This is a genomic window from Bacillus mobilis (assembly GCF_001884045.1).
In the GTDB taxonomy this organism is placed as follows: Bacteria; Bacillota; Bacilli; order Bacillales; family Bacillaceae_G; genus Bacillus_A; species Bacillus_A mobilis.
The window spans coordinates 1-57,671 of the sequence record NZ_MACF01000120.1; the positions used below are offsets into that span (position 1 = coordinate 1).

Genomic DNA, 57,671 nt, shown 5'->3' on the forward strand with positions numbered 1-57,671 from the left:
TTTTGAAATTCCCTGCTTATGTATCTTCAACATCATAACCGAATTACATAAATTTAAACGTTATAAAAGCTGTAGAAAAAAAGAAAAGAACGCCTTTTTACTGAAGCGTTCTTTCGATATTTATTCTTTTAAAAGATAGGTTACTTTATTTAAAATCTTTTCGATGTGTTTCGCGTTTTTACTGTACATTTCGCTAGCTGATTTCGACTTTGTTTCTAGGGAAAATAGTTCTAAATCAGCGTGACATTTTTTTAAAGATGCTAATAATAAAGGCTTGTTTTGAGGAGAAGGCATTTGTAGTTTGTCATTATAAATGTCGATAGTCAGTTGCCCATATGAATCCACTTGACCGAGAAAGACATTTTCAATAACTACACCGAGCTTTTCTAGTTCAGAATGTAACCAAGCACGGTTATGTCCACTAGAGGATAAAGGTTCATCTAAGACGTTTCCATCCATAATAACAGTTTGTGGTTCTTTTTCGTTTGGTACTTTTAAGCCGATGTCTTTTGCTGTAAGTGGTTGGCGATCTTTTTTCAATAACACATTTAATTCTCCGCTCGGTTCTAGTACAGCGAATTCAACATCTGCTACGCTGAAAGCATCTTTTCCACGGAGAAGTTCCAGTAATTCGTCACTTGTATATTTTTCTTTCTTTAAGTTATCTTCGAGTATCTTTCCATCTTTTATTAATACGGTAGATTTTCCTTCAAAAAAATCTCGAGCTGTTTTGTTTTTTAAAGAGAGGATTCCTGTTAAAAAAGGTACCACAGCGAAAATGAGTATCGCAAAGACGCCGTGGAAAAATTTTGAATCGAGCCCTGTAGATACTTGGGCAGCGATGTCACCGATTGTCATTCCGGCTATGTATTCAAAAAAGGAGAGCTGAGAGATTTGTCTTTTCCCTAACCATTTCGTAATAGCGAATAAAATAATTAATATGAATACAGAGCGAAGAATGACAAGTGTCCATTCCGGTAGGTGAGACATAGTCATTTCCTCCAGTCTACTTAAAACCCTTTATATTGAGGTTCTTCACGTTCTAATACTGAAACTCTATTCTGTAAATCAGCGATGATGCTGTCCATTTCTAACATACATTCATGAAATACACGTTTTGATTCCGCGGCCTGTGAATTTAGTGAAAGAGAACTTAAGCTTGCTTGAGCGCCCCTTACACTAGCGAGGCAGGTTTTGACGCTAGCGATAACAGTCATATGAACACCTTATCCTTTCGGTTTGAATAGCAATGCTCCAATGAATCCGAAAATAATAGCTGCAGATACGCCGGCGCTCGTTACTTTAAACATACCGGTGATGACGCCGACGATGCCATGTTTTGCAGCTTCTTCCATTGCGCCGTGAACGAGGGCATTACCGAAACTTGTAATAGGTACAGTTGCCCCGGCTCCAGCAAAATCAATTAATGGTTCATACAGGTTGAATCCATCTAATATAGCTCCAGCAACAACAAGTGTTGCCATTGTATGAGCGGGTGTTAATTTGCCGACATCAAACATAAGTTGTCCGATTACACATATGAGTCCACCAATGACGAAAGCCCAGAAAAAAATCATTGCGTTGCACCTCCGAATTCAATCGAAACGGCGTGAGCGATACACGGAATCGTTTCTTCTTGTTGGAATGTAAGTGGAGATAGTAAAGCGCCTGTCGCAACGACAAGTATTTTATTAAACTCTCCTCTTTTCATTCGGTTTAATAAGTGACCGTATACGACCGTTGCGGAACACCCTGGTCCACTAGCGCCAGCGATGACAGGTTGCCCTTCTCTATAAATGAGCAGCCCGCAATCTTGAAACTGTTCGCTCGTTACTTTCGTTCCGTGTTTATGTAATAAGTCATAAGCAATTTCGCGTCCTACATGTCCGAGGTCACCCGTTACGATTAAATCGTAGTAAGAGGCATCAATTTGTCGTTCGCGTAAATGGGCTTCAATTGTATCAACGGCAGCTGGAGCCATTGCACCTCCCATATTAAATGGATCTGTTAATCCCATATCAACCACTCGTCCGATTGTGGCAGATGTTACCCTAGGACCGTGTCCAGTATCGCTTAAAATAGCAGCTCCTGCTCCGGTTACTGTCCACTGCGCGGTAGGTGGTTTTTGCCCACCATATTCGGTAGGATAGCGGAACTGTTTTTCTACAGCTGTATTATGACTGGATGCACCAGTTAATAAATATTTTGCGCCTTTTGCATTTACGATACTTGCTCCAAGTGCTAAACCTTCCATAGAAGTAGAACAAGCGCCGAATAGTCCGAGATAAGGAGTGCCCAGTGTACGGCAAGCAAAGCTTGTAGGGGTAATTTGATTAATTAAATCGCCTGCGAGTACAAATTGAATATCGTCTTTACGAAGTTTTGCCTTTTCAGTAGCGCGGCTACAAGCTTCTTCGAACAAAATTTTATGTGCTTTTTCATAGGAATCTTGTCCGAGCCATAAATCTTCATGGAGGGTATCGAAGTCTTCTGGAATTTTGCCTTTAGCTTCAAACGGCCCGCCAACGACTCCCGTCGAAATAATAACTGGTTTGTTTTCAAATACCCACGTTCGGTGTCCTTGTAACATTTATAGCCCTCCCCATTGAACGAGAATCGTTTTAATAAGTGCGATGACGAAAGCGGAAAATACACCAAATAAAATAACAGAACCAGCTAATTTAAACATGTTACCACCAACGCCGAGTACAAAACCTTCTGTGCGGTGTTCGATACATGCGGCAATAACGGAGTTACCAAATCCAGTGACAGGTACAGCTGTGCCTGCTCCGGCAAATTGACCAAACCGATCGTATATACCAAATCCAGTTAATAACATGGAGATGAAAATAAGAGTTGCGACTGTTGGATTCCCTGCTGAGCGTTCAGTGAAATCGAAATACGTAATATAAAAAGTAGAAATGAGTTGCCCAATTAGGCAAATGAAACCACCAACGAAAAAGGCTTTTATACAGTTTTTTAAGACAGGACGCTTCGGTTCGCGTTCTTGCTCGAATTTTTTATATTCCTGTTGCACAGGGGTTAAGTTTTTATCTTTACTAGACATTGCAAACCTTCCTTTTCTTTTAAAAAGCGTTAAGTGTTAGACTCCATTTTTTTACCAATGAATTTTAATTGTTTATTAATTTCATCTTTAGATACTTTCTTTTCCTTAATTTTTCTTTCAAGCTTTTCAAGTAACATAAAGATTTTTTTATCTGTACTTACACGAACATCGAAAGTGGGGTGCTCATCACTTAGCTGCTTTTGGAGCTTCTTACGGAGAGGTTTTAATCCAAATCTTTCGTGATGCTCAGGTGTAACTGCTATGTAGAGATCTAAATTTGAATTTACTGCTGTACTTTTTATAATTTCATCCATAGTGAGAGCTCTTTTCTTGGCTCCTTGTGATATAGATTGATTAAAGGATTCCATACTCGTTTTTGTTAACTTTGGACCTTTCTCTTTCTCCGTTCGTTTTGCTTCTTCTTTCACTTTTTTATCTAAAGGACTATTATCACATCCGGTAAAAGAGCTAAATAGAAGGGCAAATAATACGGTTATGAGTCCGAGTTTTTGCATATTTATCATTCCATTTCTATTGCAATATGTAATGTGATAGAAAAAGGATGACTGCATATCATCCTTTTTCTATTTCACAGCATGACGAATCCGTTATTGCTGTGAGTATTGTGGTTCTTCTTGTTGGACTTCTTCAACGCGTGGGTTTAAAGAATCGATAATCGTTTGTGTTTGCTCTGCAGCTGTTTGGAAAAGTTGCTTTGCTTGTTGGTTATCCGTATCAAGAGCGAATCCCTCTAAGCTAGCTTGTGCACTTTTTAATCCAGAAACAGTTTGCTTTAGTTTTGTAATTACAGTCATTGAATGAAGCCCCCTTTGGAATATCAATTCAAAGGTTATAATTTGTGAGTTGGGGTGAATTTATGATTGGAAAATTTAGGGGTCAAGCATGTGAAGGTTACAATTTTGTAATGAATATGTAAGGAAAAGCGATAGTGGAAAAAATTTTTTTCTTCTAGAATAAAGAAAGTAAAGCAAGTCAAAAAGATATTTTAAGGAGAAAAAATGAAGAAATTATTATTAGGTTTAATTGGACTTTTTATAGTAGTTATTGGTGTGGCAAGTGTTTCTCATAATGAGATAACAGATAGATACAACCCGCTTGTGAAAGAGGATTGGTTATATGTAAAAGCGAAAGAATCTGGCCGACTATCCAAAATCGGAGAGGTAGCTGGGGATTATAAACTTACTGGTTATTACGCTTCGGGCGAAGGAAAAGACGTTAAGTTTTATGCACCTCGTGGGCTTCGAGAAGGAGCGTATGTAAAGGTTAAAACGAAAGGCGAATACATTGAAACATACCAAGAAGTACAGCCGAATGAAATTCCAAAAGAGATTAAAGAGAAACTAGATAAATAAAATGGATAAGAAGTGCCTCCTAAATGTAGAAATTAGGGGGCGTTTTTATGTAGAAAATAGCTTATATATAATGTGCAATCAAAGAGTTTTTATTGATTTAAATGGATTTTATTGCTATTATTATGAAAAGAAAATGAAGTGTTTTTAATCATGCGCCCATAGCTCAGTCGGATAGAGCGGTGGTTTCCGGTACCACGTCTGCCGGGGGTTCGAATCCCTCTGGGCGCGTCAAAAAGTCCTAACTTACGTTTTGTAGGTTAGGGCTTTTTTTATTTCCCTCTTGTTATATCTAGTAATAAGATTTACTATTAGTACTTGATAATAATTAGGAGACTTATTATTTTCTTTCAATATTATTCAAATTTCGGTTGTAAGTTGTAAATCTCATTAATACATATAAATTAATAATATTTTGGAATGGGTGTCTGCGTGAGGATTCTCCTTTTACCAAACTTATTGTACAATAGAAACAAGGGGGAGATTAGTTTGAAGGCAAGTCTTTTACAAGAACAAAGCTTACGTTTGGCAATGACACAAGAGTTAAGGCAAGCGATTACAATGCTCCAGTATAATGTACAAGAATTATCGGAGTTTTTGTATGAGCAATCGTTAGAGAATCCCCTTATTGAGTTAGGTGGTTTTGAGAGGGAGAAGAAAAAGAGCTCTAACAACAGTAAAAGTACCAGCAAACAAGTCGAGAATCAGATGGAAATCTACAGTGTGGATTCTACAACGATTCAGCAACATTTATTAAATCAAATACAGTATTATAAAATAGATGAAGAAGAGCGAAAAGTAGCTTCTTTCATTATTATGAACATGGATGGAAATGGGTATTTACAAGAAACGAACGAAGAGTTAGCGGATCTCCTTTCCGCACCAATTCATGTAGTCGACCGCTCTGTAGAGCTTGTCCAATCGCTCGAGCCAGCAGGGGTAGGGGCGCGTAATATTCAGGAATGTCTAACTTTACAATTGAAGCGCTTACAAAGGCGGAATGGATTAGCGGAAGAGGTTATAGAGGATCACTTCGCTTATTTCGTGAAGAAGGATTGGCGAAAGCTTGTTCAAGTGTTGAAGTGTAGTAATGAAGAATTGCAATCGGCGGTGAACTGTATTACGTCCCTGCAGCCGAAACCAGGTCTTGCGTTTTCTTCTGATAAACCACTTTATATTGTGCCTGATATGGCGGTGAAAAAAGATGGTGATCGTCTCGTTTTACAAATGAATGAGAGAAATATGCCGAGAATTGAAATTCATTCTGAGTATAGTGCACTTCTGAATGATAGTGAAAGTGAAGTAGCATCTTACGTATCAGAAAAGTATCAGCATGTGCAGTGGATTATGCGCAGTTTAAAACAGAGAAAACAAACGCTTCTGCAAGTGATGACCATTATTATGGAAAAACAACATGATTTCTTCTGGGAAGGTCCAGAACATTTAAAGCCACTTGCTTTAAAAGAGGTAGCGGAAGAGTTAAGTGTGCATGAGTCTACAATTAGTCGTGCAACGCGAAATAAATATGTGCAAACACCACACGGTTTATTTGAGATGAAATCGTTCTTTAGTAATGCCGTTTCTACTACTGAAGATGAAGCAGTTTCTACAAAGCGTGTGAAACGGTTTATTCAAACGCTTGTTGAAGCGGAAAATAAGAAAAAGCCACTTTCAGATCAAAAGATTTCAAAATTATTAGAAGAAGAGCATGAAATCGTTATTTCTCGAAGAACAGTGGCAAAGTATAGAGAACAAATGCAAATTCCAGCGTCGTCATTACGAAAAACGATCGGATAGGTGAAGAAGATGGAAGTTGTACTGTATACAAAAAAAGATTGTGGCCTGTGCGTGCAGGCGAAACAAGTTTTACAGGAAGTACAATGTGAATATTCTTTTCAAATTGAGGAAATAGATATATATGAAGATAATGACCTTTTAGAAAAATATCACCTAATGATTCCGGTTGTAGAAATAGGCGGGAAACAGGTGGAATATGGTAACATTCACAAAGGTGTCATAATAAACTATATAAAGAATGCAGTTAAGAGTTGAATAAGTTTCTATCTCCTGTTACAATAATACACGTAGCAGGGATTATTTTTTTAACCTATGTGGGACACAAAATGTCACTACGGGACGTAAAGTGACCACGAGGAAAAATGAACCAATGTAGTGAGGAGAAAAGATATGCGCTCATGGATTCAGAACACAAAAAAATTATTACCTGATCTGCTACCTGTTATGCAAACGAGAATGCAAATTCTTCAATACATTAGGCTCATGCAGCCGATTGGAAGAAGAAATTTGTCAGCAAGTCTCGGTATGACAGAACGAGTATTGCGAAGTGAAGTTCAAGTTTTGAAAGAACAAAACTTAGTTCACGTCGCTTCTTCTGGAATGACTTTGACAGAAGAAGGAACAGCTTTAGTTCTTGCTTTGGAAGACTTTATGAAAGAAATTTCCGGGTTAAAGGTTTTAGAAAAGCAACTTAAGGAAACATTAGACTTGGATGAAGTTTTCGTTGTCCCTGGTGATAGTGATGAATCGCCTTGGGTCAAACTGGAGATGGGCCGTGCTTGTGTGACTTGTATAAAAGACCGTCTGACAGCGAATAATATCGTTGCTGTGGCTGGAGGAACTACGCTAGCTGCTGCTGCGGACATGATGCAGCTTGATTGCAAAGATTTACATATGCTATTTGTCCCAGCACGTGGTGGAATTGGAGAAGGCGTCGAATTAGAAGCCAACACCATTTGTGCCAAAATGGCGCAAAATACGATGAGTAATTATCGCTTATTGTATGTTCCAGACCATGTTAGTAGCGAAGCATATGCGTCTATTGTGACAGAGCCTTCCGTGAAAGAAGTTCTTGAGTTGATTCGATCTTCCAATATCGTCATTCATGGAATAGGTGATGCGTTAACAATGGCACGTCGCAGAAATACTTCAGAAGCAGATTGGTTAAAGATTCAAGCAAGCGAAGCAGTTGGCGAAGCTTTCGGTTACTACTTTAATGAACAAGGAAATGTTGTTCATAAAGTAAGAACAGTTGGTATGCAACTTGAGGATTTACAACATGTATCTCACGTTGTTGCAGTCGCTGGAGGTTCTTCAAAGGCAAAGGCAATACAAGCTGTAATTAAACAAGGGCACACTTCAATTCTAATTACAGATGAAGGTGCAGCAAAACAGTTAACAAAGGGTATTACCCTTTAATATAATCCCCCAAGGAGGAAATTCAAATGACTAAAATTGGTATTAATGGATTTGGACGTATCGGACGTAACGTATTCCGCGCAGCTCTTAACAACTCTGAGGTAGAAGTAGTAGCAATCAACGACTTAACAGATGCTAAAACATTAGCTCACCTTTTAAAATATGACACAGTTCACGGAACTTTAAATGCAGAAGTATCTGCTAACGAAAACAGCATCGTTGTTAACGGTAAAGAAATTAAAGTTATCGCTGAGCGTGACCCAGCTCAATTACCATGGAGCGACTACGGAGTAGAAGTAGTAGTAGAATCTACTGGCCGTTTCACTAAAAAATCAGACGCTGAAAAACACTTAGGTGGATCAGTTAAGAAAGTTATCATCTCAGCTCCAGCTTCTGACGAAGATATCACTGTAGTTATGGGTGTTAACCACGAACAATACGATGCAGCTAACCACAACGTAGTATCTAACGCTTCTTGTACTACAAACTGTCTAGCTCCATTCGCTAAAGTATTAAACGAAAAATTCGGCGTAAAACGCGGAATGATGACAACAATTCACTCTTACACTAACGACCAACAAATCTTAGACTTACCACACAAAGATTTACGTCGTGCTCGTGCAGCAGCTGAAAACATGATCCCAACATCTACTGGTGCAGCTAAAGCTGTAGCATTAGTATTACCAGAACTTAAAGGTAAATTAAACGGTGGCGCTGTACGTGTTCCAACTGCTAACGTTTCTCTTGTTGACTTAGTTGTTGAACTTGACAAAGAAGTAACAGTTGAAGATGTAAACGCAGCATTCAAAGCAGCAGCTGAAGGCGAATTAAAAGGTATCCTTGGATACAGCGAAGAGCCATTAGTATCTATCGACTATAACGGATGTACTGCTTCTTCTACAATCGATGCATTATCTACAATGGTAATGGAAGGTAACATGGTTAAAGTACTTTCTTGGTACGATAACGAAACTGGTTACTCTAACCGTGTAGTAGACCTAGCAGCATACATGACTTCTAAAGGTCTTTAATTCTTAATTATATAAGTAATCAATGACAAAACGAGGGAGAGGGTTTGTTCCCTCTCTCTCTTCTTTCGTTTTAAAAGCAAATGTGTTAAGCTTTTGAGTGGGTTTTGTCAATCCTAACTAGTAGTCGGAGGGAAATCCAATGAACAAAAAATCAATTCGTGACGTAGATTTAAAAGGTAAGCGTGTATTTTGCCGCGTTGATTTCAACGTACCTATGAAAGAAGGCAAAATTACAGATGAAACTCGTATCCGTGCAGCTCTTCCTACAATTCAATATTTAGTAGAGCAAGGTGCGAAAGTTATTTTAGCAAGTCATTTAGGCCGTCCAAAAGGTCAAGCAGTAGAAGAATTACGTCTTACTCCAGTAGCAGCACGTTTAGGCGAGCTTCTTGGTAAAGATGTTAAAAAAGCAGACGAAGCATTCGGACCAGTTGCACAAGAAATGGTTGCAGCAATGAACGAAGGCGACGTATTAGTTCTTGAAAACGTACGTTTCTATGCGGGCGAAGAAAAGAACGATGCAGAACTTGCGAAAGAATTTGCAGCACTTGCTGATATCTTCGTAAATGATGCATTCGGTGCAGCTCACCGTGCTCACGCTTCTACAGCAGGAATCGCAGACTACCTACCAGCAGTATCTGGTCTATTAATGGAAAAAGAGTTAGATGTATTAGGTAAAGCACTTTCTAACCCAGAACGTCCATTCACAGCTATCATCGGTGGTGCGAAAGTAAAAGATAAAATCGGTGTAATTCGTCATCTATTAGACAAAGTAGATAACTTAATCATCGGTGGCGGACTTGCTTACACATTCGTTAAAGCTTTAGGTCATGAAATTGGTCTATCTCTATGTGAAGACGACAAGATCGAACTAGCTAAAGAATTTATGCAACTTGCAAAAGAAAAAGGCGTAAACTTCTACATGCCAGTTGATGTTGTAATCACAGAGGAATTCTCTGAAACTGCAACAACTCAAATCGTTGGTATCGACTCTATCCCTTCTAACTGGGAAGGCGTGGACATCGGTCCTAAAACACGTGAAATTTATGCAGATGTAATTAAAAATTCTAAGCTTGTTGTATGGAATGGACCAATGGGTGTATTCGAAATGACTCCATTCGCAGAAGGTACAAAAGCAGTAGGACAAGCATTAGCAGATGCAGAAGATACATACTCTGTTATCGGCGGTGGTGACTCTGCAGCAGCTGTTGAAAAATTCGGTATGGCTGATAAAATGAGCCACATTTCTACTGGCGGCGGTGCGTCATTAGAATTCATGGAAGGTAAAGAGCTTCCAGGTGTAGTTTGTCTTAACGACAAATAAGTAGCAGCCAAAGAAAAAGGACGGTGCAAAGCATGCGTAAACCAATTATCGCAGGTAACTGGAAAATGAATAAAACTCTATCTGAAGCAGTTAGCTTCGTAGAGGAAGTTAAAGGTCAAATCCCAGCAGCTACAGCTGTTGATGCAGTAGTTTGCTCTCCAGCTCTATTCTTAGAGCGTCTTGTAGCAGCGACTGAAGGAACTGACTTACAAGTAGGTGCACAAAACATGCACTTCGAAAAAAATGGTGCATTCACTGGCGAAATTAGCCCAGTAGCACTTAGCGACTTAAAAGTAGGCTACGTAGTACTTGGCCACTCTGAGCGTCGTGAAATGTTTGCTGAAACAGATGAGTCAGTAAACAAAAAGACTCTTGCAGCATTTGAACATGGTTTAACACCAATCGTATGTTGTGGTGAGACTTTAGAAGAGCGCGAAAGCGGAAAAACATTTGATCTAGTAGCAGGTCAAGTGACAAAAGCACTTGCAGGTTTAACAGAAGAGCAAGTTAAAGCAACTGTTATCGCTTATGAGCCAATCTGGGCTATCGGTACAGGTAAATCTTCTTCTTCTGCAGATGCAAACGAAGTATGTGCGCACATCCGTAAAGTTGTTGCAGAAGCTGTTTCTCCAGAAGCTGCAGAAGCTGTTCGTATTCAATACGGCGGTAGCGTAAAACCAGAAAACATTAAAGAGTATATGGCACAATCTGACATCGACGGCGCTTTAGTTGGCGGTGCTAGCTTAGAGCCTGCTTCGTTCTTAGGTCTTCTGGGGGCGGTAAAATGAGAAAGCCAACAGCTTTAATCATTCTTGATGGTTTCGGACTACGTGAAGAAACTCACGGGAATGCTGTAGCACAAGCTAAGAAACCTAATTTTGATGGTTACTGGAACAAATTCCCTCACACAACGCTTACAGCTTGTGGTGAGGAAGTGGGTCTTCCAGAAGGTCAAATGGGTAACTCTGAGGTTGGTCACTTAAATATCGGTGCTGGCCGCATTGTATATCAAAGCTTAACACGCGTAAACGTTGCAATTCGTGAAGGTGAGTTCGATCAGAACGAAACGTTCCAAAATGCAATTAAAAGCGTAAAAGAAAAAGGTACTGCTCTTCATTTATTCGGTTTACTTTCTGACGGTGGTGTGCACAGTCACATGAACCATATGTTTGCTCTTCTTCGCTTAGCAGCAAAAGAAGGCGTGGAGAAAGTTTATATCCATGCATTCTTAGATGGCCGCGATGTTGGACCACAAACAGCAAAAGGTTATATCGATGCAACAAATGAAGTGATTAAAGAAACAGGAGTAGGACAATTCGCGACTATCTCTGGTCGTTATTACTCTATGGACCGTGACAAGCGTTGGGATCGCGTAGAAAAATGTTACAGTGCTATGGTGAATGGTGAAGGCCCTACTTATAAATCAGCAGAAGAGTGTGTAGAAGACTCTTATGCAAATGGTATCTACGATGAATTCGTATTGCCGTCTGTAATTGTTAACGAAGATAACACGCCAGTTGCAACAATCAATGATGATGATGCAGTTATCTTCTATAACTTCCGTCCAGACCGTGCAATTCAAATTGCTCGTGTATTTACAAACGAAGACTTCCGTGAGTTCGATCGTGGTGAAAAAGTACCTCACATTCCTGAATTCGTTTGTATGACACATTTCAGTGAAACTGTAGATGGTTACGTGGCATTCAAGCCAATGAACCTTGATAACACATTAGGTGAAGTTGTTGCGCAAGCGGGATTAAAGCAACTTCGCATCGCGGAAACTGAAAAGTATCCGCACGTTACATTCTTCTTTAGTGGTGGTCGTGAGGCTGAATTCCCAGGAGAAGAGCGTATCTTAATTAACTCACCGAAGGTTGCAACGTATGACTTGAAACCTGAAATGAGCATTTACGAAGTAACAGACGCTTTAGTAAATGAAATCGAAAATGATAAACACGATGTTATCATTCTTAACTTTGCGAACTGTGATATGGTTGGCCATTCTGGGATGATGGAACCAACAATTAAAGCAGTAGAAGCAACTGACGAATGTTTAGGAAAAGTTGTAGAAGCGATTCTTGCAAAAGATGGTGTAGCACTTATTACTGCTGACCATGGTAATGCTGATCAGGAGTTAACTGCTGATGGTGGACCAATGACAGCTCATACAACTAACCCGGTTCCTTTCATCGTTACAAAAAATGACGTAGAGCTTCGTGAAGGTGGTATTTTAGGAGATATCGCCCCAACAATGCTTACACTTTTAAATGTGGAACAACCGAAAGAAATGACAGGTAAAACAATTATTAAATAATTTGCTTATATAAAAAGGAGAGAATTTATTATGTCAACAATTATTGATGTTTATGCTCGCGAAGTCCTTGACTCTCGTGGTAACCCAACTGTAGAAGTAGAAGTTTACACAGAAAGCGGCGCTTTCGGACGCGCTATCGTACCAAGTGGTGCATCTACTGGTGAGCACGAAGCAGTAGAATTACGTGACGGTGACAAATCTCGTTACCTTGGTAAAGGTGTTCTAAATGCAGTAAACAACGTTAACGAAGCAATCGCTCCAGAAATCGTTGGTTTCGACGTAACTGACCAAGCTGGTATCGACCGTGCTATGATCGAATTAGATGGCACTCCAAACAAAGGTAAACTAGGCGCTAACGCTATCCTTGGTGTATCTATGGCAGTAGCTCACGCAGCAGCTGACTTCGTAGGTCTTCCATTATACCGTTACCTTGGTGGATTCAATGCAAAACAATTACCAACTCCAATGATGAACATCATCAACGGTGGTTCTCACGCTGATAACAACGTAGACTTCCAAGAGTTCATGATCTTACCAGTTGGTGCTCCAACATTCAAAGAATCAATCCGTATGGGTGCTGAAGTATTCCATGCACTTAAAGCTGTATTACATGACAAAGGTCTTAACACTGCAGTAGGTGACGAAGGTGGATTCGCTCCAAACCTTGGTTCTAACCGTGAAGCATTAGAAGTAATCATCGAAGCTATCGAAAAAGCTGGTTACAAAGCTGGCGAGAACGTATTCTTAGGAATGGACGTTGCTTCTTCTGAGTTCTACAACAAAGAAACTGGTAAATATGACCTTGCAGGCGAAGGCCGTACTGGCTTAACTTCTGCAGAAATGGTTGATTTCTACGAAGAGCTTTGCAAAGACTTCCCAATCATCTCTATCGAAGATGGTTTAGACGAAAACGACTGGGATGGTCACAAATTATTAACTGAGCGTATCGGTGATAAAGTACAATTAGTTGGTGACGACTTATTCGTAACTAACACACAAAAACTTGCTGAAGGTATCGAAAAAGGTATCTCTAACTCAATCTTAATTAAAGTTAACCAAATCGGTACTTTAACTGAGACTTTCGAAGCTATCGAAATGGCTAAACGTGCTGGTTACACAGCAGTTGTATCTCACCGTTCTGGTGAAACTGAAGATGCTACAATCGCTGACATCGCAGTTGCAACTAACGCTGGCCAAATCAAAACTGGTTCTATGAGCCGTACTGACCGTATTGCTAAGTACAACCAATTATTACGCATCGAAGACGAACTAGGCGAAATCGCTGTTTACGATGGTATCAAATCTTTCTACAACATCAAACGATAATTGTAGAAAATAACGACAGACCGTGAGAAATCACGGTCTGTTTTTTTATGCTTAAAATTGCTCACCCGTCATAAGTGACATGAAATGTTTAAAGAAACGGTTATAATCAAAGTCAATTGCGATTTGATGACTCGGCCAATCAGTAAATGGTTTAGATCCTCCTAAAGAGCGAAATTCTCCAATGCTTGCTCCTTGTGCATAGGATTCCGTCATGACAACGATAGGTGACTTGTGATACGTAAACATAGAGTTATCAAGTAAAGCGAGGACTGGCATTGTGTCATGAAAGGGACTTCCCTTTAAATGCGGTAAGGCATCTTTATAATAGCCATAGTAATAATGATCGAATAACGGTTTAACAAGTGGGGCTTTTCCTTTTGCTTCAATGTATTCAGCCATTTCTGGTGTAATAACAGAATATTGGGTGACGTTTAATGGGTATATATACATGTTAGCTGTGGATTGAAGGACTATATTAGCAGCAGTAGGATCACCATAAAAGTTTGCTTCGGAAATAGGTGTAACATTACCAGGGTGTAAAAAGGCACCGCCCATTACGTAGTAAGATTTAATTTGCTTCATTAGCTGTTTACATAGGATGAATAAAATTGCGAGGGAGGTAAGTCTTCCTAAACTTACAATGATTAATTCATCTTTATATTGCTCAATAAGAGGGATAACTTCAAAAAAATTCTCCATCTCCCCGTTAGTCACATTCTCCTTTGGAATAATTGGCCCGAGCCCTTGTTTCCCGTGTACATTCGTAAAGAAAGAAGGAGGGGCACCAGTAAGCGGTTGTTCTGAACCACCAAATACTTTAATATTTCTATTCTTTGTTTCGTTCGTAAGAAAATGAGCATTTTGTACGGCCATTTCTTTTGGAACATTGCCGTAATCAGCAACAATGCCGATTATTTCTATTTCATCGATAAAGAATGCTAAGAGGAGGGCCATCGCATCATCAATCCCAGGATCACAAAAAATAAGAACTTTTTTTGGCATATGTTCACCACCTATCTTATTTATCCCACTTTAATGGGCAGTAAGACCCCCACCTCAAAATTCAGCGAAAGCAAAGAATTTAGGTGGGGGTCGGGCTGCCCATTAAAGTCCGATTGGTGAGGGCTAATAAGAAGAACCCCCCACTGATTAAAGTTTCACTTTATATATATGTAAGCTTAAGGATAAAAAGATTATTTTATTGAAATAACAACCTTGTAAATTCAGAAAATAAAAACTTTTTATATTAGGTCAAGGTTTTTGACTTAATTTTTACATAGAAATCCAGTCATATCAAGGTTGTAAGCGTATAACATAGGCTGTTTTTGCTGCCGAATTGATAAATTGCAGCTTTTTACAATTTATACTATGATAAAGATATTAAGAGAAGATCGTATAAACATGAGGGATGATGAACATGAAATTTACAAAGATTCTTGTCCAAATTGCTGCTCTTTACGTTTTTTATATGGTTGGAACTTGGGTACAAGAAATGTTAAATATTCCGATTCCAGGAAGTTTGATTGGAATGTTCCTCTTACTTGTTTTACTTAGCCTAAAAGTTCTTCCAGTGAAATGGTTCGATTTAGGAGCAGAAACACTCGTTGCTATTATGCCGTTTTTATTAATTCCGCCAACGCTTGGCCTAATGAATTACGGTGCTTTTTTTATGAGTAAAGGAATTTCTCTTTTCATTACAATTGTAGCGAGTACATTTTTAATTATTATTGTCGCAGGACATACAGGACAATATCTTGCGAATAGAAAGGAAAGAGAGTCGCGATGAGCCAAATATTAATCGGAATTGGTTGGGTTCTTTTTACGGTGCTATTATACCAATTATCTAAAAAAATCTATAAATTATTTCCAACACCATTCACCATTCCAATGCTTGTAGCAACAGGATTAATGGCTTTCTTATTTATTATGCTTGATATACCATATCAACATTATATGGAAAGTGGTGGCGGCTGGATTGCAAAACTGCTCGGACCCGGTGTTGTAGCATTTGCAATTCCTCTTTATAAACAACGTCACGTTCTTCAAAAGTATGTTGTACCGATTGCTGGTGGCGTATTAGTAGGTACAACAGTTGCCATTGCGAGTGATTTTGCTATTGCATCACTTATGGGAACGGATAAAAGCTTAATTTTATCTTCTTTACCAAAATCGGTGACAATGCCAGTTGCAATGAGTGTTTCAGAGCAAGTTGGTGGTGTACCGTCATTAACAGCAGCTTTCGTTGTTATCGCAGGTATTACTGGAACGATTACCGGCCCGCTTTTATTAAAATGGAGCCGTGTTACAAACTCAGTTGGTAAAGGTATCGGATTTGGATGTGCTTCTCATATTATGGGCGTCATGAGAGCGATGAAAAATAATGAACATGAAGGTGTTATTGGATCGGTAACAATGACATTAACAGCAATTTTGACATGTTTGCTCGGGCCATTATTTGCAATGATGTTTATGTAATAGAAGAAAAGCGAGAGCTACTCTATAGCTCTCGCTTTTCTATAGAATTTATGCTACAGTTAAAATAACTGAATCTTTGTAGGAGGTACGCCAAGTGCATACGTTATTATCCGTTTTACTTATTATTGTATCGATTTTAATGATTGTTATGGTACTTATGCAGTCTAGTAATAGCTCAGGCCTTTCAGGTGCAATTTCAGGCGGTGCAGAGCAATTATTTGGTAAGCAAAAAGCACGTGGAATTGAAGCAGTATTAAACCGTATTACAATTGTTTTAGCTGTTCTATTCTTCGTATTAACAATTGCTGTTACGTACTTAAATTTATAGAATTGAAAGAAGAAGCGTTAGTAAGTTGTACTAATGGTTCTTCTTTTTTTGTTTTACTACCATTTGAAAGATGTTTCTAATTAGATTATAGAAATATAAATATGGTACACTAAGATATAGAAAGAATACGACTAGATTACAGAAGAGAAAGAGGAGAAGTACATGATGAAATTAGCATCTCCGAAACCATTTACATTTGAGGGTGGAGACCGCGCTGTTTTATTACTACATGGTTTCACAGGCAACTCAGCTGATGTACGTATGTTAGGGCGTTTCTTAGAAAAGAAAGGCTACACTTGTCATGCCCCAATTTTTAAAGGGCACGGTGTACCACCAGAAGAGCTTGTTCATACAGGTCCTGAAGATTGGTGGCAAGACGTAATGGAGGCATATCAGCTTTTAAAAGATAAAGGCTTTGAGAAAATTGCTGTTGCTGGACTATCACTTGGCGGCGTATTTTCTTTAAAATTAGGTTATACAGTACCGGTTTTAGGTGTAGTACCAATGTGTGCACCAATGTATATTAAGAGTGAAGAAACGATGTACCAAGGTATATTGGCATATGCCCGCGAATATAAAAAACGTGAGCAAAAATCACCAGAGCAAATCGAACAAGAAATGTTGGAATTCCAACAGACGCCGATGAATACATTAAAAGCATTACAACAATTAATTGCTGACGTACGTAACAATGTGGATATGATTTATGCACCGACATTTGTTGTACAAGCACGTCATGATGAAATGATTAATACAGATAGTGCTAATATTATTTATAACGGTGTAGAATCTACGTTAAAAGACATTAAATGGTATGAAGACTCTACGCATGTCATTACACTTGATAAGCAACGTGACGAGCTACATGAGGATGTATATAACTTCTTGGAGCAACTAGATTGGTAAGATCTAGTTGCCTCTTTTTTTCATAAGGGAATTTTTTATGGAAGCTGTAAAAAATCATTGGGAGATGATTGAAGTTTCGCTTTATACATCCCCCATCTTTCGGATACACTAAATAATATAAGGGTTTAAAGGAGGTATTTTTGCTTGGAAGAAATCATACAAGAACATATTGATAAGTTGTTATTATTTATGAGAGAAGAAGCGTATAAACCGCTAACGATACAAGAGTTAGAAGAGGCATTTGGAATTGAAGGTTCTGAGGGCTTTAAAGATTTTGTAAAGGCACTTGTAACGATGGAAGAGAAGGGACTTGTTATTCGCACACGTAGCAACCGTTACGGTCTTCCTGAAAAGATGAGTTTAGTACGTGGTAAGTTAATTGGACATGCACGTGGATTTGCATTCGTTGTACCAGACGAAAAGAAAACGGGAGATGATGATCTTTTCATCCCGCCTACAGAGTTAAACGGTGCACTTCATGGCGATACAGTATTAGCACGTGTTAGCGCACAATCAAGTGGATCACGCCAAGAAGGTTCAATTGTACGTATTTTAGAGCGCGGCACGAAAGAACTAGTTGGTACATATACAGAATCGAAAAACTTTGGATTTGTTATACCTGACAATAAGCGCTGGACGAGTGATATCTTTATCTTGAAAAGTGCATCAATGGGTGCTGTAGAAGGCCATAAAGTAGTTGTGAAAATTACGAGCTATCCAGAGAATCGTTTAAGTGCAGAAGGTGAAGTTATTCAAATTCTAGGTCATAAAAATGATCCAGGAGTAGATATTTTATCTGTCATTCATAAACATCATTTACCTTTAGCATTCCCTGAGGAAGTGATGGAGCATGCAAACAGTGTACCAGAAACGATTTCAGAAGAAGATTTAAAAGATCGTCGTGACCTGCGTGACCAAATGATCGTAACGATTGACGGTGCAGACGCGAAAGATTTAGATGACGCTGTTACAGTAACGAAGCTTGAGAACGGTAATTACAAGCTTGGCGTTCATATTGCGGATGTAAGTCATTACGTTCAAGAAGGTTCTCCAATTGATGTAGAAGCAGCGGAGAGAGCGACGAGTGTCTATCTTGTTGACCGTGTAATTCCGATGATTCCACATCGTCTATCTAACGGTATTTGTTCATTAAATCCGAAAGTAGACCGTCTGACGTTATCTTGTGAAATGGAAATCAACAAATTAGGTGATGTTGTAAAGCACGAGATTTTCCAAAGTGTGATTAAAACGACAGAGCGTATGACGTATGCTGACGTAAGAAGTATTTTAGAAGATGAGGACGAGGAGTTAATCAAACGTTATGAGCCGCTCGTACCGATGTTTAAAGAGATGGGTCAATTAGCGCAAATCCTACGTGAAAAACGTATGCGCCGCGGTGCAATCGACTTTGACTTTAAAGAAGCGAAAGTATTAGTAGATGAAGAAGGAAAACCGACAGATGTTGTCATGCGCGATCGTTCTGTATCAGAGAAGTTAATTGAAGAATTTATGCTTGTTGCGAACGAAACAGTAGCAGAGCACTTCCACTGGATGAACGTACCATTCATGTATCGTGTCCATGAAGATCCGAAAGAAGATAAGCTTGAGCGTTTCTTCGAGTTTGTAACGAACTTCGGATATGCGGTAAAAGGACGTGCGAATGAAATACATCCTCGTGCACTGCAACAAATTCTTGAAATGGTTCAAGGACAGCCGGAAGAAGTAGTTATTTCAACAGTAATGCTTCGTTCAATGAAGCAAGCACGTTACGATGCGGAGAGCTTAGGGCATTTCGGTTTATCAACTGAGTTCTACACGCATTTCACATCGCCAATTCGTCGTTACCCAGATACGATCGTTCATAGATTAATTCGTGAATACATCATTAACGGTAAAGTCGACCATGAAACACAAGCAAAATGGCGTGAAAACTTACCTGAGATAGCAGAGCATTCTTCTAATATGGAACGCCGTGCTGTTGAAGCAGAACGTGAAACAGACGAAATGAAAAAAGCAGAGTATATGGTTGATAAGATCGGCGAAGAGTATGACGGTATGATTAGCTCTGTAACAAACTTCGGTTTATTCGTAGAGCTTCCAAATACAATTGAAGGTCTTGTACATGTTAGCTACTTAACGGATGATTACTACCGTTATGACGAGAAACATTTCGCAATGATCGGAGAACGTACAGGTAACGTATTCCGCATCGGAGACGAAATTACAATTCGTGTTATTAACGTAAACAAAGACGAGCGTGCAATCGACTTTGAAATCGTTGGAATGAAAGGTACGCCTCGTCGTAAGTTCAAAGATCGCCCAGTCGTTATCGAACAGCCAAGAACAGGCAGAAAGAAACGCGGTGGACGTAGCGAGCGCAGTAATGAGCGCGGCGGCGAACGTGGCACAGGTAGAAAATTTGACCGTGGTGGCAAAGGAAAAGGCACAGGAAAAGGAAGAGGATCCGCATCCGCGTCAGCATCCGCATCCGCTAGCCAGCCAGGGAAAAAAGACGGTAATGGCAAGAAGAAAAAAGCATTCTTCGAAAACGTACCAGGATTCAAGAAGAAAAAGAAAAAGCGTAAGTAAGAAAAAGAGGGCTTCGCTTTTATAAAAAGCGAGGCTTTTTCTTTTTTCTTGGTGGTTTGAGAGCGAGCCACTTTCGCTTTTTAATGGAATCCAGCTACAGTGGCTAGAATCTATTGGCCATTTCACTCCCTCGGACGAAGCAAAAAGCGCTTCTCTGTCGGGAGTTCCAATGTCCAAAGATTCTGAGTGAGCCACTTTCGCTTTTTATTAACATTTGTTACAATAGTAAAAATAGAGGAGGGACGTTATATGCCAAAGGGTACAGGTAAGGTTATTGCACAAAATAAAAAAGCTTTTCATGATTATTTCATCGAAGAAACATACGAAGCAGGGCTTGTCCTTCAAGGAACGGAAATTAAGTCGATTCGTGCTGGACGCGTGAACTTGAAAGATGCATTTGCTCGTGTACATAATGGTGAAGTATGGGTTCATAATATGCATATTAGTACATATGAGCAAGGGAATCGTTTCAATCATGATCCGCTTCGCACAAGAAAGTTACTTCTTCATAAAAAAGAAATTGAGAAGTTAACGGGTGCTTCAAAAGAAACAGGCTATGCATTAGTTCCAGTTAGAATTTATTTGAAAAATGGATTCGCGAAAATGGCACTTGGTTTAGCAAAAGGTAAAAAGCAATATGATAAGCGTAACGATTTAAAAGAGAAAGAAGCTAAACGTGAAATTGCACGCGCGTTCCGTGATCGTCAAAAGATGTAATACAGATATTTACATTTGTAAAACGGCGCGCGTATGATATAATAACTTATGTAAGATTGTTGCACATTGAAAAACAGCTCTTAGTAGCTATCACGAAATTTCTTCGTATGCTCCATTTTTATCATGGGGACGTTACGGATTCGACAGGGATAGTTCGAGCTTAGGTTGCGAGTCGAGGGGATCGGCCTCGTTAAAACGTCAAAGCCTATAATTGGCAAACAAAACAATCTTTCTTTAGCTGCTTAATTGCACTAAAGGTTCCTCCCTCCATCGTCCATGTGGTAGGGTAAGGGACTCAAACTAAGTGGACTACGCCGGAGTTCGCCGTCTGAGGGCGAAGGAAGAGAACAATCAGACTAGCAACTTGGAAGCCTGTCGATAGGCCGAAGAGTTCGCGAAATGCTAATATATCGACTACACTCGTAGAAGCTTAAGTGCCGATATTTTTGGACGTGGGTTCGACTCCCACCGTCTCCACCAATACATAACTGTTTGGTGGTTTTTTATTTTGTACGATATGAACCATAACTTTGCCAGATTGGCGGGGGGATGGTTCTTTTTGTTTTCTGGGTTTATAAAATGCTTAAGTTGATAGAGGTGGGGCGGTATCCTTGAAACTTAAACGGAAGGAATAGTTATTGCTGATAAGCAGATAGATACTATAGATGCCCTTAATGATTAAATAATATGTATTTAAATCTTCATATCCTTTGTGTTTCTATTCATATCTATTGTAAGATTATATAGTGTTCTCCTAATAAGCTGTTATAATGGCTTTTTTAGGAATTTAATATTTATAAATCTTAAATTATTTTTATCTAACTAAGTTATATTGAAATAGAGGTGAACCATAGGTGAAGCAGGTGTTAGTAATTAAAAATGAACGGTCTTTAGCGAAGAAAATCGTAAGCGGTCTAACGCAAGAAGGCTCTTTCATTTTAAAACTTCACAATGAAAACCAAGGTTTAAATATAGTATATGAACAAGATTGGGATATTATCATATTGGATTGGGACTCATTAAGTATATCGGGACCAGAAATTTGCAGACAAATACGACTTGTTAAAACGACACCGATCATTATTGTGACTGATAACACTTCTAGCAAGGATTGCATAGCAGGGTTGCAAGCAGGAGCAGATGATTATATAAGAAAACCATTTGTAAAAGAAGAATTAGTAGCAAGGGTTCAAGCAATCTTAAGGAGAACTGACTGTAACCAGCAAAATGAGATAAGCTTTTTTCAGTTTAAAGATCTCTTTGTTGATGCATCTAGCAATATTGTGAAAAAAGGTGGTAAAAACCTCTCGCTTACGAAGCGTGAGTATGATTTACTTGTATTTTTAATCAAGAATAAAAATACAATATTGAGCCGTGAAATGCTTTTGAATCAGGTTTGGGGGTATAACGTAGTAGTAAATCCGAATGTAGTAGACTTATATATTGGGTATGTAAGAAAAAAGTTAAAGTGTGAGAAGAAAGACAGATATATTCAAACGATACATGGCAGAGGCTATTCAATGGTTGAATAATAAAATAGTTTCTGTGAAATATGAAAAGACGGAAACCCTAAAAAGAAGATTGCTATCAGGGAATGGTCATTTTTTTGCAATAGAAATCATGGTTTATATAGTGCTAATCTATTGGTTAGTACGTGTGGGGGATGGATTTGGTGGAGACCGTATCTAATTTATTTTTAATTTTATTAACTCACACCATTCACAAGATTTTCACAGAATTAATGACTATACTTATTAACAGGATATTCAAATGAAAATGATTATCAATAGCAATTTAGATACATGAAAGTTACTATCTAATTCAATCTATGGACGTCATCATTTTCGAACTAAATTACATAATAAGGAGTATACGTATGAAAAAAACTATGCTTTTAAAATTAGTAAGTATTCTAGCGATTTTCACTTTAATGTTAGTAGCTTGCTCAGATTCAGGTAAGGAAACTTCGAAAGCTAATAAAGGTGATAGTAGTGATAAGCCAAAAACGGTTGAAATCACTGATGCTCATGGAACTGTTAAAGTCCCTGTAAATCCAAAGAATGTAGTTGCTTTAGATAATAGAACTTTTGAAACTTTAGCTGATTGGGGAATTAAATTAGCGGCTGCTCCACAGGATATTATGCCTGCAGATTCAGCATATAAAAATGATAAAACAGTTAAAAATATTGGGAATCACCGCGAACCAAATCTTGAAATTATAGCAGCGGCAAACCCTGAACTTGTAATCGTTGGTCAAAGATTTGCTGGCCATTACGAAGAAATCAAAAAATTAGTACCAAATGCAGCTGTTATTGATCTTAATGTTGATGTTTCTGAGAAAGCTACTAAGCCTGGCGAAAACTTAGTAAAAGGACTTAAAGATTCTACAATGACTTTAGGGAAAATCTTTGATAAAGACAAAGAAGCTAAACAATTAGTAGCTGATTTCGATAAATCTATTGAAAAAGCAAAATCTGCTTATAACGGAAAAGATAAAGTTATGAGTGTTATCGTTACTGGTGGAAATATTGGTTTTGCTGCGCCGCACTCTGGTCGCGTTTGGGGACCGATGTATGAAATTTTCGGTTGGACTCCAGCATTAGAAGTTAATAATTCTACTGCAGGTCATAAAGGTGATGACGTTTCTGTTGAAGCTATCGCACAAACAAATCCTGATTGGCTGTTCGTATTAGACCGCGATGCTGCAACATCGGATGCTGCTAAGTCAGCTCCTGCTCAGGATGTTATTTCTAAATCACCAGCTCTTCAAAACACAACTGCTGTTTCTAAGAAACAAGTTATTTATGCACCAGCAGATACTTACACAAATGAATCAATTCAGACTTATATAGAGTTATTTGGAAATATCGCAAAAACTTTAGCTAAGTAGTGTAAAGGAGCACGAAACAGTGTCAAAAAATATGATTTCTAGGGTTGAGAATATTTCTCAACCCCAGTTTTATAATCACAATAAAATATGGACAAAACCTTTTATAATAGCGGTTATAGTTGTTATAATTTTAGGGATTATATCACTGTTTACTGGAGTTTATGATATACGTGGACAAGAGGACGGAATGGAGATGTTTTTCATCACTCGTGTTCCGAGAACAGTTGCATTAATGCTTACCGGAGCTGCAATGGCGATGGCAGGGCTTGTAATGCAATTAATTACACAGAATCGTTTTGTTGAACCTACTACAACGGGGACTATTGAATGGTCAGGCTTAGGCCTGCTTTTTGTGTATTTACTATTTCCTGCCCCGACTTTAGTTCAAAGAATGACTGGTGCAATCATTTTTTCTTTTATAGGAACTATGATTTTCTTTCTATTTTTAAGAAGAGTTAAGCTTCGCTCATCTTTAATTGTTCCGATTATTGGATTGATGCTTGGAGCAGTTATTTCTGCAGTGTCTACTTTTTTGGGACTTCTTTTTCAAATGACGCAAAGTATTGAAACTTGGTTTGTAGGTTCATTTGCTAACATTCAGGTGGGAAGATACGAATATTTATGGCTGATTGTTATCGTTACTTTGCTTATTTTTATGTATGCGAATAGATTGACTCTAGCTGGACTAGGAGAAGATGTCGCAACAAGCCTTGGCGTTAATTACAATAGAATTGTTCTTTTTGGGACTGGCCTTATCTCTGTTGCTGTTGGAATTGTTGCAGCTGTTATCGGAAACTTACCTTTCTTAGGGTTAATTGTTCCGAACATTGTTTCCATGTTTAGAGGAGATGATCTTAGGAGTAATTTACCTTGGGTATGTGTGATCGGAATGGGGACAATAACTACCTGTGACATCATTTCTCGAACAATTATAAAGCCTTTTGAACTACCTGTTTCTTTAATACTTGCATCAGTGGGAGCAGTCGTGTTTATTACTATTTTATTGAGAAAAAGAAAACCAAGGAGGCTACGATGATCACATTAGACTATAAAAATAAAGAAAGTGTCGAAGTCGATTCTAGCCTTCATAATGAAAGTAGATCAGCTAGCGCTTTTCGTTCTAAGAAGGAGGCAAGACGTTATTGGATTGTACTGATAACATTGATTGCTTTAGGCCTCCTTTCTTCATATGGACTTTTAGTATATAACAATCCAGTTCCGATAGATTCCCCTTCTTTTATCCCAGTTGTTAAGAGAAGAATAGTAGCGATTGTCGCGATGATTATTGCAGCAGTTTGCCATAGCTTGTCGACAGTTGCTTTCCAATCTATTACGAACAATAAGATTATTACTCCTTCGCTTTTAGGTTTTGAATCACTTTATTCAGCGATACATACGAGTACAATATTCTTCTTTGGTGCTAGTGCATTAATAAACTTTAATGGGATTGGATCATTTTTAGTCCAAGTTGTTGCTATGGTCTTGATGAGTTTGATACTTTATGGATGGTTACTTTCCGGTAAATACGGGAATTTACAACTTATGCTTTTAGTTGGAATTATTATTGGTACTGGACTGAATTCTGTATCAACTTTTATGAGAAAGCTACTTGCGCCTTCAGAGTTTGATATTTTACAAGCGAAATTATTTGGTTCTGTTAATCATGCAGATCCTGCATATTTTCCTATTGTAATTCCTATGATTATAATTGTCGCGGTATTAATTTTTGCTCATTCTAAGAAGTTAAATATTTTATCATTAGGAAAGGATGTTGCTACTTCTTTCGGAGTTAAATATCAACCTAGTGTAATTTATACGCTTGTATTAGTTGCTATTTTGATGTCCATCTCAACTGCTCTAATTGGACCCCTTACGTTCTATGGTTTTTTAGTGGCAACTTTGAGTTATCAAGCGGCGTCAACTTATGATCATAGATATATTTTTCCAATGGCTTTTGCTATAGGATTTTTAATAATGACGAGTGCATACTTTTTAATGTATCATGTATTCAATGCTCAAGGTGTAGTTTCAGTTATTATTGAATTATTTGGTGGAATCATATTCTTAACTATAGTTTTAAGGAAGAGGGCTTTATGATAAAAATTGATAATGTTAAAAAGTTCTATACTGATAAGGTGAAAATAGGACCTTTGGATATTGAAATACCAAAAGCGGGCTTTACTTCTTTAATTGGACCAAATGGTGCTGGAAAGTCTACGACACTTTTGATGATTGGAAGACTTTTAGATATGGATGAAGGTCAAATTCAGGTAGCGAATATGGATGTTTCTGAGTCCAAATCAAAAGACTTAGCAAAAATTTTGACCATATTGCGACAAGAAAATCATTTTGTAACGAGGCTTACGATTAGACAACTAGTTGGATTTGGGCGCTTTCCATATTCAAAGGGAAGATTAACTAAAGAAGATGAGGTTATTATTTCTAAATATATTGACTTTCTAGATTTAACTAGTTTAGAGAATAGATATTTAGATGAGCTTTCTGGTGGTCAAAGACAAAGGGCATATGTAGCGATGGTCTTGTGCCAAGAGACTGAGTATGTACTTTTAGACGAACCTCTGAACAACCTGGATGTTGCTCGTTCTGTTCAAATGATGGAGCATTTGAGACGTGCAGCTAATGAATTCGGAAGAACAATTTTGACTGTTATGCATGACATAAATTTTGCAGCTAAATACTCTGATAAAATTTGTGCTATGAAAGATGGACAAATTGCTGCTTTTGGAACAGTAGAAGAGGTTATGGACCCAACACTTTTAACAGATATTTTTGAAACAAAAATAGAAATTATTAAAGGTCCTTATGGGCCAATCGCTGTTTATTAATTACAAAATGAATATGCAAAAAAAGCTGCTGTCTATATTTTATAGGCAGCAGCTTTTTTTGTGCAATTGCCTGTGAGGGCTGATTAAAGTTTCACTTTATAAAAAAGTTCTTTTACATACGATAAATGTTATTCTTTCATTTTAAAATTGTCGTAATCAAAAGGGAGAATTAATATTATGCTTACAGTGCGATTTTAGATGTGGTGATATACTGTTTATGAGTGTTTGTTGTGTCGGTTTTTGTCGGTAAGTCGATATATTTCGAAAATCGCTGATAAAATTTGAGTTGCGCCGATATATTTTGAAAATCGCCGATAAAATTTGAGTTGCGCTGATATATTTGAAAAATCGCCGATATATTTTGGAGGGGATAAAAATGATCGTGAAAGAGCGGAAAATGCCTGTACATTTGCTCCAATTAGAAGCTTTACTGAGAAGATTGCCTGCTCATCATTCAAAAAGAAATGTGGTGGTTGAAAATCTAGCGAAATTTATGGCCGGTTATAAAGGAGAGCAGGCGATTGAATATCCACTTAGTTTCTTATCCGAAACAGAATATAGTATTTTACATGATATTAGGTTGTTTGATCAGAAACATTACTTTCAAATTGATACCCTCATAGTTTCCTCATGTTTTCTTCTTTTTCTTGAAATAAAAAATATTGTTGGTACATTAATCTTCGATGCCAAGTTTAATCAGCTCATTAGAATATCAGATGGCACCTTGGAAGAAGGTTTTCCAGATCCATTTTTACAAATAAAACGGCAAGAGATGCAGCTGAAAAAATGGCTGAGTCTACATGGTATATATAATCTTCCAATTGAATCCCTCATTGTAATTAGTTCACCTCGTACAATTATTAAAGCTTCAGATGAAATATTTTCCGGTAAAATTATTCACAGTGCAAATTTACCTTATAGAATAAAACAAATTGAAAATCAATATAAAGAAAAATCGATTGATAATATAAATGGGCTTACAGATCAAATTATAAGTGAGCACTCTCCAAAGCGGCAAAATGTGCTTGTGCAATATAACATAAAAAAAGAGGAATTTCTAAAGGGAGTACAGTGTGAGGGGTGTTTTACCATGACGATGTTAAAAGAAAAACAGGGCTGGCGTTGCTCAAACTGCAATAGTGTGTCTAAACATGCTCATTTACGTGCTTTACAAGATTACACACTTCTGTTTGGTACGATAACGACTAACAGCAAATTGAGGGACTTTCTTAATATGCAATCTAGTTCTGCAGTTAAAAGACTCCTCCAAACAATGAACATCCCCCACACAGGTGACAACAAAGGACGAATATATGATTTAACTTCGTTTCAATCATAATTTTGCTATAATAAATAAGTATTTATGTGAAGGAGAGTGTGAAATGAAGTTTAATATTGATCATTATATAGCTAGCGTTTTGCAGTGGATATTGAATATAGCGTTAATTATATTATCCATTGTTTTATCTATCTTTTTAATTAACGAGACTATCACATTTATTCAATACATATTTTCAACAAAGGAATATACATCGTATAAATTGGTTGAGAGTATCATCGTTTATTTCTTATACTTTGAGTTCATCGCATTGATTATTAAGTATTTTAAGTCGAATTATCATTTCCCGTTACGTTATTTTATTTATATCGGAATTACGGCGTTAATTCGTTTAATTATTGTATCTCATGAGGAACCGATGGAGACGTTGTTGTATGCGGGATCCATTCTCGTTTTAGTCATCGCGTTATACATATCAAATATGAGAGATTTGAGAAAAGAGTAGTAAAAAACCCCTAAGTATAGGGGTTTTTACTTTATATAATATGAAATCCGATTAATAAAATAACGATGAACGTGATAGCAAATATGCCCCACCACAACGTATGTGTTTGTCCTCTTCTTTTTCTGGCAACGATAATTTCCATCGACATAATAAGGATAAGAGCGAATACAGCTTTTATCATAGAAATGACAGGGAAGTTTTTAATGACAACCATCCCAATTCCTGAACCTAACATAAGAACATAAAAGGCACGTTGCCCCCACAGTGTAAATTCTTGTTTGTTAAGCATGTAACTCATAATAAATAAGATGATAAGAATTGCCCATGATCCCGCGTGAATTTGATAAAAAGTATTAAGCATTACAGTTCACTCCCGTATGTATGTTGTTTTTTTGAAAATAGGATTACTAATCCGATAGAAAGCATCGTCATCATGCCGCCTATTATGAAAGATACTGCCCCTTGTGATGTAAATATCATTGTGAAAAATACTGGTCCGATAATTCTTCCTAAACTATCAAATGAATAATTCAAGCCTGAAATGGTACCGTGATCGCTTTTTACTTGTTTTGTTAAAAAGGATAAGGTACATGTTCGTACGAGTGCGTTTCCAGCTGTGAAGATGGATAAGCAAATGCCGGCCCATAGTAAATTCGTAATGAAAGGGATTAAAAATAACCCTGTTGCAGAAATGATTTGTCCGATTATAATGTAGCGTTTTTCATCTCCGTTACGAATGTAGCGTATGAGTCCACCTTGTATGAATGCGTCTACTAGGCCGCTCGCTAAAAAGATTATGCCGATTTGTAATGGTGTAATACCAATCGCTTGTTTACCGAATAGTTGATAGGTGCCTTCTAATCCAGCTAATGCCATAGAAATCGTGAAAGTAATGAAAAACAAGCCGATTGATGCCGCTGGTAAATGGATAAACTTTTTAAATGGGTTTCCCGCATCTTTTTTTTCTGCATTGTTTAAACTCTCTTTAAAAGTAAAACATGTATAGAGAAATAAAATGACAAGAAGATTGCTAGCAATTTGGAACGGAACCGCATTTCCCAAATGACTTAGCATGCCGCCAATTGCTGGGCCGACAATAAAGCCCATGCCGATGCAAGCACCCATCATTCCGATATAACGATTACGCTCGGTTTCATTTGTCATATCGACAATTGAAGCTGTTGCAGCAGTGTATAATGCCCCTGCAAACAACCCATTTAGGCTTCTTGCGATGTATAAGCCCGTTACATTATCAATTAGTAAACCTGTTAAGAAAAAACTAATGGAATACCCGAGTATGCCAATTAGTAGTACAGGACGCCGACCTGCTCGATCAGAAATCTTTCCCCAAAGTGGAGCTGTTAAGAATGAAGCAAGTGAATAAGAAGATAACAGCATACCTAAATGATGTGACGGCACATGTAAATTTGTAATGATTTCTGGTAGAACAGGGATAATCATACCGAATCCTAAAAAGATGAAAAATTGAACAATCATTAACGGAACTATATTCCTTTTCATCATATCCTCCTTTTCTCTTATTAATTAAATGACATATGACTAAATAGTCATATGGTTATAATAATGGTTTATTAAAAGGAGTACAATCGATATAATAAAATTGAAACAAATTATTCATAATTTAAAAGTCCGGTTAGGAGAATTAAGAATGTCTATTCGTTATGCATTACTTGGACTACTTTCAAAAAAAGAACAAACTGGTTATGACTTGTATCATACTTTTCAAGAACAACTCATTTATTTTTGGAATTCAAGTCATTCACAAGTGTATAAAGAATTATCAAAAATGGAGCAGGATAACCTGGTTACGTTCGAATATATTTATCAAGAAGGAAGTCCAAATAAAAAAATATATTCTTTGACGAAAGAGGGCGAAAAGGCTCTTGTTGAATGGATTATTCATTCGAAAACGAAGCCCCAACGTATAAAGGATGAGTTTTTATTAAAAGCCTCAAGTTTTAATGTTATTTCAGTAAGTGAAGCTATTTCACTATTACAGAAGATAATTGATAGAGAAACGCACGTAATGCGGGAAACTCAAAAATGGAAAGATTATGGTTTTCCAGATCAATCTGCTATTCGCAAACAAGTGATAGGAGAGTATATTACTGTTGAATATGGAATAAGATATTCAAAAATGTACATCGATTGGTGTGAATGGGCAATTGAAGTGTTAGAAACATTACGAGAAGAAGAGTAAGGGAAAGTGGTGCAGACATAAGTTTGCACTACTTTTTTATGTCTTGACCTTCAAGTTGCTTGAAAGTTTACAATGTAAATAGGGCGTTTGAAATTGAAAAAAATTGAGAAATTAAGTGAAGAGGTTTCTTTTACTTGGAGGTTATAGCAATGAGTCAGGAATTGAAGTTACGTCCTTTAGAACGGGAAGATTTAAAGTTTGTACATGAACTTAATAATAATGCGCATATTATGTCGTATTGGTTTGAAGAGCCGTATGAGGCATTTGTAGAGCTGCAGGATTTATACGATAAACATATACATGATCAAAGTGAACGCCGATTTATCGTGGAGAAAGATAATGAGATGGTTGGATTGGTCGAGTTAGTAGAAATCGATTATATTCACCGTAGAACAGAATTCCAAATTATTATTGATCCAAATTATCAAGGATATGGTTATGCAGCAGAGGCGACGCGTTTAGCGATGGATTACGCTTTTTCTGTATTAAATATGCATAAAATATATTTAGTTGTCGATAAAGAGAATGAAAAAGCTGTACACGTTTATAAAAAAGTTGGATTTATGGTAGAAGGAGAACTTCTCGACGAGTTTTTCGTTGATGGTAACTATCATAATGCGATAAGAATGTGTATGTTTCAGAAGGAATATTTTAGAACGAAATAATGAATTGAAAAGGCTATAGACAGTGATTGTCTATAGCCTTTTTTGTGTGTTAAACAACAATATTTTATCGTAAAACGATAAAATATTGTTGACTTATAATGCAGTCGATCTTATTATGATGGTAGTAAGAATAGTAAAAAGGAATGCAGGTAAATGAATTGTGAAATCAAAGGAGAATATATTATGAAAAAATATTTATTAGCAATTGTATTGATATCATTAGGGGCTACTTGTTTAATCATACATGGGACGACAAGTAAAATGGATGGAAGTGGTTTGCTTATAGAACCTTACTTCTTCCTAGTACCAGTGAGTTATTTATTGTTCATTAGTGGTATTGGTGTGTCAGTATTTGAATTTATTACTTCGAATAAGGAGAAAAAATACCTATTAGCTTCTAGTCCAATATTTTTAGGAGTGTTATGCATAATTATGTTTAATATAATTGGTTCTGAAGTAAAACCAGACGGAACTTTAGTGGAGCCATTTTTCTTAATTCCGTTAGCATATTTATTTACTTTCACTGGAATTGTTGCAATTTTGTGTGTGGCTCTTTTCTCAGTGATTCGAAAAAAGACAGCACGATAAAACACTTGCCATGAAATAGAAACATAAGATAGGGAAGAAAAATAATAAGTGAGCTGAATCATGATGAATCATTATTTTTATAGCGGTAGACAAGTGGGAGCAGCTATTACACTGGCAGGAGCACAGGGGACAATTCATGCTGTGAATCAAGCGATTCAAATGCAGCAACAAGCATATTTTGCACAAATGATGCAAGGGCAGTATATGTCGTACTCACAGTTTCCGATGCAAGCTGTACATTATGATGTGCATCCAGCATATTTATTTTCCATCCCATATGGCGGGACATACTTCTTATGAAAGAAAGCGACTAATCAGAGTCGCTTTCTTTCTTTATATTCCGCCTAGTTTCATGCCAAGGAATGCAAAAAGGATTCCAATCATATAAGTGGCACTTAAATATAGAAATAGTATGCCGAAGTTTTTACGGTTGAAAAGCTGAACAGATTCTAATTTAAACGTTGAAAATGTTGTGAAGGCACCCATAAATCCAGTCCCTAATAATAATTGCCAACTTGTAGTGACGCTGTTGCCAATTATATATCCAAGTAAAAACGCTCCTGTTATATTGATGAGAAATGTAGCAATTGGAAAGGAAGTTTTATTTCTTTTTTTAAACCAATTGCTAATTGCAAATCGTGTAATAGCACCGAAGAAACCTCCAGTTGCCACTAATAAAGCTTCCATCATAAGTGATCACCTTCCGTAAGCTGTTTCTTAATTAAGAAATCACCTAGTGTATAGCCAAGAGCAGACATAATGAGCCCACCAAGTATACTGCATGATACATATAAGAAAGCCGTACTCCATTCAGAATGATTGATTAATTGTACAGTTTCTACACTGAATGTCGAAAACGTCGTAAAGGAACCGATGAATCCAGTTCCAATGCCTGTAATAATCTCTGAAGGTAAAATATTTCGCCGAGCTATATACGTAGTTAGCCATGCTAATAAGAAGCAGCCGATTAAGTTAATGAGCAACGTGGCTAATGGAAATGAATGCTGCCATGAAGTATGAATAGTAAGACCTAAATAATAGCGAGAGAGGGCTCCTAATATACCGGCTATGCCAACGATAATATAAATCAATTTCTTCACCTCTTTAAAATAGCTTGCTCAAAAAAATAGACTCCTACCAGTAGGTATACTGGTAGGAGTCATTAGCTAAGCAGCAGTTATGGCGAACTCCATCGCCTATGATTATTACATATAGTGTACTAAAAATTGCGTATAATTTCCAGTGGATAAGTGGAGTTGTGTTGTATGTGTGTGATGGTTTAAGATAGGGAATTTTTACTTATAAACTAAATATAGTGATATAAGGTTTTCAATGTGATAAAATATTTCGTATGTCTGTCATCTTTTTATTTGACTGAAAATATAGAAAAATGAAATTGTGTTTATAGAAAAGGAGTCGTTTGTTTGAAGAAATTATTAAAAATAGTACTTATATGTATTTTGATAGGAGCTTGCATTTTAGGTGGTTTTTTAGCGTATATGACACTTACAAAAGAAAAGCCGGCTGATGTTATAAGTTTAAAGGTGGAAAATAATAAGGAGCGCGTATTAGCGTCTGACAATGAGTTTAAAGTTACAACATTTAATATTGGATATGCTGGATTAGATAGGGATCAAGATTTCTTTATGGATGGCGGAAAGGGATCTGGTTCAAGTAGTAAAGAGCAAACGGAAACGAATTTAAAGAATATGCTTTCGTTTTTACAAAATGAGAATAGTGATTTTGCGTTATTACAAGAAGTTGATATAAAATCATTGCGATCTTTTGATGTAAATGGACATGAGTTTTTGAAAAAGGGATTACCTGATTATGCTTCGTCATTTGGAAAGAACTATGATACAAAATGGGTCCCTGTCCCAATTACAAGTCCAATGGGATATGCGGAGGCTGGATTAAGTACGTTTTCTAAATATAAAGTTCAAACAGCGGAGAGGTTCCAGCTTCCTGGAATGGAGCCTTGGCCAAAGCGTTTGTTTGATTTAGATCGAGCGATTGTTGAGCATAAAATTCCTGTTAGTAATGGGAAGTTTGTTAGACTCGTAAACTTACATTTGTCTGCTTATGATGAAGGCGGGAAAATTAGAAAGCAGCAAGTAGAGTATTTAAAGGAATATATGAACAAGCATTATAAAAATGGTGATTACGTAATAATGGGCGGAGATTGGAATCAATTACTTTCTGATGTTCAGTTAAGTGATCCGAAGTTTGTGAAAGAGCGTCCAGAATGGTTAGTAGAGTTGCCGAAGGACTTTACTAATGGTGGCTTTAAGTGGGCTGTAGATCCGTCTGTTATGACGGTGAGAGATGATGTGAAGAAGTATGTGGAAGGTGAAAACTTTGTCACGATTATTGATGGCTTTATCGTTTCACCGAATGTGGAGATTGTAAATGTACAAGGGAAAGATCTAAAGTTTGAGAATAGTGATCATAACCCAGTGAGTGCGGTCTTTAAGTTGAAGTAATTAAGTGCAGAAGGTGGGACTTTATATATGGAGTGGTTAAAGAAAACTTGTTTTTCTAACCTGGAGAAAGAATCACAGAAAAATCATTTATTGTTGTTTATCACGATTTGTAGTTTCTTCCTCGGAATAATCGCGATTGGGTATTACGGATATATTTTTACAGAGAGAGCAATAGCGTTTTGGGTTTGCGGTATTTCAGTTGTTGTATTTGGAACGCTTCTTACTTTTATAAAAAGCATGGAAGCGATGTATAAATATATCATGACATTTATGCTGCTTATTATGTCTTTCATTATGGTACAAGCTTTTAATGAAAGCCCGGCTGTATTTCAAATGGTCTACTTTACACTAGCAGTTTCACTTATTTATTTAAGCGAACGTCTCGTTATTATTCTCGGCGGAGTGGCGGTTGTTATTACATTTATTCTTTGTAGTTATTGGCCGGAGCAATTTTTTGCTTATACAGCGGCATCTGAAGCTGCAAACTTCGCAAGCTTGTTAGCAATCGTAACGATCGCTATGTGGGGCGTAACGAAGATTGGCTCTAATCTGCTAGCTCGCTTAAGTGATGAGAAGCAAGAAGTAATGAGAAAAGCTCAGGAGTTAGAAGAAACGCAAAGACTTATTGAGGAAACGGTTGTAAAGTTAGATAGTAATTTCAATCATTTAAGACAAAATATGAATACATCGATGGAGTCGATGAGTGAAATTAATTTTGCTTTTGAAGAAGTGGCAGTTGGCACTCAATCACAATCAGAGATGATGCATCGTTCGGTAGAAGTATTGAATGATATGGAAGGAAATATTGAACAAATTATTTCTCAAGTAAGAAATGCATCGATTCGTGTGGATGAAAGTTTAGAAATTTCAAAGGGCAGTGTACATACTTTACGAAATTTTGAAGCGAATATGAGAAGTTTAAATGATGTTGTTTCACAATCAGGAATTATATTTAGAGATTTAATGATGCATTCGAAGCAAATTAATGAAATTGTAGATGTAATAACGAATATTTCAAGTCAGACGAGTTTGCTAGCTTTAAATGCAAATATAGAAGCTGCAAGAGCAGGAGAGCATGGAAAAGGATTTGCTATTGTAGCGAATGAAGTATTAAAGCTTGCTGAAGAATCAAATCGTTCAGCGGGGAGAATTCAAGGTATTTTAAAGGATTTTAGTAATCAAGCAAGTAAAGTGGAAGTACAGGTAGAGAAATCAGAAAGAGTACAAGAAGAATGTAACGAAATGTTAGCAAGTGTTTTAACGAATGTAACAGATTTAGGGAAGTTTATTGATACAATTAATGATGTAATGAGAGAAATTGTTGGGCATCAAGAAAGTTTCCAAGTTAAAACGACGAATATCGTAAAGGATGTTACACATGCTTCTCATGTAATTCAGCAAACTTCTGCTGCTACGGAAGAAGTGTTAGCAAGTGTGGAAGAAGAAAAACATCGAAATGATATATCGGTGAAGACGTTGCATACGGTTAGCGAGCAAGTGAAGTTATTAGAAGATATTTTAGAAAAGTAATATCTCTTGAAAAGGGCACACTATGTGTGCTCTTTTTCATTTAAATGAATACGTGATAGTAATTTAATTGCTTTTCTGCGCGTTTTCTGCCAAGCTTAAGGAGATAAAGTGAGACTAATATCTACTAATTATTAGTTGAACCCCTGCAAATAGCGGGATAAAATACTTCAAAGAAAGAATTATATAGGTGACGCATATGATTGAAGTTAAGACTTCTGAACTTAGTGATGGAGAATTTAATAGAGGTGTATTTGCAACTCGTGATATTAAAAAGGGTGAGTTGATTCACTCAGCACCAGTTATCTCTTATCCGAATGAACAGCATGAACACATTGAGAAAACGTTACTTGCTGACTACGCATTTGAGTATGGGGTAAATCATACAGCATTCCTGTTAGGATACGGCATGTTATTTAATCATGCATATAATCCGAATGCAACGTATGAAATTGTCTTTGAGAATCATACGTTTAACTTCTTCGCTTATAAGGATATAAAAGCGGGAGAAGAAATTTTAATCAACTATAACGGTGAAGTTGATGATGACGAATTATTATGGTTTGATAAGGAAAAAGAAGAGAACGAAAAGTAATTTATAATAAGTGATGAAAAAGATGCTTTTACCTATGTAAAAGCATCTTTTTTATTGATGAAAATAAAGTAAAAATTACAAAAAAATACCACTTTATTTTCGTATGGTATAGTAAGATACTGAAGGATAGTGTGTTGAAAAAGTAATATATTTTACAAATTGTTGTCTTTCTGATGACATGTCAAGTTTAGTAGCCCATTTGGGTTGCTTTATTATGCAATATATATTTTAATATGAGTGGCACCTCTTATAAATTAAGAGGTTTATAGGTGTCTCGAATTGATTTTGGGTACACTGTATCCACCACTTTAGGTTCGTTCATGTATGTGGGGATATTATGGGCCCGTATAACGGGATAAAAAGAATATAGAAATAGAGGAATCGTAAAATGAATATGCAAGAGGTTTATAAATATTTAAGTACGGTATTGCCTGAAGGTCATGTGAAACAAGATGAAATGTTAAAGAATCATACGCATATTAAAGTTGGCGGAAAAGCAGATGTGTTCGTTGCGCCGACAAATTATGATGAAATCCAAGAAGTTATCAAATATGCTAACGAATATAATATTCCAGTTACGTTTTTAGGAAATGGATCGAATGTCATTATTAAAGATGGTGGAATTCGCGGGATTACAGTAAGTTTAATTCACATTACAGGTGTGACTGTAACAGGAACGACGATTGTGGCGCAATGTGGTGCAGCAATTATTGATGTATCACGTATTGCATTAGATCATAATTTAACGGGCCTTGAGTTTGCTTGTGGTATTCCAGGTTCAGTTGGCGGAGCATTATATATGAATGCTGGTGCTTACGGCGGTGAAGTATCGTTTGTATTAACAGAAGCTGTCGTAATGACAGGTGATGGAGAGCTACGTACTTTAACGAAAGAAGCATTTGAATTTGGATATCGTAAGAGTGTATTTGCAAACAACCATTACATTATTCTTGAAGCGAGATTTGAGCTTGAAGAAGGTGTGCGTGAAGAAATTAAAGAGAAAATGGATGATTTAACGTTTAAACGTGAGTCAAAACAGCCTCTAGAATACCCTTCATGTGGTAGCGTATTTAAGCGCCCACCAAATAACTTTGCTGGTAAGTTGATTCAAGAATCAGGACTACAAGGTAAGCGAATTGGCGGAGTGGAAGTTTCTTTAAAACATGCTGGATTTATGGTGAATGTGGATAATGGAACAGCACAAGATTACATCGATTTAATTCACTTTGTACAAAAGACTGTTGAAGAGAAATTTGGCGTGAAGTTAGAGCGAGAAGTAAGGATTATTGGAGAAGATAAAGAGTAACGAAATACGTATGAAACTGTGAATTATTTTAAAATAACATTTGGGTATTGTTGACAATTTGTTTTCAATTCAATATAATGGCTAATAATTTAACAAATAATATACGTTGAAAGAGCCCAGTAGCAGTTTGTCACTGTTAACGAGAGAGCTAGGGGTTGCTGGAACCTAGCACAAACAAACTTGCGAATTACACTCTGGAGTATCTTAGGTAATGCTAAGCGGATTGGCAATCGATATTATTGCTAAGAGTGGTATGAATAGCTATGCTATTTATACAAACTGGGTGGTAACACGGTGAATAATCGTCCCTATGTCATAGACATAGGGACTTTTTGTTTTCAAAAAAATAGAGAGGATGACAAAAGATGAATATCATTGATGAATTAGAATGGCGCGGCGCCATTAATCAACAAACGGACGAAGAAGGTTTACGTAAGCTAGTAGAAGAGAAACAGATTTCATTATACTGCGGAGTTGATCCGACTGGTGATAGTATGCATATCGGACATTTAATTCCGTTTATGATGATGAAGAGATTTCAGTTAGCTGGCCATCATGCAGTTATTTTAATTGGCGGTGCAACAGGAACAATTGGTGATCCGAGCGGACGTCAATCAGAACGTCAACTTCAAACGTTAGAAGTCGTTCAGCATAATGTGGATGCGTTAACAGCACAAATGAAAAAGCTATTTGATTTTGGCGGAAATAGCGAAGTGAAGATGGTAAATAACTACGACTGGACACATGAAATAAATATTATTGAGTTTTTACGTGATTACGGTAAGAACTTTAGCGTTAATAGCATGTTAGCAAAGGATATTGTAGCAAGTCGTTTAGATACAGGGATTTCTTTCACAGAATTTACGTACCAAATTTTGCAAGCGATGGACTTCCATCATTTATACACGAAAGAAGATGTTCAACTGCAAATTGGTGGTAGTGACCAATGGGGAAATATTACGAGTGGTTTAGATTTAATTCGTAAGTTAGAAGGGCACGAAGCGAAAGTATTCGGACTAACAATTCCGTTGTTATTGAAATCAGATGGTACGAAGTTTGGTAAATCTGCAGGTGGTGCAGTTTGGCTTGATCCTGAAAAAACAACACCATTTGAATTTTACCAGTTCTGGGTGAATACAGATGACCGTGATGTAGTGAAATACTTGAAATACTTTACGTTCTTAACGAAAGAGCGCATTGATGAATTGGCAGCGAAGGTAGAAACAGAGCCTCATAAACGTGAAGCGCAAAAAGTATTAGCGGAAGAAATGACGAAATTCGTTCATAGCGAAGAGGCATTTTCACAAGCCGTGAAAATTACAGCAGCATTATTTAGTGGAGATATTAAATCGTTAACAGCTGATGAAATTGAACAAGGCTTTAAAGAGATGCCAACATTCGAGTCTTCAAAAGAGACGAAAAACATCGTAGAATGGCTAGTTGATTTAGGAATTGAACCATCTAGACGACAAGCGCGTGAAGATATTAATAATGGAGCTATTTCGATGAATGGCGAAAAGGTAACAGATGTGGGGACAGATGTTACTGTAGAAAATTCATTTGATGGACGATTTATCATTATTCGTAAAGGGAAGAAAAACTACAGCTTAGTTAAATTAGGATAATAATTTGTGTGAAAGGATGGGAGTAGGAAGAATACTTCCATTCTTTCATATACACAATTTAGACATAAAATAATCAGTAAATTTAGATAATTTAAAGGGTTATATGGTTCTTCTGCCGAATAAATAAGTTAGAGAAAATTACGGACAAAAATAGCCCGAACCATGCAGGGCATGATTCGGGCTTATATTCAGATTAGTAAGCTAAGCTGAATAGACCTTTAATGTGTGATAAGTAACGAACGTTACTTGCTTCTTTCATTAATGATGCTGGTAAGCCTTTAAGTGGAGTATTGCTTGCTCCAATTGTAGCAACAGCATCTTTACGTCCTAGACTAGCAAGTGTTCCAGAGTTTACAGGTGCGAACTCTTCGAATGCTTTGCCTTCTAGTGCTGCGTATAAGTTGTATCCAATTAACTCACCCATTTGCCAAGCGATTTGTGCAGTTGGTGGGTATGGACGTCCGTCTGGAGCGAAGACAACAGCGCTGTCTCCAGCAACGAATACGTCTTTGTGAGAAGTAGATTGTAGGTATGCATCAACTGTTGCACGACCACGGTTTACTTCAAGACCTGATTCACCGATTAATGGGTTACCTTGTACGCCACCTGTCCAAACGAATGTGTTAGCAACAAGTTTTTGACCGTCTTTTAAGTCAATTTCATTGCCAGCAACGTTTGTTACAGGAAGACCTGTTAAGAATGTAACACCGCGTGCCTCTAAGCTAGTAGTTGCACGTTCGATTAAGTGGTCTGGTAATACTGGAAGGATTTTTGGACCTGCTTCAACAAGAAGAAGTTTAACTTCTTTTGGATTTACGCCGTGGCTTTTTGCAAGTTTAGGCATAATGTCAGCAAGCTCACCAACTAGCTCAACGCCAGTTAATCCGCCACCACCGATTACGATTGTAGCATCAGCTTCGTTTTTCGTTTTCGCGTATTCACGAATACGGTCTTCAACGTGTTTGTAGATTTTGTTTGCATCAGCAGCAGATTTTAATACCATGCTGTTTTCTTCTAGTCCTGGAATACCGAAGTAAGCAGTTTTACTTCCTAAAGCAACTACAAGTGCATCGTAAGATAAAGTAGTGCCACCAGCTAGTTTGATTTCTTTGCTATCAACTGAGAATGACTCAACTGTTGCGATTTTAAGATCGATATCTTTACCTTTGAAAAGCTTTGTAAGTGGCATTGCAATTGCTTGCTCAGCAACGTTACCAGCTGCAAGGCGGTGTAGTTCAGTGATGATTTGGTGTGTTGGGTATTGGTTAATCACTGTAACTTGTGCTTCTGATTTGCTGTAATATTTACGTACGTTTAAAGCGGCAAGAAGACCGCCATAACCAGCGCCTAAGATGACAATTTGTTTTGACATAGTATGATATCCCCCGTCTTTACTAATTGTTGTTATAAGTTAAATTATTTATTGTTACGTTCTGCACTAATTTGAAGGTATGCGTTCACAAAGCGGAACATTTTTTGTGCTTGTGGGTCTTTTAGTAATTTTAATAGACCGAACAGGCCGATAACTTCGTTGCTTTCGTCAGCACGATCTTTCGCTTCGATAGCAGTTGCAGCCATGCCTTTCACTGTATCTTTTACAGGTTCTACAAGCTCTGTGATTGCACTAACAGTGTCGCTTTTTAATACTTCATCAGTAGCAACAGTTTGAGCGAAGTCATAAGACTTAGTTAAAATGTTAACAAGCTCAGTTAATTTTGGAAGCTGTTCTACTAGTGTAGTTAATGATTCTTGTACCTCAGGTTTTAACAACTGATCAAGTACATCAAGTTGTCCTTGGCTAGCAGAAATTTGTACAGTTTCTTGTTCTGGCTTTGTTTGAGTCATAGTTTCTGGCATCTCCAATTCTCCTTTACGATAGCAATACTCTTATTTTTGATAGGTAAGATAGTAAACGCTTGCGAAACTTTATACAAAGTTTCACAAAGCACAATAAAATGCCTTTAAATTTATGCCAGCAAGTAAGCTGAAATCATAAATCCAAAACCATAATGTCCTACCTATTATTTATGAACTGTCCGATACTTGGCTTGTCCGCATAATGGAAAGTTCCTTTATCGGAAAGTGTATATAATATATATCCTATATTATATACTATATACACCTATGTTAACATAAAAATGATTCCTAATTATTTGATATTAAGTGTATAACGTAGTACTGACAAGGTGTGAAAGCGCATAAATTATTTTGTTAAGCTAAGAAATGTACGTATATATAAAGAGAAAAAGGAAAAAATGGACAAATTTATGTTCATTTTTTCCTTTTTTTATTGTTCATCTTCTGTTATTAGCATCGATGTATTACCGCTTTTTTCAAGATGGCATTCGCCCCAAGTACAAAGAGAATCAAGAATGGATTCTAAAGACCAACCGTAGTCTGTAAGAGAATATTCTACTTTCGGTGGTACTTGATTGTATACCTTTCTTTGAATAACGCCGTCTTCTTCTAATTCACGTAATTGCTGCGTTAACATTTTCTGTGTAATACCAGGCATGAGACGTTTTAATTCACTCGTTCTCTTTGTACCTTTCGTTAAGTGGCAAAGAATAACGACTTTCCATTTTCCGCCGATAACCTCTAAAGTCGCTTCAACGGGAATGTTATATTTCTTCATATAAAAATCTCCTTTGATGAATGTAGATTTCAGTTCTCCAACAAAAGAAGCTAAATAATTTAAATGTTACTAAAAAGTACCTATAGCACTTTAAAGTACGTACTTTTTATCATGTTGAATATGTTCCATAATAGCATATGTAAGAGGGAAATGAGTAGTACGGTACTAAAAAGTACCTATGTTACTTTTTGGTACCTATCGTACTTTTAAGTGCGTTCTTCAAAAAAAGAGTGAAGCCATTCATAATAGCATATATGAGCAGTAAAGTTATTTTTGTAGAAGAAAAAAGGCCTTTTTTCATACTATTATGATTGGATTTCTCGCATTAAGGAGGAGTTCAATTGAATTCATATACAGTATCTTCTTCGGCTATGCAGACGAATCGGAGAAGTATGTTTGCTTTATTAGCACTAGCCATTAGTGCGTTTGGAATAGGTACAACCGAATTTATTAGTGTCGGTTTATTACCATCTATTTCAGAGGATTTACATGTTTCTGTTACAACAGCTGGTTTAACCGTTTCTTTATATGCGTTAGGAGTAGCATTTGGTGCCCCAGTATTAACGTCATTAACAGCTAGTATGTCGCGAAAGACGTTATTAATGTGGATTATGATTATTTTCATTATTGGTAATGGAATTGCGGCGGTGGCAACAAGTTTTACTGTGTTACTTATCGCGAGGGTTGTATCTGCGTTTGCGCACGGTGTTTTTATGTCAATCGGATCAACAATTGCGGCGGCGCTTGTACCAGAGAATAAACGTGCGAGTGCAATTGCATTTATGTTTACTGGTTTAACCGTTGCGACCATTACAGGTGTACCAATTGGAACGTTTATCGGCCAACAATTTGGCTGGAGAGCATCGTTTATGGTAATTGTGGCAATTGGAATCGTTGCCTTAATAGCCAATAGTATGCTAATTCCTTCTAACTTAAAAAAAGGTACGCCTGTATCATTTCGTGATCAATGTAAGCTGATTACGAATGGAAGACTATTACTTGTATTTATCATTACTGCATTAGGGTACGGGGGGACATTCGTAACATTTACGTATTTATCTCCGTTATTACAAGAAGTAACAGGATTTAAAGCAAGTACAGTTACAATTATTTTGTTAGTGTACGGAATCGCAATTGCGATTGGGAATATGGTCGGCGGAAAATTATCAAATCATAATCCGATTCGAGCATTATTTTACATGTTCTTTATTCAAGCAATTGTATTATTTGTTTTAACATTTACAGCGCCTTTTAAAGTCGCTGGATTCATCACAATTATTTTCATGGGACTATTCGCATTTATGAATGTTCCAGGGCTACAAGTGTATGTCGTTATATTGGCTGAACGATTTGTACCTAGCGCTGTGGATGTAGCATCCGCGATTAACATCGCAGCGTTTAATGCGGGAATCGCTCTTGGTGCTTACTTAGGCGGCATTGTAACGAACTCGTTAGGGTTAATTCATACAGCTTGGGTAGGCGGCATGATGGTAGTAGGTGCTGTTATGTTAACGGCGTGGAGTATGACATTAGAAAAAAGAGATCAAGTGAATTAAGGGAGAGAAAATATAATGAATTTACAAAGTACAACAACATTGCATAACGGTGTAGAAATGCCTTGGTTCGGTTTAGGTGTATTTAAAGTAGAAGACGGACCGGAGCTTGTAGAGGCTGTGAAATCAGCGATTAAAGCAGGATATCGCAGTATCGATACAGCTGCGATTTATGGAAATGAGAAAGCAGTAGGAGAAGGAATTCGTGCTGGTATAAAAGAAGCAGGGATTTCTCGAGAAGATTTATTCATTACTTCAAAAGTGTGGAATTCGGATCAAGGATATGAAACGACACTTGCTGCATATGAAGAAAGCTTAAAAAAATTAGAACTAGATTATTTAGATTTATATCTTGTTCATTGGCCTGTAGAAGGGAAATACAAAGAGTCGTGGAGAGCATTAGAAACACTTTATAAAGAAGAACGCGTACGTGCAATTGGCGTAAGTAACTTCCAAATTCATCATCTGAAAGACGTACTAGCAGGTGCGGAAATGAAACCGATGATTAACCAAGTGGAATATCACCCTCGTTTAACACAAAAAGAGTTACAAGCGTTCTGTAAAGAGCAAGGTATTCAAATGGAAGCATGGTCACCACTTATGCAAGGTCAATTGTTAGATAACGAAACATTACAGGAAATTGCTCATAAGTATGGGAAAACGACAGCTCAAATCATTTTACGCTGGGATCTTCAAAATGAAGTAGCCACAATTCCGAAGTCAACGAAGGAACACCGCATCGTTGCGAATGCCGATATATTTAATTTCGAATTAACGAAAGAAGATATGGAGAAAATCGATGCGTTAAATGAAAATCATCGCGTTGGTCCAGACCCTGATAACTTTGATTTCTAAACTTATAGTAGAGAGAAGGAGTGCAAACAGTTTGCACTCTTTTTTGTTTTGCTTATGTATAAAAAAAATTTCTAACTAAATAATAAACAGAAGAAAATTTGTTATTTCATAAGGGGTTGTAAACATGAATATAAAACGATCTTTCAAGCTAATGGCCGCTTTTTTGAGTGTTTTATTTGTATTTGCGAACTTATTATTTCCACTTCAAAAAGCATTCGCCGAAGTTATGGATCATACAAAGTATGAAATGGATTGGAGTTATAGTAAATCAAAGAAGAAACCAATTCGAACAGAGCTTATAAAAACAGCAGATGGTAAAATTGCCTTTTGCTTAAATGTAGATTTGAAATCTCCGAGTGGTCAAGATTTACCAGAAATGGGGAAAGTGGATATTAATGTGTACCGTGTACTATTGAATGGATATCCACAAAAAAGTCCACAAGAATTAGGTGTTTCTGATTGGAGAGAAGCACATTATGCAACGCAGCTTGCAGTATGGAATGCGTTAAAACAAATCGATATTAATGATTTAGATTTCCGAAATAAAAATGTAGAAAAGGTAACGAAAGATATCGTTGCAAAAGCAAATGCGAGTGAAGAATTACAAGAAATTACGATGAGCGTCGTACCAGCAGAAGAACAACAAGCAGTGTTAAAAAATGATTTCTTTGAAACAGGTTTATATACAGTAGAAACAAACGCGAAAAGTGGAACGTATAAAGTGCAAGCAACAGGTGCACCAGCGGGCACGAAGTTTGTAAATGAAAAGGGCGAAGCGAAAACTGAATTTAATGTAGGAGAAAAGTTCCGCATTTTAATTCCAAAACAAACACCAGCTGGTGGATTTAGCTTTAAAGTATTAGGTAATTTAACAAAGTTACAAGGGATTGCACATAAAGGTACACCAACAATTCAAAATGCAGTCGTATTACTTGAGCGCAGTGAAGAAAAAACAAGTCCGGAGTTATCGGTAAGTTGGAAAACAACAAATGGTCATGATAACAATAAACCACATACTCCAAATGAACCGCATAAACCGAATCAAAAGAGATAATAAAAAAGCATTGGCCGTGTGCCAATGCTTTTTCTGTGAACGATAAAATTATATTAAGAAAATTAAATGTGGGATAAAAGTACTGTTTATACAGTTTAAACTTTATTTAGAAATAATATAAATATAGTAAAATCTTAACGTTACAATTAATAGATTGTATTCACAAAATTGTAACATTATTCTAATTGAAAAGGCTATCAAACAAAGTAGAAAGCGTGTAAAATTCAGTTGGAAAAACTACCTATAGATGGTCATATATGAAGAAAATGTAAGTTTCTATTGTTATTCATAACTTTAGATGTATAGATGACAATACTGAAAATATATCTTTTACTATTCTCTTTTTTATGTAGAGAGAACTCATCACAAGTAGAGGGAAGTGAGGAGGATACGTTACATAAAAATTTTTATAATGTAAGAAAGCGAATACATGGAGAGGAATGCGGTAGTAATTGATACAGGTGCGCGAGGTGTTAGTCTATTCATTACATGTTTTTATAAAAATAATAGGATGTCTTATTAAATGAATATATATAGGGTAGTTTCTCTAAATAAAGGAACAGGGGACACAGATTATGTCGAAGAAAAAGAGTAGTAGGGTATTAGTGGCTGGAATATGCATATCAACATTATTATCGCCAGTAGCTTTCGAAGCATCGAAAGGATATGCAGCACCTTTGGAAGAGAATAAAGGTGGGAAATTAGAAGAGGTTAAAGAGAATAAATTTGAGCAGAGAGTATTTCAGTTGCCGGGGAAAGGTAGCGTGGATGAAGAAAATAAACGTTTAAGAGTTAGTTGGAAACTTTCTGCGAATGAACCGACTGGAATTTATGCAGAGCCAAATGAAGAGATTACAATTGACATAAAAGGAACACAGTCTATTCAAGCTTTCATAGGAACGAGATCTTATGATGAAAAGGACCCAGAAGAGTTTGATTTAAAACCAGGGAAAAATGTTATTTCATCTCCAAGAGGCGGTATTTTATATTTTTATAATATGAATAACGAAGGAGAAGTAACAGCTTCAGTTACGAATGGTGGTAGTCACTTCCCATTATTTATTTTAGGGAAGCATACGAAAAAAGATTGGGATGAAATGTTAAAAAAATATAAGGATCCTTATGCAGTGGAATTAAAAGGTGAGAGAAGTTTAATTACTGCTAGTCCGAGCTCTATACAAAAGTTTATGAAGAACACAAACCCGATAGAGTTAATGAAATTACACGATAAGATTATTCGAATAGAAAATGCAGTAGCAGGATTATCTGAGGACGGTGTTGGGGTTGCGAAATCTCCAATTCATTATGCTCAGTTTATTGAGAAAAGGAAGCCTGCTGAAGGTGACTTTATGTTTGCGAAAAATTATCATACAGGATATATCCCAAGCGCAATGAATAGAGTTTTAGATATAGAAGTGCTTGAAAAGGATGGCTGGGGACCGTGGCATGAAGTTGGACATTTACATCAGCAAGAACCTTGGAAGTGGTCTAAAGTAAGGGAAGTTACAGTAAATATTTACTCATTAGCTGTTCAAAAGGCGTTAGGGAATCAATTAGAAATGGATGAGCACTATAAAAACTCATTTGAGTATTTAGAGAAACCTAAAGCAGAAAGATTTATTGATGACATTAATCCTCTTACAATGTTTTGGCAATTAAATGTAGTGTATGGAGAACATTTTTATCCTAGGTTACATCAAGCTTATCGTTTGTTACCTCAGAGTGAAATGCCTGCGTCTGATGAAGAGAAAAAGCAGCTATTTATTTATATGACATCACAAGTGGCAGGGCAAAATTTAATTCCTTTCTTTGAGGAATGGGGATTAACGCCAAATGATGATATTAGAGAGAAAATAGAAAAATTAAAATTACCTAAATTAGAAAAGGAAATTTGGAAAGCTACAGATAGTAATGAGATTCGCGAGAAGCAAGTTGAACCGTATAAAGTTCCGTATGGTGAACCTGCTAATGAGGTACAAAACCTTTTAGTTGGTACGGATTTGGATGAGAATGAAGCGAGTAAACTTGTCCGAAACTTAGGGGAGAATGTAAAAGTAACAGGTAAGATTATATGGTCTAAATTAGATGATGGGAAACAGGAAGTATTAGTAGAAATTGAGGATGAGAAGGGAAATAAAAATTCAATTTCTGTCCAAGTCAATGGGATTTATGGTGATAGTATAATTTTTCAAGGACTTTCAAATGATGTAATGTCGACAGTGATGCTTCGACACAATGAAAAAAAATTAAATGTAAACTTTACTAATAATAAAATACATTACCGTTTCGAGAAAGAAAAATATATGGGCTTAGCGATATATGATCGAAATGGAATTGAAAAGAAACGTGTATCAGCAGAAGGGCAAGAAACTGGAAAAAGATTTGCGATGGAACTAAATGAATTGGATTTTGAATATGGTGATGTAGTAAAAATATTTCATGCAGAACCGGACCGTTTGAAGTGGTACCAAAATAATACACTTGTAGATCAAGGGAAGGCTAAAAATAAAAAAGAGAAATTATTCCAAATCACTCCGCAAGGGTTCGAATTAAAAGATAGCTTACAAGAAGTAGTAGCGAAACCCCAACAAGTAGTAGTCGGAACAGGTGTAGAAAAGTTAGATCCAAAATCTTTTGTTGAAGTAAAAGATGGAGAAATAATCGGTTTTGTAGAGAAACCCAATACATCAAAAATTGGAGAACAAAAAGTAAAAGTAGAGACGAAGGATGCTTTTGGGAATAAGCAAGTGACGGAAGTATCGCTAGAAGTAATTTATGGAAATAGCATTGCATATGTAGGGTATAACAATGAAATTGCTTCAGTTATAACATTAAAGCATGATGAGAAGAAATTACATGCAACTGATATGAATAAACAAATTCATAAATACTTTGATAAAGAACAATATATGGGAATCACTTTATACGATCAAAATGGAACGGAGAAAAAGCGTGTAACAGCAGAAGGACAAGAAACTTCAAAGGACTTTGCAGAGCAAGTGAATGGAGTGCAGTTTGAATATGGAGATGTTGTGAAAGTATTCCACGCAGAACCGGATCGTTTGAAATGGTATCAAAATAATACCCTTACTGGTCAAGGTGAGAAAAAAGGGGCAAAAGAACTATTCTTCAAAGTGACAGAAAAAGGCTTTGAGAGAATGGATATGTTGCAAGAAGTAACAGCAAAACCACAGCAAGTAGTGGTAGGAACAGATATTGAGAAGTTAGATGCAAAGAACTTTGTTGACGTGAAAGATGGAGAAGTAGTTGGATTTGTAGAAAAACCAAATACAACAAAAATCGGTGAGCAAAAAGTAAAAGTAGAAACGAAAGATCGTTTCGGAAATAAGCAAGTAACGGAAGTATCGTTAGAAGTAATTTACGGTGATAGCATTATGTTCTTTGGGACGAGCTATGGCGGAACGAACATTAAATCAGTTTTAACGTTGAATCATGACGAGAAAAAATTTAGTGTGACAGATTCAGAAGGTAAAATGCATACGTCATTTGCAGATGAGAAATATATGGAAATGACTGTATATGATAAAGATGGAAAAGAGAAGAAAGCAGTATCTGTAAAAGCGTCTGAAAATACAAAAGCATTTGCAGAGCAATTCAATGGAATGACTTTTGAATATGGTGATGTAGTAAAAGTATATCAAAAAGAGTTTGATAGATTTAAAGTGTATAAAAAGAATGAATTTGTGAATACAGAGTATGGCGTTCATGAGGTAGTCTTTAAAGTTACGGAGCACGGTTTCGAAAGAATGGTGACTCAACAAGAAATAACAGCGAAACCGCAACAAGTAGTAGTAGGAACAGATATTGAGAAGTTAGATGCAAAGGACTTTGTTGACGTGAAAGATGGAGAAGTAGTTGGATTTGTAGAGAAACCAACTACATCAAAAATCGGCGAACAAAAAGTAAAAGTAGAAACGAAAGATATGTTTGGAAATAAGAAAGTGACAGAAGTTCCTCTAACAGTAACATATGGAGACAGCCTATTAGTATATGGATTAGGTTATAGAGATGGTGACTTGAAATCAATTGTAACTCTGCATCATGATACGCAAAAATTTAGTGCGACAGATACAAAGAATCTAATTCATGATTACTTTAAAGATGAGAAGTATTTTGAATTCACCCTGTACGATAAAGAAGGAAAGGTGAAGAAAAATATAGCGGTAAAAGGTTTAGAGAATACGAAAGCTTTTGCTAATGAAGTAAATGGACTTGCATTTGAGTATGGAGATGTAGTGAAAGTATATCATGCAGAATCTTCTCGTTTACATTGGTATCAAAAAGATGTATATGTGGGCGAAGGGAAAAGTAAGGATATAAAAGAATTAGTCTTCAAAATCACTGAAAATGGATTTGAAAGGTTAGACGGTGAGCAAACAGTAAAAGCAAATCCGCAGCAAGTAGTAATCGGAACAAACAGCGAAACGCTGGACGCGAGGAAATTTGTTGAAGTAACGGGCGGAGAAGTAGTAGGTTTTGTAGGGAAACCAGATACAACAAAAATTGGTGAACAAACGGTGAAAGTGGAAACGAAAGATCGATTTGGAAATAAGCAAGTGACAGAAGTAGCGCTAGAAGTAACGTATGGCGATAGTCTTGTATACCAAGGGCTGGGTGATGATATTCGTTCTGTTGTAACGTTCAATCATGAAGATAAGAAACTACATGTAACGCATACAAATGAACAAATTCATAGCTACTTTAAAAATGAATTATATATGGGAATTACACTATATGATCAAAATGGAAACGTGAAAAAGCAAGTAACGGCAGAAGGACAAGAAACTTCAAAGAATTTTGCTGAGCAAGTAAACGGAACTTCATTCCAGTATGGGGATGTAGTGAAAGTATACCATGCTGAATCAAATCGTTTGAATTGGTATAAAAAGAGTGAGTTAGTTGGAAAAGGAGATAAGAAAAAGTTTAAAGAAATTTCCTTTAAGATTACTCCGAATGGTTTAGAGCAAGTACAATAATAAAAAAGCTCGTAAAACATTATGTTTTACGAGCTTTTTCTATTATTCAGCTTCAGAAACTACTGTGAAGCGTTCGTTTACGTGTTTTGGATTTTCGATTTCATCAAGTGCCGCAACTGCGAAGTCTTCGTAACTTACGTAGCTATCACCTTTTGAGTTAACAAGAAGGTTGTCTTTTCCAGCTGTATAAGAGCCTGTGCGTTTTCCTAATGCGAATAGTGCAGAAGGGCTGATGAATGTCCAAGTAATATCGTTAGTTTGCTTTAAGATTTCTAAGTTTTTCCCTTGGTTTTGAGCTGTTGCAAGGTATTCATTTGGGAAACCTGGTGTATCGAATACACGTGTTGTTTTTTCTTCGTCTACAAATAAGCTTCCAGCTCCGCCAACTACAAGTAATTTTGTGGTTGGTGCACCTTTCATCGCTTCAATTAGTACGTTTCCTGCATCTACGTGAAGGTGCTCTTCGCCTGCTGGAGCGCCGAAAGCATTTACAACTACGTCAAATGCTTGTAGGTCGTTAGATGTAAGAGAGAATACATCTTTCTCTAAAACTTTTACGTTTTCTTCTGTAATTTTTGCGCCGTTTCTTACGATTGCAGTTACTTCATGTCCGCGATCTACAGCTTCTTTTAAAATACGACTTCCTGCTTTACCAGTTGCTCCGATGATTCCGATTTTCATAATAAATCCCTCCAAATTGTTTTGTTAAAGTGTATATCTGAAAGTAAATGAATGTATTGTAATTAGGTTTGTTACAACCTGATGTAATCATTATAGTTACAGGTTGGTATTTTTGTCAATGGTGTTGTTTGTAGATTTATTTTTTTGTTTTAGTATGTACAGTTAGAGGGAGTGGAGTCATAAAAAATTGTTACTTTATAAACCTCTAACATTTGGAAATCGAAAATTGTCGAAAAATGTTGATTTTTAAATATTTTTTAAATATAATTCGTTTTATGGAGAAAAGGAGGGGGTTAATTGTATGAATATGTTAGAGCAATTTGTTACATCAACGAATACAATTCTTTGGTCATATATTCTTATTGCAATGTTAATTGGTTTAGGTCTTTATTTTTCTATTAAATTGAAATTCGTACAAATCACTCATTTAGGGGAAATGGTTCGATTAATGAGTGATGGATTAACTGGAAAGACGCGTAAAAAAGGTAGTGTATCTTCTTTCCAAGCATTTTGTATGAGTTCAGCAGCTCGTATTGGAATCGGGAACTTAGCTGGGGTAGCGTTAGCTATTTCTATGGGAGGACCTGGAGCGGTATTTTGGATGTGGGTAATTGCGATTATTGGGGCGTCTTCAAGTTTTGTAGAAAGTACGCTTGCGCAAATTTATAAAATAAAAGATGGCAGTGGCTTCCGTGGTGGACCTGCTTATTATATGGAAAAAGGTTTAAATAAACGTTGGATGGGGATTTGGTTCTCTATTCTAATTACAATTAGTTACGGATTAATTTTCAACTCAGTACAAGCAAATACAGTTACATTAGCATTTAAAAATGCTTTCGGTATTGAGCGTTACGTTGTTGGGATTGTATTAGCAGTATTAGTCGCGGTTATTATTTTTGGTGGCGTGAAAAGTATCGCGCGTATGTCTGAAATGATCGTTCCGCCAATGGCGCTTATTTATATTGCAGTAGCAATTTTCGTTGTTATTAAAAATTATTATTTAATACCGGATATGTTTACAGAAATCTTTAAAGGTGCATTTGGTTTAGATTCAGCTGTAGGCGGCGGTATCGGTGCTGCGATGAAGTTTGGTATTCAGCGCGGATTATTTGCGAATGAAGCAGGTATGGGTAGTGCGCCGAATGCGGCAGCAACAGCGGATGTAACACATCCAGCGAAACAAGGATTTATTCAAACAATTGGAGTACTAGTAGATACATTTTTAGTATGTACATCAACAGCATTTATCGTACTATGCTCTGGTGCATATAAAGCGACAAATTTAGAAGGGATTGAATTAACGCAAAATGCATTAAGTTCACAAATTGGTCCGTGGGCAAGTAGCTTCCTAGCGATTATTATTTTCTTATTTGCATTTAGTTCACTTCTAGGAAACTACTATTATGGTGAAACGAATATTGAATTCATTAAACAAAGTAAAACTTGGTTAACAATTTACCGTATTGCGGTGGTTGCAATGGTATTATTCGGTTCTGTTGCGACACTTCAAGTTGTATGGAATATGGCGGATTTATTTATGGGACTAATGGTAATCACAAACTTAATTGCGATTACGCTTCTTGGGCGATTTGCATACGCTGCATTGGCAGACTATGTAAGGCAAAAGAAACAAGGGAAAGATCCAGTGTTCAGTGCGGATTCTATTCCAGGTTTAACGAATACAGAGTGTTGGGATAAACCGGCTGTAACGAATAAAGAAAAAGCAGTGTGATGAAAAGATGAGTATCGAGCTGAAGTCGATACTCATCTTTTTTGTTGTAACCCGGTGGTTTGTTTTTGCTATTTTCAGCATAGAAATAATCAGTTGAATAGGTAGCGATGCTTGTACTAGTTGTGATGTTTTAGTAGAGAAAAAATAACTGTGTTACATGTGGTAACATTTACATGTTAGAAAACCTCACATCTTTTTGTCGAAAATTCTTGATTACTAAGAGTTTTTAGAATATAATTTTCTTATTGTGAAGAAGAGGGGGCAATGCAATTATGGATTTTTTAACTAATGTAATTGGGGATATAAATAATGTTCTTTGGTCATATATAATCATTGCGATGTTAATTGGATTAGGACTTTACTTTTCGTTTCGTGTGAAATTTGTCCAAATTCGTTACTTCGGTGAAATGATTCGATTGCTTGGGGACGGGGCAAGTTCGAAAACGAGGAAAGCACAAAAAGAGAAGAGCGGTGTATCATCGTTTCAGGCTTTTTGTATGAGTACAGCTTCTCGTGTAGGTACTGGTAACCTAGCTGGTGTAGCTATCGCAATCTCAGCAGGTGGACCAGGAGCAGTATTTTGGATGTGGTTAATCGCGGTAATTGGGGGTGCTTCTGCATTTGTAGAGAGCACATTAGCGCAAATTTATAAAGTAAAAGATGGGAACGCATTCCGCGGTGGCCCAGCGTATTATATGGAAAAGGGTTTAAAGAAACGCTGGCTAGGAGTTGTCTTCTCTGTTCTAATAACGGTTAGTTTTGGGTTAATTTTCAACGCCGTGCAGTCAAACACAGTAGCGGCAGCTTTTGATGGAGCATTTAACACAGATGGTAAGTTTGTAGGTCTGTTTATGGCTGGTTTACTTGCAATCATCATCTTCGGCGGAGTAAAACGTATTGCACGTGCGGTTGAAATGATTGTTCCAGTAATGGCAATTATATATGTAGCAGTGGCATTATTCGTTGTTGTAACAAACATTACGGCAATTCCATATGTATTTAAAGAAATTTTCTTACATGCTTTTGGAATTAAAGAAGTAGTAGGCGGAGGATTAGGAGCTGCGATTTTACTAGGGGTAAAACGTGGATTATTCTCAAATGAAGCAGGTATGGGTAGTGCGCCGAACGCAGCTGCGACTGCGAACGTAACGCACCCAGTTAAACAAGGTTTCATTCAAACTTTAGGGGTATTTACAGATACATTATTAATTTGTAGTTGTACAGCATTTATCATTCTTTTATCAGATGTGCATAATGCGGCTGATTTAAATGGTATTCAATTAACGCAGCAAGCATTAAGCCAACATATCGGACCATGGGCATCTATATTTGTAGCAGTTGCAATCTTCTTGTTTGCATTTAGTTCATTAGTAGGTAACTACTACTATGGTGAAACAAATATTGAGTTCTTAAATGGAAGTAAAGTGTTACTAAATGCTTATCGAATTGCTGTACTTGGTATGGTTATGTTAGGATCTGTAGCAACAATTCAAATCGTGTGGGATTTAGCAGATTTATTCATGGGTATTATGGCTATTATTAACTTAGTTGCAATCGTATTCCTTTCTAAGTATGCTTTCGCGGCATTATCAGATTACATTAAGCAAAAGAAACAAGGAAAAGATCCAGTGTTCTATGCGGAGTCTATTCCAGGTTTGAACAATACAGAGTGCTGGGACAAGCCAGCAGTAGCTGATAAAGAAAAAGCAGTATAATGAGGTGAGCATCAAGTAAAACTTGATGCTCATTTTTTTGTTTTATCCTGCTATTTATGAGGCTCGATTAAAGTTTATTTTAAAAGGTAAAAGACGAACATTCATTAGTGTTTTATAATAAAATGTAATTTTTTTAAGAAAAGTGCGGATATGAGTTGTGATTTATGTTAGAATGGAAAATGCCTTTGAAACAAGAGGTTTTATGATCTTTCCTATCCAATTGAAGATTTTGGAGGAGAAATGGAAAGTTCGGATTATTTCTTATTTCGAGTGGTCAGACGTTCAACGTTAATGAAGAGTTAAATGGAGGATTTTATTAATGAAGTTTGTTATGTTTCTTGTAGGATTGCTCGTTGTATTCGTACTCGGTTTTCTTATAAGTGCCGATCGAAAGAAGATTAAGTATAAACCAATCGCAATCATGCTTGTTATTCAGCTAGTGTTAAGTTATTTCTTATTAAATACGCAAGTTGGTTATATTTTAGTAAAAGGAATTTCAGATGGATTTGGCGCGCTTCTTGGATACGCGGAAGCTGGAATCGTTTTCGTATTTGGTGGCCTTGTTAATAAAGGAGAGGTTTCATTCTTCCTAACAGCGTTATTACCGATCGTATTCTTTGCCGTTTTAATCGGAATTCTGCAACACTTTAAGATTTTACCGATATTTATTCGTGCTATTGGTACGTTGTTAAGTAAAGTAAATGGTCTAGGTAAACTAGAATCATATAACGCAGTAGCAGCTGCTATTGTTGGGCAAGCAGAAGTATTTATTACAGTAAAAGATCAATTAAGTAAAATCCCAAAACATCGTTTATATACATTATGTGCATCTTCCATGTCGACAGTATCAATGTCAATCGTAGGTTCTTATATGAAAATGATTGAACCAAAATATGTAGTAACAGCACTTGTATTAAATTTATTTAGTGGTTTCATTATTATTCATATTATTAACCCGTACGATATTACAGAAGAAGAAGATACACTGAAATTAGAAAATAAGAAAAAACAGTCATTCTTTGAAATGCTAAGTGAATATATTATGCTTGGTTTCACAATCGCGATCACAGTAGCGGCAATGTTACTTGGTTTCGTAGCATTAATTACAGCAATCAATAGCTTGTTTGATTCCATGTTCGGTATTACATTCCAAGCTATTTTAGGATATATTTTCTCACCATTAGCATTCGTAATGGGTATCCCGCAAGCAGAGATGGTAACAGCGGGACAAATTATGGCAACAAAATTAGTATCAAACGAGTTTGTTGCGATGCTTGATCTTGGAAAAGTAGCTGGTGACTTATCAGCTCGTACAGTTGGTATTCTTTCTGTATTCCTTGTATCATTTGCGAACTTCTCATCAATCGGAATTATCGCAGGTGCAACGAAAGGTATCGATGAAAACCAATCAAATGTTGTATCATCATTCGGTCTACGCCTTGTGTACGGTGCGACATTAGTAAGTATTCTATCAGCGATTATCGTTGGTGTTATGTTATAAAAAAAGAGATGGTCCTAGCTTATAGCTAGGACTATTTTTTATGGTAAATTTGCATGAAAAAACCAATTATTTAGGAATATATTAACATATAAAAATCTTTTAAAATTTATATTGCATTTCGGGTAGATAACGCTTACAATTTGATTTGTAGGTGGTATCAATTTCAGACTTTCAAGTATGGTAGGAGAGAAGAAGCTACCTTTTATAAATTGCAATTTATGTAAACGCTTACTGATTTTAGATAACAGTTGAATAGTATTTAGGGGTTTTAAATTTTTTTAACATCAATGGTCAGACGTCATTCGTTATACGTTATACGACCGATAACTCGTGGGAGAAGTGGAGGATTCACATATGAAAATAGTAATGTTTCTAGTCGGTTTACTTGTAGTATTTGTACTAGGTTTCCTTATCAGTTCAGATCGTAAGAAAATTAAATATAAACCAATTGCACTTATGCTTGTCATTCAATTGGTACTTGCGTATTTCTTACTAAATACAAAGGTCGGATTTGTATTAGTAAAAGGGATTGCAGATGGGTTTGGTGCTATTTTAAAGTTTGCGGAAGCAGGGGTTAATTTCGTATTTGGTGGTCTAGCAAATGATGGACAAGCACCATTCTTCTTAACAGTATTATTACCAATTATTTTCTTAGCAGTACTAATTGGGATTTTACAACACATTAAAGTATTACCGATTATCATTCGTGCAGTTGGTTTCCTATTAAGTAAAATTAACGGCTTAGGAAAACTAGAATCATATAATGCAGTAGCAGCTGCAATCGTTGGTCAAGGGGAAGTATTCATTACAGTAAAAGATCAACTAAGCAAATTACCGAAAAATCGTTTATACACACTTTGTGCATCTTCAATGTCAACAGTATCGATGTCAATCGTCGGTTCTTATATGAAAATGATTGATCCAAAATATGTAGTAACAGCACTTGTATTAAACTTATTTAGCGGATTCATTATCGTTCATATTATTAATCCATATGAAGTAAAAGAAGAAGACGATATTTTAGAATTACAAGAAGATAAGAAACAAACATTCTTTGAAATGTTAGGCGAATATATTATGCTTGGTTTCTCTATCGCTGTAACAGTAGCGGCGATGTTAATCGGTTTCGTAGCATTAATTACAGCAATTAACGGTGTATTCGATTCAATTTTCGGAATCACATTCCAAAGCATTTTAGGATATGTCTTCTCACCATTAGCATTCGTAATGGGTATTCCAACATCAGAGATGCTACAAGCAGGACAAATTATGGCAACGAAGTTAGTAACGAACGAATTCGTTGCGATGCTTGACCTTGGTAAAGTAGCAGGCGATTTATCAACTCGTACAGTAGGTATTTTATCTATCTTCCTTGTATCATTTGCGAACTTCTCATCAATCGGAATTATCGCAGGTGCAACGAAGAGTATTGATGGCAAACAAGCAAACGTTGTATCTTCATTCGGATTAAAACTTGTATACGGTGCAACGTTAGTAAGTATATTATCAGCGATTATCGTTGGGGTTATGCTTTAATAAAATGATAAAGAAGTCGTTTATCTCTCATTTAGGAGATGAACGGCTTTTTTATTTTGGTATGATAAATAATACAAAGAGGGGGGATTAAATTGAAAGAACGGGATAGTTTAAGGGAGTTTGATGAGATTATGGAGAACATTGATCAATTAACTGGTGAAGATGCTAGAACCTTTTTGAAATTCATACATGGATATTTAAGCATAGTAGAAGAAGGTG

At 36.7% G+C, this 57,671-nt stretch carries 57 protein-coding genes, 1 tRNA gene, 1 other RNA gene, 1 pseudogene, 1 riboswitch and 1 other annotated feature (1 of these 62 running past the window's edge); of the genes and pseudogenes, 44 read left to right on the forward strand and 16 right to left on the reverse strand.

Annotated features, from left to right (window positions below; translation table 11 throughout):
- Positions 1-120: 120 nt before the first annotated feature.
- The 7 genes from BAQ44_RS22170 to BAQ44_RS22200 form a co-directional block, all read right to left on the reverse strand.
- Positions 121-990 carry a DUF421 domain-containing protein gene (locus BAQ44_RS22170; protein ID WP_061679300.1) on the reverse strand — a complete coding sequence of 290 codons (870 nt, stop codon included), beginning with the start codon at positions 988-990 and terminating at the stop codon, positions 121-123.
- Between the two features lie 20 nt (positions 991-1,010).
- Positions 1,011-1,217, reverse strand: coding sequence for a DUF1657 domain-containing protein (locus BAQ44_RS22175; protein WP_071723850.1), 207 nt, complete (start codon positions 1,215-1,217; stop codon positions 1,011-1,013).
- A gap of 9 nt (positions 1,218-1,226) precedes the next feature.
- Positions 1,227-1,577, reverse strand: a complete 351-nt coding sequence (gene spoVAE / locus BAQ44_RS22180) for a stage V sporulation protein AE (RefSeq protein WP_000575919.1) — start codon at positions 1,575-1,577, stop codon at positions 1,227-1,229.
- A complete protein-coding gene (spoVAD, locus tag BAQ44_RS22185; protein WP_000938965.1) occupies positions 1,574-2,590 on the reverse strand; it encodes a stage V sporulation protein AD in 1,017 nt (338 codons plus the stop codon). Before spoVAD ends, spoVAE begins: the two co-directional genes overlap by 4 nt.
- On the reverse strand, positions 2,591-3,067 hold the full coding sequence (gene spoVAC / locus BAQ44_RS22190) for a stage V sporulation protein AC (RefSeq protein WP_000095403.1): 477 nt from the start codon (positions 3,065-3,067) through the stop codon (positions 2,591-2,593).
- Between the two features lie 29 nt (positions 3,068-3,096).
- Positions 3,097-3,582 (reverse strand): YhcN/YlaJ family sporulation lipoprotein, encoded by a 486-nt coding sequence (locus tag BAQ44_RS22195; protein ID WP_001170598.1) that lies wholly within the window; start codon positions 3,580-3,582, stop codon positions 3,097-3,099.
- A gap of 93 nt (positions 3,583-3,675) precedes the next feature.
- Complete coding sequence (locus tag BAQ44_RS22200; protein WP_000216160.1) at positions 3,676-3,882, reverse strand: DUF1657 domain-containing protein; 207 nt, start codon at positions 3,880-3,882, stop codon at positions 3,676-3,678.
- 204 nt (positions 3,883-4,086) lie between these two features.
- On the opposite strand from BAQ44_RS22200, the gene BAQ44_RS22205 reads away from it, so the two are divergent.
- From BAQ44_RS22205 to eno, 10 genes are all read left to right on the forward strand, one after another.
- Positions 4,087-4,440, forward strand: coding sequence for a YxeA family protein (locus BAQ44_RS22205; protein ID WP_071723852.1), 354 nt, complete (start codon positions 4,087-4,089; stop codon positions 4,438-4,440).
- Between the two features lie 152 nt (positions 4,441-4,592).
- A tRNA-Arg gene (locus BAQ44_RS22210) sits at positions 4,593-4,668 on the forward strand.
- Positions 4,669-4,926: 258 nt separating this feature from the next.
- Positions 4,927-6,234: an RNA polymerase factor sigma-54 gene (gene rpoN, locus BAQ44_RS22215; protein ID WP_071723854.1), complete on the forward strand. Its 1,308-nt coding sequence runs from the start codon at positions 4,927-4,929 to the stop codon at positions 6,232-6,234.
- A gap of 9 nt (positions 6,235-6,243) precedes the next feature.
- On the forward strand, positions 6,244-6,489 hold the full coding sequence (locus BAQ44_RS22220; protein WP_063263114.1) for a glutaredoxin family protein: 246 nt from the start codon (positions 6,244-6,246) through the stop codon (positions 6,487-6,489).
- A gap of 135 nt (positions 6,490-6,624) precedes the next feature.
- Positions 6,625-7,653, forward strand: a complete 1,029-nt coding sequence (gene cggR / locus BAQ44_RS22225; protein ID WP_001258183.1) for a gapA transcriptional regulator CggR — start codon at positions 6,625-6,627, stop codon at positions 7,651-7,653.
- Between the two features lie 26 nt (positions 7,654-7,679).
- Positions 7,680-8,684, forward strand: coding sequence for a type I glyceraldehyde-3-phosphate dehydrogenase (gene gap, locus BAQ44_RS22230; RefSeq protein ID WP_000161234.1), 1,005 nt, complete (start codon positions 7,680-7,682; stop codon positions 8,682-8,684).
- A gap of 139 nt (positions 8,685-8,823) precedes the next feature.
- Complete coding sequence (locus tag BAQ44_RS22235) at positions 8,824-10,008, forward strand: phosphoglycerate kinase (protein ID WP_001036332.1); 1,185 nt, start codon at positions 8,824-8,826, stop codon at positions 10,006-10,008.
- 32 nt (positions 10,009-10,040) lie between these two features.
- A complete protein-coding gene (tpiA, locus tag BAQ44_RS22240) occupies positions 10,041-10,796 on the forward strand; it encodes a triose-phosphate isomerase (protein ID WP_001231046.1) in 756 nt (251 codons plus the stop codon).
- The gene (gene gpmI, locus BAQ44_RS22245; RefSeq protein ID WP_001231145.1) at positions 10,793-12,322 is read left to right on the forward strand and encodes a 2,3-bisphosphoglycerate-independent phosphoglycerate mutase; all 1,530 of its coding nucleotides are present in this window, start codon (positions 10,793-10,795) and stop codon (positions 12,320-12,322) included. The genes tpiA and gpmI overlap by 4 nt, the downstream gene beginning before the upstream one ends.
- 30 nt (positions 12,323-12,352) lie before the next feature.
- Positions 12,353-13,648: a phosphopyruvate hydratase gene (gene eno / locus BAQ44_RS22250; RefSeq protein WP_000103948.1), complete on the forward strand. Its 1,296-nt coding sequence runs from the start codon at positions 12,353-12,355 to the stop codon at positions 13,646-13,648.
- Between the two features lie 51 nt (positions 13,649-13,699).
- Here eno and BAQ44_RS22255 read toward each other — a convergent pair whose 3' ends face one another.
- Positions 13,700-14,650: a nucleoside hydrolase gene (locus BAQ44_RS22255; RefSeq protein ID WP_071723856.1), complete on the reverse strand. Its 951-nt coding sequence runs from the start codon at positions 14,648-14,650 to the stop codon at positions 13,700-13,702.
- A 415-nt stretch (positions 14,651-15,065) separates the two neighbouring features.
- Between BAQ44_RS22255 and BAQ44_RS22260 the strand changes: the two genes are divergently transcribed.
- The 15 genes from BAQ44_RS22260 to psiE all read left to right on the forward strand — a co-directional run bounded on the left by BAQ44_RS22260 (position 15,066) and on the right by psiE (position 28,183).
- Positions 15,066-15,434, forward strand: coding sequence for a CidA/LrgA family holin-like protein (locus BAQ44_RS22260; RefSeq protein WP_000673220.1), 369 nt, complete (start codon positions 15,066-15,068; stop codon positions 15,432-15,434).
- Positions 15,431-16,123 carry an LrgB family protein gene (locus BAQ44_RS22265; protein ID WP_000078299.1) on the forward strand — a complete coding sequence of 231 codons (693 nt, stop codon included), beginning with the start codon at positions 15,431-15,433 and terminating at the stop codon, positions 16,121-16,123. The genes BAQ44_RS22260 and BAQ44_RS22265 overlap by 4 nt, the downstream gene beginning before the upstream one ends.
- Before the next feature lie 94 nt (positions 16,124-16,217).
- The gene (gene secG, locus BAQ44_RS22270) at positions 16,218-16,451 is read left to right on the forward strand and encodes a preprotein translocase subunit SecG (RefSeq protein WP_000557263.1); all 234 of its coding nucleotides are present in this window, start codon (positions 16,218-16,220) and stop codon (positions 16,449-16,451) included.
- Positions 16,452-16,616: 165 nt separating this feature from the next.
- Positions 16,617-17,357 carry a carboxylesterase gene (gene estA / locus BAQ44_RS22275; RefSeq protein ID WP_161940854.1) on the forward strand — a complete coding sequence of 247 codons (741 nt, stop codon included), beginning with the start codon at positions 16,617-16,619 and terminating at the stop codon, positions 17,355-17,357.
- A gap of 144 nt (positions 17,358-17,501) precedes the next feature.
- Positions 17,502-19,946, forward strand: a complete 2,445-nt coding sequence (gene rnr, locus BAQ44_RS22280; RefSeq protein WP_071723858.1) for a ribonuclease R — start codon at positions 17,502-17,504, stop codon at positions 19,944-19,946.
- Between the two features lie 249 nt (positions 19,947-20,195).
- Complete coding sequence (gene smpB, locus BAQ44_RS22285) at positions 20,196-20,663, forward strand: SsrA-binding protein (protein WP_001123922.1); 468 nt, start codon at positions 20,196-20,198, stop codon at positions 20,661-20,663.
- 125 nt (positions 20,664-20,788) lie between these two features.
- Positions 20,789-21,143: a transfer-messenger RNA gene (gene ssrA / locus BAQ44_RS22290) on the forward strand.
- Between the two features lie 374 nt (positions 21,144-21,517).
- Complete coding sequence (locus tag BAQ44_RS22295; protein ID WP_071723860.1) at positions 21,518-22,195, forward strand: response regulator transcription factor; 678 nt, start codon at positions 21,518-21,520, stop codon at positions 22,193-22,195.
- Positions 22,167-22,352, forward strand: a complete 186-nt coding sequence (locus BAQ44_RS30700) for a hypothetical protein (RefSeq protein ID WP_145925754.1) — start codon at positions 22,167-22,169, stop codon at positions 22,350-22,352. The genes BAQ44_RS22295 and BAQ44_RS30700 overlap by 29 nt, the downstream gene beginning before the upstream one ends.
- Before the next feature lie 187 nt (positions 22,353-22,539).
- On the forward strand, positions 22,540-23,553 hold the full coding sequence (locus BAQ44_RS22300) for a siderophore ABC transporter substrate-binding protein (protein WP_071723862.1): 1,014 nt from the start codon (positions 22,540-22,542) through the stop codon (positions 23,551-23,553).
- Positions 23,554-23,572: 19 nt separating this feature from the next.
- Entirely contained in the window at positions 23,573-24,589 is a 1,017-nt protein-coding gene (locus tag BAQ44_RS22305; RefSeq protein WP_000042067.1) for an ABC transporter permease, read from the forward strand.
- Positions 24,586-25,650 (forward strand): iron chelate uptake ABC transporter family permease subunit, encoded by a 1,065-nt coding sequence (locus tag BAQ44_RS22310; protein ID WP_071723863.1) that lies wholly within the window; start codon positions 24,586-24,588, stop codon positions 25,648-25,650. The genes BAQ44_RS22305 and BAQ44_RS22310 overlap by 4 nt, the downstream gene beginning before the upstream one ends.
- On the forward strand, positions 25,647-26,399 hold the full coding sequence (locus BAQ44_RS22315; RefSeq protein WP_063263139.1) for an iron ABC transporter ATP-binding protein: 753 nt from the start codon (positions 25,647-25,649) through the stop codon (positions 26,397-26,399). The genes BAQ44_RS22310 and BAQ44_RS22315 overlap by 4 nt, the downstream gene beginning before the upstream one ends.
- 376 nt (positions 26,400-26,775) lie before the next feature.
- Positions 26,776-27,738 carry a nuclease-related domain-containing protein gene (locus BAQ44_RS22325; RefSeq protein ID WP_071723867.1) on the forward strand — a complete coding sequence of 321 codons (963 nt, stop codon included), beginning with the start codon at positions 26,776-26,778 and terminating at the stop codon, positions 27,736-27,738.
- A gap of 43 nt (positions 27,739-27,781) precedes the next feature.
- Entirely contained in the window at positions 27,782-28,183 is a 402-nt protein-coding gene (gene psiE / locus BAQ44_RS22330; RefSeq protein WP_000671178.1) for a phosphate-starvation-inducible protein PsiE, read from the forward strand.
- Between the two features lie 31 nt (positions 28,184-28,214).
- On the opposite strand, the gene BAQ44_RS22335 is transcribed toward psiE, so the two are convergent.
- Positions 28,215-28,544 carry a DUF1516 family protein gene (locus BAQ44_RS22335; protein WP_061679278.1) on the reverse strand — a complete coding sequence of 110 codons (330 nt, stop codon included), beginning with the start codon at positions 28,542-28,544 and terminating at the stop codon, positions 28,215-28,217.
- A complete protein-coding gene (locus BAQ44_RS22340) occupies positions 28,544-29,704 on the reverse strand; it encodes an MFS transporter (RefSeq protein WP_071723870.1) in 1,161 nt (386 codons plus the stop codon). Before BAQ44_RS22340 ends, BAQ44_RS22335 begins: the two co-directional genes overlap by 1 nt.
- A 148-nt stretch (positions 29,705-29,852) precedes the next feature.
- Here BAQ44_RS22340 and BAQ44_RS22345 point away from each other — a divergent pair, with 148 nt between their 5' ends.
- From BAQ44_RS22345 to BAQ44_RS22360, 5 genes and pseudogenes are all read left to right on the forward strand, one after another.
- On the forward strand, positions 29,853-30,404 hold the full coding sequence (locus BAQ44_RS22345; RefSeq protein WP_061679276.1) for a PadR family transcriptional regulator: 552 nt from the start codon (positions 29,853-29,855) through the stop codon (positions 30,402-30,404).
- 149 nt (positions 30,405-30,553) lie between these two features.
- Positions 30,554-31,069 carry a spermidine N1-acetyltransferase gene (gene speG, locus BAQ44_RS22350; RefSeq protein WP_071723872.1) on the forward strand — a complete coding sequence of 172 codons (516 nt, stop codon included), beginning with the start codon at positions 30,554-30,556 and terminating at the stop codon, positions 31,067-31,069.
- Positions 31,070-31,249: 180 nt separating this feature from the next.
- Positions 31,250-31,456 (forward strand): annotated as a pseudogene (locus BAQ44_RS31290) (DUF3955 domain-containing protein); the annotation flags it as partial.
- Complete coding sequence (locus tag BAQ44_RS31295) at positions 31,430-31,657, forward strand: DUF3955 domain-containing protein (RefSeq protein ID WP_176374192.1); 228 nt, start codon at positions 31,430-31,432, stop codon at positions 31,655-31,657. The pseudogene BAQ44_RS31290 and the gene BAQ44_RS31295, both read left to right, overlap by 27 nt.
- Before the next feature lie 60 nt (positions 31,658-31,717).
- A complete protein-coding gene (locus BAQ44_RS22360; protein ID WP_063263145.1) occupies positions 31,718-31,957 on the forward strand; it encodes a DUF3947 family protein in 240 nt (79 codons plus the stop codon).
- A 33-nt stretch (positions 31,958-31,990) separates the two neighbouring features.
- On the opposite strand, the gene crcB (BAQ44_RS22365) is transcribed toward BAQ44_RS22360, so the two are convergent.
- Positions 31,991-32,347 (reverse strand): fluoride efflux transporter CrcB, encoded by a 357-nt coding sequence (gene crcB, locus BAQ44_RS22365; protein ID WP_071723876.1) that lies wholly within the window; start codon positions 32,345-32,347, stop codon positions 31,991-31,993.
- A complete protein-coding gene (gene crcB, locus BAQ44_RS22370; RefSeq protein WP_071723878.1) occupies positions 32,344-32,748 on the reverse strand; it encodes a fluoride efflux transporter CrcB in 405 nt (134 codons plus the stop codon). The genes crcB (BAQ44_RS22365) and crcB (BAQ44_RS22370) overlap by 4 nt, the downstream gene beginning before the upstream one ends.
- A 55-nt stretch (positions 32,749-32,803) precedes the next feature.
- Positions 32,804-32,863, reverse strand: a riboswitch (Fluoride riboswitch).
- A 218-nt stretch (positions 32,864-33,081) separates the two neighbouring features.
- Between crcB (BAQ44_RS22370) and BAQ44_RS22375 the strand changes: the two genes are divergently transcribed.
- The 5 genes from BAQ44_RS22375 (at position 33,082) to tyrS (ending at position 39,193) form a co-directional block, all read left to right on the forward strand.
- Positions 33,082-34,140, forward strand: a complete 1,059-nt coding sequence (locus tag BAQ44_RS22375) for an endonuclease/exonuclease/phosphatase family protein (protein WP_071723881.1) — start codon at positions 33,082-33,084, stop codon at positions 34,138-34,140.
- Between the two features lie 27 nt (positions 34,141-34,167).
- The gene (locus tag BAQ44_RS22380) at positions 34,168-35,670 is read left to right on the forward strand and encodes a DUF4077 domain-containing protein (RefSeq protein WP_071723883.1); all 1,503 of its coding nucleotides are present in this window, start codon (positions 34,168-34,170) and stop codon (positions 35,668-35,670) included.
- Between the two features lie 196 nt (positions 35,671-35,866).
- Positions 35,867-36,262 (forward strand): SET domain-containing protein, encoded by a 396-nt coding sequence (locus tag BAQ44_RS22385; RefSeq protein ID WP_000573651.1) that lies wholly within the window; start codon positions 35,867-35,869, stop codon positions 36,260-36,262.
- Positions 36,263-36,650: 388 nt separating this feature from the next.
- A complete protein-coding gene (murB, locus tag BAQ44_RS22390; RefSeq protein WP_061679268.1) occupies positions 36,651-37,568 on the forward strand; it encodes a UDP-N-acetylmuramate dehydrogenase in 918 nt (305 codons plus the stop codon).
- A 97-nt stretch (positions 37,569-37,665) separates the two neighbouring features.
- Positions 37,666-37,881: a binding site (T-box leader), on the forward strand.
- A gap of 52 nt (positions 37,882-37,933) precedes the next feature.
- The gene (gene tyrS / locus BAQ44_RS22395; RefSeq protein WP_071723885.1) at positions 37,934-39,193 is read left to right on the forward strand and encodes a tyrosine--tRNA ligase; all 1,260 of its coding nucleotides are present in this window, start codon (positions 37,934-37,936) and stop codon (positions 39,191-39,193) included.
- Positions 39,194-39,386: 193 nt separating this feature from the next.
- Here the strand turns inward: tyrS and BAQ44_RS22400 are convergent, their stop codons facing one another.
- The 3 genes from BAQ44_RS22400 to BAQ44_RS22410 all read right to left on the reverse strand — a co-directional run bounded on the left by BAQ44_RS22400 (position 39,387) and on the right by BAQ44_RS22410 (position 41,828).
- Positions 39,387-40,565 (reverse strand): NAD(P)/FAD-dependent oxidoreductase, encoded by a 1,179-nt coding sequence (locus BAQ44_RS22400; RefSeq protein ID WP_000043194.1) that lies wholly within the window; start codon positions 40,563-40,565, stop codon positions 39,387-39,389.
- Positions 40,566-40,609: 44 nt separating this feature from the next.
- Positions 40,610-41,050 carry a DUF1641 domain-containing protein gene (locus BAQ44_RS22405; protein WP_001115312.1) on the reverse strand — a complete coding sequence of 147 codons (441 nt, stop codon included), beginning with the start codon at positions 41,048-41,050 and terminating at the stop codon, positions 40,610-40,612.
- Between the two features lie 430 nt (positions 41,051-41,480).
- Positions 41,481-41,828, reverse strand: a complete 348-nt coding sequence (locus tag BAQ44_RS22410) for a winged helix-turn-helix transcriptional regulator (protein ID WP_061679266.1) — start codon at positions 41,826-41,828, stop codon at positions 41,481-41,483.
- Between the two features lie 371 nt (positions 41,829-42,199).
- Between BAQ44_RS22410 and BAQ44_RS22415 the strand changes: the two genes are divergently transcribed.
- The 4 genes from BAQ44_RS22415 to BAQ44_RS22430 all read left to right on the forward strand — a co-directional run bounded on the left by BAQ44_RS22415 (position 42,200) and on the right by BAQ44_RS22430 (position 50,287).
- Positions 42,200-43,384: an MFS transporter gene (locus BAQ44_RS22415; RefSeq protein WP_169833837.1), complete on the forward strand. Its 1,185-nt coding sequence runs from the start codon at positions 42,200-42,202 to the stop codon at positions 43,382-43,384.
- Positions 43,385-43,399: 15 nt separating this feature from the next.
- The gene (locus BAQ44_RS22420; RefSeq protein ID WP_169833836.1) at positions 43,400-44,236 is read left to right on the forward strand and encodes a glyoxal/methylglyoxal reductase; all 837 of its coding nucleotides are present in this window, start codon (positions 43,400-43,402) and stop codon (positions 44,234-44,236) included.
- 124 nt (positions 44,237-44,360) lie between these two features.
- Positions 44,361-45,290 carry a thioester domain-containing protein gene (locus tag BAQ44_RS22425; RefSeq protein ID WP_061679263.1) on the forward strand — a complete coding sequence of 310 codons (930 nt, stop codon included), beginning with the start codon at positions 44,361-44,363 and terminating at the stop codon, positions 45,288-45,290.
- A gap of 575 nt (positions 45,291-45,865) precedes the next feature.
- Entirely contained in the window at positions 45,866-50,287 is a 4,422-nt protein-coding gene (locus tag BAQ44_RS22430) for a putative mucin/carbohydrate-binding domain-containing protein (protein WP_071723891.1), read from the forward strand.
- 42 nt (positions 50,288-50,329) lie between these two features.
- Here the strand turns inward: BAQ44_RS22430 and BAQ44_RS22435 are convergent, their stop codons facing one another.
- Positions 50,330-50,968, reverse strand: coding sequence for an NAD(P)-dependent oxidoreductase (locus BAQ44_RS22435; protein WP_071723894.1), 639 nt, complete (start codon positions 50,966-50,968; stop codon positions 50,330-50,332).
- A 301-nt stretch (positions 50,969-51,269) separates the two neighbouring features.
- Between BAQ44_RS22435 and BAQ44_RS22440 the strand changes: the two genes are divergently transcribed.
- From BAQ44_RS22440 to BAQ44_RS22460, 5 genes are all read left to right on the forward strand, one after another.
- Complete coding sequence (locus BAQ44_RS22440; RefSeq protein ID WP_063261725.1) at positions 51,270-52,700, forward strand: alanine/glycine:cation symporter family protein; 1,431 nt, start codon at positions 51,270-51,272, stop codon at positions 52,698-52,700.
- 272 nt (positions 52,701-52,972) lie between these two features.
- Positions 52,973-54,415 carry an alanine/glycine:cation symporter family protein gene (locus BAQ44_RS22445; RefSeq protein ID WP_071723897.1) on the forward strand — a complete coding sequence of 481 codons (1,443 nt, stop codon included), beginning with the start codon at positions 52,973-52,975 and terminating at the stop codon, positions 54,413-54,415.
- Positions 54,416-54,734: 319 nt separating this feature from the next.
- Positions 54,735-55,916, forward strand: coding sequence for a NupC/NupG family nucleoside CNT transporter (locus BAQ44_RS22450; RefSeq protein ID WP_016085638.1), 1,182 nt, complete (start codon positions 54,735-54,737; stop codon positions 55,914-55,916).
- Positions 55,917-56,270: 354 nt separating this feature from the next.
- On the forward strand, positions 56,271-57,452 hold the full coding sequence (locus tag BAQ44_RS22455; RefSeq protein ID WP_061678975.1) for a NupC/NupG family nucleoside CNT transporter: 1,182 nt from the start codon (positions 56,271-56,273) through the stop codon (positions 57,450-57,452).
- A 92-nt stretch (positions 57,453-57,544) separates the two neighbouring features.
- On the forward strand, positions 57,545-57,671 hold the 5' portion of the coding sequence (locus BAQ44_RS22460; RefSeq protein WP_071723899.1) for a hypothetical protein. Its footprint extends 107 nt past the window's final position; 127 of the gene's 234 nt are visible here — the first part of the coding sequence; the start codon lies at positions 57,545-57,547; its stop codon lies beyond the right edge, outside the window.

What these genes read in the sequence shown, in the direction of transcription:
- BAQ44_RS22425 (WP_061679263.1), top strand. Translation starts at nt 44,361, where the DNA reads ATGAATATAAAACGATCTTTCAAGCTAATGGCCGCTTTTTTGAGTGTT.
- BAQ44_RS22170 (WP_061679300.1), bottom strand. Translation starts at nt 990, where the DNA reads ATGTCTCACCTACCGGAATGGACACTTGTCATTCTTCGCTCTGTATTC.
- BAQ44_RS22260 (WP_000673220.1), top strand. Translation starts at nt 15,066, where the DNA reads ATGAAATTTACAAAGATTCTTGTCCAAATTGCTGCTCTTTACGTTTTT.
- smpB (WP_001123922.1), top strand. Translation starts at nt 20,196, where the DNA reads ATGCCAAAGGGTACAGGTAAGGTTATTGCACAAAATAAAAAAGCTTTT.
- BAQ44_RS22415 (WP_169833837.1), top strand. Translation starts at nt 42,200, where the DNA reads ATGCAGACGAATCGGAGAAGTATGTTTGCTTTATTAGCACTAGCCATT.
- BAQ44_RS22200 (WP_000216160.1), bottom strand. Translation starts at nt 3,882, where the DNA reads ATGACTGTAATTACAAAACTAAAGCAAACTGTTTCTGGATTAAAAAGT.
- BAQ44_RS22405 (WP_001115312.1), bottom strand. Translation starts at nt 41,050, where the DNA reads ATGCCAGAAACTATGACTCAAACAAAGCCAGAACAAGAAACTGTACAA.
- gap (WP_000161234.1), top strand. Translation starts at nt 7,680, where the DNA reads ATGACTAAAATTGGTATTAATGGATTTGGACGTATCGGACGTAACGTA.
- BAQ44_RS22385 (WP_000573651.1), top strand. Translation starts at nt 35,867, where the DNA reads ATGATTGAAGTTAAGACTTCTGAACTTAGTGATGGAGAATTTAATAGA.
- BAQ44_RS22310 (WP_071723863.1), top strand. Translation starts at nt 24,586, where the DNA reads ATGATCACATTAGACTATAAAAATAAAGAAAGTGTCGAAGTCGATTCT.
- BAQ44_RS22255 (WP_071723856.1), bottom strand. Translation starts at nt 14,650, where the DNA reads ATGCCAAAAAAAGTTCTTATTTTTTGTGATCCTGGGATTGATGATGCG.
- BAQ44_RS22430 (WP_071723891.1), top strand. Translation starts at nt 45,866, where the DNA reads ATGTCGAAGAAAAAGAGTAGTAGGGTATTAGTGGCTGGAATATGCATA.
- spoVAD (WP_000938965.1), bottom strand. Translation starts at nt 2,590, where the DNA reads ATGTTACAAGGACACCGAACGTGGGTATTTGAAAACAAACCAGTTATT.
- tpiA (WP_001231046.1), top strand. Translation starts at nt 10,041, where the DNA reads ATGCGTAAACCAATTATCGCAGGTAACTGGAAAATGAATAAAACTCTA.
- murB (WP_061679268.1), top strand. Translation starts at nt 36,651, where the DNA reads ATGAATATGCAAGAGGTTTATAAATATTTAAGTACGGTATTGCCTGAA.
- BAQ44_RS22435 (WP_071723894.1), bottom strand. Translation starts at nt 50,968, where the DNA reads ATGAAAATCGGAATCATCGGAGCAACTGGTAAAGCAGGAAGTCGTATT.
- BAQ44_RS22400 (WP_000043194.1), bottom strand. Translation starts at nt 40,565, where the DNA reads ATGTCAAAACAAATTGTCATCTTAGGCGCTGGTTATGGCGGTCTTCTT.
- BAQ44_RS22265 (WP_000078299.1), top strand. Translation starts at nt 15,431, where the DNA reads ATGAGCCAAATATTAATCGGAATTGGTTGGGTTCTTTTTACGGTGCTA.
- BAQ44_RS22325 (WP_071723867.1), top strand. Translation starts at nt 26,776, where the DNA reads ATGATCGTGAAAGAGCGGAAAATGCCTGTACATTTGCTCCAATTAGAA.
- BAQ44_RS22440 (WP_063261725.1), top strand. Translation starts at nt 51,270, where the DNA reads ATGAATATGTTAGAGCAATTTGTTACATCAACGAATACAATTCTTTGG.
- eno (WP_000103948.1), top strand. Translation starts at nt 12,353, where the DNA reads ATGTCAACAATTATTGATGTTTATGCTCGCGAAGTCCTTGACTCTCGT.
- BAQ44_RS22380 (WP_071723883.1), top strand. Translation starts at nt 34,168, where the DNA reads ATGGAGTGGTTAAAGAAAACTTGTTTTTCTAACCTGGAGAAAGAATCA.
- spoVAE (WP_000575919.1), bottom strand. Translation starts at nt 1,577, where the DNA reads ATGATTTTTTTCTGGGCTTTCGTCATTGGTGGACTCATATGTGTAATC.
- BAQ44_RS22300 (WP_071723862.1), top strand. Translation starts at nt 22,540, where the DNA reads ATGAAAAAAACTATGCTTTTAAAATTAGTAAGTATTCTAGCGATTTTC.
- crcB (WP_071723876.1), bottom strand. Translation starts at nt 32,347, where the DNA reads ATGATGGAAGCTTTATTAGTGGCAACTGGAGGTTTCTTCGGTGCTATT.
- BAQ44_RS22335 (WP_061679278.1), bottom strand. Translation starts at nt 28,544, where the DNA reads ATGCTTAATACTTTTTATCAAATTCACGCGGGATCATGGGCAATTCTT.
- BAQ44_RS22315 (WP_063263139.1), top strand. Translation starts at nt 25,647, where the DNA reads ATGATAAAAATTGATAATGTTAAAAAGTTCTATACTGATAAGGTGAAA.
- BAQ44_RS22345 (WP_061679276.1), top strand. Translation starts at nt 29,853, where the DNA reads ATGTCTATTCGTTATGCATTACTTGGACTACTTTCAAAAAAAGAACAA.
- BAQ44_RS22450 (WP_016085638.1), top strand. Translation starts at nt 54,735, where the DNA reads ATGAAGTTTGTTATGTTTCTTGTAGGATTGCTCGTTGTATTCGTACTC.
- BAQ44_RS22235 (WP_001036332.1), top strand. Translation starts at nt 8,824, where the DNA reads ATGAACAAAAAATCAATTCGTGACGTAGATTTAAAAGGTAAGCGTGTA.
- estA (WP_161940854.1), top strand. Translation starts at nt 16,617, where the DNA reads ATGAAATTAGCATCTCCGAAACCATTTACATTTGAGGGTGGAGACCGC.
- speG (WP_071723872.1), top strand. Translation starts at nt 30,554, where the DNA reads ATGAGTCAGGAATTGAAGTTACGTCCTTTAGAACGGGAAGATTTAAAG.
- BAQ44_RS30700 (WP_145925754.1), top strand. Translation starts at nt 22,167, where the DNA reads ATGGCAGAGGCTATTCAATGGTTGAATAATAAAATAGTTTCTGTGAAA.
- BAQ44_RS22195 (WP_001170598.1), bottom strand. Translation starts at nt 3,582, where the DNA reads ATGCAAAAACTCGGACTCATAACCGTATTATTTGCCCTTCTATTTAGC.
- BAQ44_RS22175 (WP_071723850.1), bottom strand. Translation starts at nt 1,217, where the DNA reads ATGACTGTTATCGCTAGCGTCAAAACCTGCCTCGCTAGTGTAAGGGGC.
- tyrS (WP_071723885.1), top strand. Translation starts at nt 37,934, where the DNA reads ATGAATATCATTGATGAATTAGAATGGCGCGGCGCCATTAATCAACAA.
- psiE (WP_000671178.1), top strand. Translation starts at nt 27,782, where the DNA reads ATGAAGTTTAATATTGATCATTATATAGCTAGCGTTTTGCAGTGGATA.
- BAQ44_RS22360 (WP_063263145.1), top strand. Translation starts at nt 31,718, where the DNA reads ATGATGAATCATTATTTTTATAGCGGTAGACAAGTGGGAGCAGCTATT.
- BAQ44_RS22455 (WP_061678975.1), top strand. Translation starts at nt 56,271, where the DNA reads ATGAAAATAGTAATGTTTCTAGTCGGTTTACTTGTAGTATTTGTACTA.
- cggR (WP_001258183.1), top strand. Translation starts at nt 6,625, where the DNA reads ATGCGCTCATGGATTCAGAACACAAAAAAATTATTACCTGATCTGCTA.
- BAQ44_RS22445 (WP_071723897.1), top strand. Translation starts at nt 52,973, where the DNA reads ATGGATTTTTTAACTAATGTAATTGGGGATATAAATAATGTTCTTTGG.
- spoVAC (WP_000095403.1), bottom strand. Translation starts at nt 3,067, where the DNA reads ATGTCTAGTAAAGATAAAAACTTAACCCCTGTGCAACAGGAATATAAA.
- BAQ44_RS22420 (WP_169833836.1), top strand. Translation starts at nt 43,400, where the DNA reads ATGAATTTACAAAGTACAACAACATTGCATAACGGTGTAGAAATGCCT.
- BAQ44_RS22340 (WP_071723870.1), bottom strand. Translation starts at nt 29,704, where the DNA reads ATGAAAAGGAATATAGTTCCGTTAATGATTGTTCAATTTTTCATCTTT.
- BAQ44_RS22220 (WP_063263114.1), top strand. Translation starts at nt 6,244, where the DNA reads ATGGAAGTTGTACTGTATACAAAAAAAGATTGTGGCCTGTGCGTGCAG.
- gpmI (WP_001231145.1), top strand. Translation starts at nt 10,793, where the DNA reads ATGAGAAAGCCAACAGCTTTAATCATTCTTGATGGTTTCGGACTACGT.
- BAQ44_RS22205 (WP_071723852.1), top strand. Translation starts at nt 4,087, where the DNA reads ATGAAGAAATTATTATTAGGTTTAATTGGACTTTTTATAGTAGTTATT.
- BAQ44_RS22410 (WP_061679266.1), bottom strand. Translation starts at nt 41,828, where the DNA reads ATGAAGAAATATAACATTCCCGTTGAAGCGACTTTAGAGGTTATCGGC.